This window comes from Bradyrhizobium sp. SZCCHNRI3043 (genome assembly GCF_032377735.1).
Lineage (GTDB): Bacteria > Pseudomonadota > Alphaproteobacteria > Rhizobiales > Xanthobacteraceae > Bradyrhizobium.
This window is the reverse complement of record NZ_JAUHID010000001.1, coordinates 1,145,654-1,202,310: the sequence shown is the minus strand read 5'-3', so window position 1 is coordinate 1,202,310 and position 56,657 is coordinate 1,145,654. Positions and strand designations below refer to the sequence as shown.

General features: G+C 65.4%; 53 protein-coding genes (2 of these 53 running past the window's edge). 29 read left to right on the top strand and 24 right to left on the bottom strand.

The window, feature by feature from the left end; all coding sequences use genetic code 11:
* The 3 genes in view from QX124_RS05775 to QX124_RS05765 are tightly spaced (at most 33 nt apart) and all read left to right on the top strand, a layout consistent with a single transcriptional unit that may run on beyond the window.
* A protein-coding gene (locus tag QX124_RS05775) for a type II and III secretion system protein family protein (protein ID WP_315796595.1) crosses the window boundary here: on the top strand, positions 1–57 show its 3' portion. Its footprint begins 1,413 nt before the window's first position; 57 of the gene's 1,470 nt are visible here — the last part of the coding sequence; its start codon lies off the left edge, out of view; its stop codon occupies positions 55–57.
* 33 nt (positions 58–90) lie between these two features.
* Positions 91–828 carry a CpaD family pilus assembly protein gene (locus QX124_RS05770; protein ID WP_315738959.1) on the top strand — a complete coding sequence of 246 codons (738 nt, stop codon included), beginning with the start codon at positions 91–93 and terminating at the stop codon, positions 826–828.
* Positions 825–2,093: a CpaE family protein gene (locus tag QX124_RS05765; protein WP_315738961.1), complete on the top strand. Its 1,269-nt coding sequence runs from the start codon at positions 825–827 to the stop codon at positions 2,091–2,093. Before QX124_RS05770 ends, QX124_RS05765 begins: the two co-directional genes overlap by 4 nt.
* Positions 2,094–2,175: 82 nt before the next feature.
* Here the strand turns inward: QX124_RS05765 and QX124_RS05760 are convergent, their stop codons facing one another.
* The 3 genes from QX124_RS05760 to QX124_RS05750 all read right to left on the bottom strand — a co-directional run bounded on the left by QX124_RS05760 (position 2,176) and on the right by QX124_RS05750 (position 5,435).
* Complete coding sequence (locus QX124_RS05760; RefSeq protein WP_315738962.1) at positions 2,176–3,045, bottom strand: tetratricopeptide repeat protein; 870 nt, start codon at positions 3,043–3,045, stop codon at positions 2,176–2,178.
* A gap of 85 nt (positions 3,046–3,130) precedes the next feature.
* Positions 3,131–3,376, bottom strand: a complete 246-nt coding sequence (locus QX124_RS05755) for a PilZ domain-containing protein (RefSeq protein ID WP_315712872.1) — start codon at positions 3,374–3,376, stop codon at positions 3,131–3,133.
* A gap of 136 nt (positions 3,377–3,512) precedes the next feature.
* Positions 3,513–5,435 carry an FAD-binding monooxygenase gene (locus tag QX124_RS05750; protein ID WP_315796594.1) on the bottom strand — a complete coding sequence of 641 codons (1,923 nt, stop codon included), beginning with the start codon at positions 5,433–5,435 and terminating at the stop codon, positions 3,513–3,515.
* A 101-nt stretch (positions 5,436–5,536) separates the two neighbouring features.
* Here QX124_RS05750 and QX124_RS05745 point away from each other — a divergent pair, with 101 nt between their 5' ends.
* Positions 5,537–5,989, top strand: coding sequence for a MarR family winged helix-turn-helix transcriptional regulator (locus QX124_RS05745; RefSeq protein WP_315739133.1), 453 nt, complete (start codon positions 5,537–5,539; stop codon positions 5,987–5,989).
* A 172-nt stretch (positions 5,990–6,161) separates the two neighbouring features.
* Here QX124_RS05745 and QX124_RS05740 read toward each other — a convergent pair whose 3' ends face one another.
* Positions 6,162–7,712, bottom strand: a complete 1,551-nt coding sequence (locus QX124_RS05740; RefSeq protein WP_409997660.1) for a flavin-containing monooxygenase — start codon at positions 7,710–7,712, stop codon at positions 6,162–6,164.
* A 60-nt stretch (positions 7,713–7,772) separates the two neighbouring features.
* Between QX124_RS05740 and QX124_RS05735 the strand changes: the two genes are divergently transcribed.
* Positions 7,773–8,498 (top strand): hypothetical protein, encoded by a 726-nt coding sequence (locus tag QX124_RS05735; RefSeq protein WP_315796593.1) that lies wholly within the window; start codon positions 7,773–7,775, stop codon positions 8,496–8,498.
* 175 nt (positions 8,499–8,673) lie between these two features.
* Positions 8,674–9,405 carry an alanyl-tRNA editing protein gene (locus QX124_RS05730; RefSeq protein WP_315796592.1) on the top strand — a complete coding sequence of 244 codons (732 nt, stop codon included), beginning with the start codon at positions 8,674–8,676 and terminating at the stop codon, positions 9,403–9,405.
* A 147-nt stretch (positions 9,406–9,552) separates the two neighbouring features.
* Here QX124_RS05730 and QX124_RS05725 read toward each other — a convergent pair whose 3' ends face one another.
* Positions 9,553–10,044 (bottom strand): ATP-binding protein, encoded by a 492-nt coding sequence (locus QX124_RS05725; protein WP_315771462.1) that lies wholly within the window; start codon positions 10,042–10,044, stop codon positions 9,553–9,555.
* 466 nt (positions 10,045–10,510) lie between these two features.
* Here QX124_RS05725 and QX124_RS05720 point away from each other — a divergent pair, with 466 nt between their 5' ends.
* From QX124_RS05720 to QX124_RS05700, 5 genes are all read left to right on the top strand, one after another.
* Positions 10,511–10,891: a DUF2946 family protein gene (locus QX124_RS05720; RefSeq protein WP_315796591.1), complete on the top strand. Its 381-nt coding sequence runs from the start codon at positions 10,511–10,513 to the stop codon at positions 10,889–10,891.
* 327 nt (positions 10,892–11,218) lie between these two features.
* Positions 11,219–13,573, top strand: a complete 2,355-nt coding sequence (locus QX124_RS05715) for a TonB-dependent receptor (RefSeq protein WP_315796590.1) — start codon at positions 11,219–11,221, stop codon at positions 13,571–13,573.
* 270 nt (positions 13,574–13,843) lie between these two features.
* Positions 13,844–14,116: a PepSY domain-containing protein gene (locus QX124_RS05710; RefSeq protein ID WP_315796589.1), complete on the top strand. Its 273-nt coding sequence runs from the start codon at positions 13,844–13,846 to the stop codon at positions 14,114–14,116.
* Positions 14,117–14,163: 47 nt separating this feature from the next.
* Complete coding sequence (locus QX124_RS05705) at positions 14,164–14,745, top strand: cytochrome b/b6 domain-containing protein (protein ID WP_315796588.1); 582 nt, start codon at positions 14,164–14,166, stop codon at positions 14,743–14,745.
* A gap of 262 nt (positions 14,746–15,007) precedes the next feature.
* Entirely contained in the window at positions 15,008–16,030 is a 1,023-nt protein-coding gene (locus QX124_RS05700) for a hypothetical protein (RefSeq protein ID WP_315782781.1), read from the top strand.
* A 234-nt stretch (positions 16,031–16,264) separates the two neighbouring features.
* Here the strand turns inward: QX124_RS05700 and ahcY are convergent, their stop codons facing one another.
* From ahcY to QX124_RS05685, 3 genes are all read right to left on the bottom strand, one after another.
* Positions 16,265–17,686: an adenosylhomocysteinase gene (ahcY, locus tag QX124_RS05695; RefSeq protein ID WP_315771472.1), complete on the bottom strand. Its 1,422-nt coding sequence runs from the start codon at positions 17,684–17,686 to the stop codon at positions 16,265–16,267.
* Between the two features lie 121 nt (positions 17,687–17,807).
* Positions 17,808–19,004, bottom strand: a complete 1,197-nt coding sequence (metK, locus tag QX124_RS05690) for a methionine adenosyltransferase (RefSeq protein WP_315796587.1) — start codon at positions 19,002–19,004, stop codon at positions 17,808–17,810.
* A gap of 57 nt (positions 19,005–19,061) precedes the next feature.
* On the bottom strand, positions 19,062–20,411 hold the full coding sequence (locus QX124_RS05685) for a hypothetical protein (protein ID WP_315796586.1): 1,350 nt from the start codon (positions 20,409–20,411) through the stop codon (positions 19,062–19,064).
* Between the two features lie 287 nt (positions 20,412–20,698).
* Between QX124_RS05685 and QX124_RS05680 the strand changes: the two genes are divergently transcribed.
* The 5 genes from QX124_RS05680 to QX124_RS05660 all read left to right on the top strand — a co-directional run bounded on the left by QX124_RS05680 (position 20,699) and on the right by QX124_RS05660 (position 23,757).
* Complete coding sequence (locus QX124_RS05680) at positions 20,699–21,076, top strand: DUF2147 domain-containing protein (protein WP_315738976.1); 378 nt, start codon at positions 20,699–20,701, stop codon at positions 21,074–21,076.
* Positions 21,077–21,133: 57 nt separating this feature from the next.
* Positions 21,134–21,826 (top strand): SGNH/GDSL hydrolase family protein, encoded by a 693-nt coding sequence (locus tag QX124_RS05675; RefSeq protein WP_315796585.1) that lies wholly within the window; start codon positions 21,134–21,136, stop codon positions 21,824–21,826.
* Between the two features lie 86 nt (positions 21,827–21,912).
* Positions 21,913–23,037, top strand: a complete 1,125-nt coding sequence (locus tag QX124_RS05670) for an acyltransferase (RefSeq protein ID WP_315796584.1) — start codon at positions 21,913–21,915, stop codon at positions 23,035–23,037.
* A gap of 135 nt (positions 23,038–23,172) precedes the next feature.
* A complete protein-coding gene (locus QX124_RS05665; protein WP_315796583.1) occupies positions 23,173–23,424 on the top strand; it encodes a type II toxin-antitoxin system RelE/ParE family toxin in 252 nt (83 codons plus the stop codon).
* A 3-nt stretch (positions 23,425–23,427) separates the two neighbouring features.
* A complete protein-coding gene (locus QX124_RS05660; RefSeq protein WP_315777077.1) occupies positions 23,428–23,757 on the top strand; it encodes an addiction module antidote protein in 330 nt (109 codons plus the stop codon).
* Between the two features lie 300 nt (positions 23,758–24,057).
* Here the strand turns inward: QX124_RS05660 and QX124_RS05655 are convergent, their stop codons facing one another.
* The 6 genes from QX124_RS05655 to QX124_RS05630 form a co-directional block, all read right to left on the bottom strand.
* Entirely contained in the window at positions 24,058–25,176 is a 1,119-nt protein-coding gene (locus QX124_RS05655) for a cobalamin-independent methionine synthase II family protein (protein WP_315777076.1), read from the bottom strand.
* Positions 25,177–25,599: 423 nt separating this feature from the next.
* A complete protein-coding gene (locus QX124_RS05650) occupies positions 25,600–26,316 on the bottom strand; it encodes an ABC transporter ATP-binding protein (protein WP_315782789.1) in 717 nt (238 codons plus the stop codon).
* Positions 26,316–27,062 carry an ABC transporter ATP-binding protein gene (locus QX124_RS05645; RefSeq protein WP_315738986.1) on the bottom strand — a complete coding sequence of 249 codons (747 nt, stop codon included), beginning with the start codon at positions 27,060–27,062 and terminating at the stop codon, positions 26,316–26,318. Before QX124_RS05645 ends, QX124_RS05650 begins: the two co-directional genes overlap by 1 nt.
* On the bottom strand, positions 27,059–28,096 hold the full coding sequence (locus QX124_RS05640) for a branched-chain amino acid ABC transporter permease (protein ID WP_315738987.1): 1,038 nt from the start codon (positions 28,094–28,096) through the stop codon (positions 27,059–27,061). Before QX124_RS05640 ends, QX124_RS05645 begins: the two co-directional genes overlap by 4 nt.
* A 7-nt stretch (positions 28,097–28,103) precedes the next feature.
* Positions 28,104–28,973 (bottom strand): branched-chain amino acid ABC transporter permease, encoded by an 870-nt coding sequence (locus QX124_RS05635; RefSeq protein WP_315738988.1) that lies wholly within the window; start codon positions 28,971–28,973, stop codon positions 28,104–28,106.
* A gap of 238 nt (positions 28,974–29,211) precedes the next feature.
* Positions 29,212–30,390: an ABC transporter substrate-binding protein gene (locus QX124_RS05630; RefSeq protein WP_315712906.1), complete on the bottom strand. Its 1,179-nt coding sequence runs from the start codon at positions 30,388–30,390 to the stop codon at positions 29,212–29,214.
* Between the two features lie 332 nt (positions 30,391–30,722).
* Between QX124_RS05630 and QX124_RS05625 the strand changes: the two genes are divergently transcribed.
* Positions 30,723–30,974, top strand: a complete 252-nt coding sequence (locus QX124_RS05625) for a hypothetical protein (RefSeq protein WP_315738989.1) — start codon at positions 30,723–30,725, stop codon at positions 30,972–30,974.
* A 15-nt stretch (positions 30,975–30,989) separates the two neighbouring features.
* Here the strand turns inward: QX124_RS05625 and purU are convergent, their stop codons facing one another.
* Positions 30,990–31,853 (bottom strand): formyltetrahydrofolate deformylase, encoded by an 864-nt coding sequence (purU, locus tag QX124_RS05620; protein ID WP_315738990.1) that lies wholly within the window; start codon positions 31,851–31,853, stop codon positions 30,990–30,992.
* Between the two features lie 156 nt (positions 31,854–32,009).
* Between purU and QX124_RS05615 the strand changes: the two genes are divergently transcribed.
* Positions 32,010–32,852 (top strand): uroporphyrinogen-III synthase, encoded by an 843-nt coding sequence (locus QX124_RS05615; protein ID WP_315796582.1) that lies wholly within the window; start codon positions 32,010–32,012, stop codon positions 32,850–32,852.
* Positions 32,853–32,864: 12 nt separating this feature from the next.
* On the opposite strand, the gene QX124_RS05610 is transcribed toward QX124_RS05615, so the two are convergent.
* Together QX124_RS05610 and QX124_RS05605 are read right to left on the bottom strand one after the other, a co-directional pair.
* A complete protein-coding gene (locus tag QX124_RS05610) occupies positions 32,865–33,659 on the bottom strand; it encodes an N-acyl homoserine lactonase family protein (RefSeq protein WP_315796581.1) in 795 nt (264 codons plus the stop codon).
* A gap of 25 nt (positions 33,660–33,684) precedes the next feature.
* Positions 33,685–34,440, bottom strand: a complete 756-nt coding sequence (locus QX124_RS05605) for an SDR family NAD(P)-dependent oxidoreductase (protein WP_315796580.1) — start codon at positions 34,438–34,440, stop codon at positions 33,685–33,687.
* A 138-nt stretch (positions 34,441–34,578) separates the two neighbouring features.
* Between QX124_RS05605 and QX124_RS05600 the strand changes: the two genes are divergently transcribed.
* A complete protein-coding gene (locus QX124_RS05600) occupies positions 34,579–35,496 on the top strand; it encodes an AraC family transcriptional regulator (RefSeq protein WP_315796579.1) in 918 nt (305 codons plus the stop codon).
* Positions 35,497–35,576: 80 nt separating this feature from the next.
* Here the strand turns inward: QX124_RS05600 and QX124_RS05595 are convergent, their stop codons facing one another.
* The 3 genes from QX124_RS05595 to QX124_RS05585 form a co-directional block, all read right to left on the bottom strand.
* On the bottom strand, positions 35,577–36,530 hold the full coding sequence (locus QX124_RS05595) for a GDP-L-fucose synthase (protein ID WP_315796578.1): 954 nt from the start codon (positions 36,528–36,530) through the stop codon (positions 35,577–35,579).
* The gene (gene gmd / locus QX124_RS05590) at positions 36,514–37,569 is read right to left on the bottom strand and encodes a GDP-mannose 4,6-dehydratase (RefSeq protein ID WP_409997659.1); all 1,056 of its coding nucleotides are present in this window, start codon (positions 37,567–37,569) and stop codon (positions 36,514–36,516) included. Before gmd ends, QX124_RS05595 begins: the two co-directional genes overlap by 17 nt.
* A 159-nt stretch (positions 37,570–37,728) precedes the next feature.
* The gene (locus QX124_RS05585; RefSeq protein ID WP_315777070.1) at positions 37,729–38,403 is read right to left on the bottom strand and encodes a Crp/Fnr family transcriptional regulator; all 675 of its coding nucleotides are present in this window, start codon (positions 38,401–38,403) and stop codon (positions 37,729–37,731) included.
* 330 nt (positions 38,404–38,733) lie between these two features.
* Between QX124_RS05585 and QX124_RS05580 the strand changes: the two genes are divergently transcribed.
* From QX124_RS05580 to QX124_RS05535, 10 genes are all read left to right on the top strand, one after another.
* Complete coding sequence (locus QX124_RS05580) at positions 38,734–39,555, top strand: ABC transporter ATP-binding protein (protein WP_315712912.1); 822 nt, start codon at positions 38,734–38,736, stop codon at positions 39,553–39,555.
* The gene (locus QX124_RS05575) at positions 39,552–41,483 is read left to right on the top strand and encodes a long-chain fatty acid--CoA ligase (RefSeq protein ID WP_315796577.1); all 1,932 of its coding nucleotides are present in this window, start codon (positions 39,552–39,554) and stop codon (positions 41,481–41,483) included. Before QX124_RS05580 ends, QX124_RS05575 begins: the two co-directional genes overlap by 4 nt.
* 121 nt (positions 41,484–41,604) lie before the next feature.
* On the top strand, positions 41,605–42,498 hold the full coding sequence (locus tag QX124_RS05570) for a branched-chain amino acid ABC transporter permease (protein WP_315796576.1): 894 nt from the start codon (positions 41,605–41,607) through the stop codon (positions 42,496–42,498).
* Between the two features lie 109 nt (positions 42,499–42,607).
* Positions 42,608–43,681 (top strand): branched-chain amino acid ABC transporter permease, encoded by a 1,074-nt coding sequence (locus QX124_RS05565; protein WP_315796575.1) that lies wholly within the window; start codon positions 42,608–42,610, stop codon positions 43,679–43,681.
* 58 nt (positions 43,682–43,739) lie between these two features.
* On the top strand, positions 43,740–45,026 hold the full coding sequence (locus QX124_RS05560) for an ABC transporter substrate-binding protein (protein WP_315759164.1): 1,287 nt from the start codon (positions 43,740–43,742) through the stop codon (positions 45,024–45,026).
* A 142-nt stretch (positions 45,027–45,168) separates the two neighbouring features.
* A complete protein-coding gene (locus QX124_RS05555) occupies positions 45,169–46,008 on the top strand; it encodes an ABC transporter ATP-binding protein (RefSeq protein ID WP_315759165.1) in 840 nt (279 codons plus the stop codon).
* Between the two features lie 126 nt (positions 46,009–46,134).
* Positions 46,135–47,355, top strand: a complete 1,221-nt coding sequence (locus tag QX124_RS05550) for a phenylacetate--CoA ligase family protein (RefSeq protein WP_315796574.1) — start codon at positions 46,135–46,137, stop codon at positions 47,353–47,355.
* A gap of 136 nt (positions 47,356–47,491) precedes the next feature.
* A complete protein-coding gene (locus QX124_RS05545) occupies positions 47,492–48,682 on the top strand; it encodes a CoA transferase (protein WP_315777064.1) in 1,191 nt (396 codons plus the stop codon).
* Positions 48,683–48,851: 169 nt separating this feature from the next.
* Positions 48,852–49,013: a hypothetical protein gene (locus QX124_RS05540; RefSeq protein WP_315739007.1), complete on the top strand. Its 162-nt coding sequence runs from the start codon at positions 48,852–48,854 to the stop codon at positions 49,011–49,013.
* A gap of 901 nt (positions 49,014–49,914) precedes the next feature.
* Complete coding sequence (locus tag QX124_RS05535) at positions 49,915–52,974, top strand: autotransporter domain-containing protein (protein ID WP_315796573.1); 3,060 nt, start codon at positions 49,915–49,917, stop codon at positions 52,972–52,974.
* A gap of 67 nt (positions 52,975–53,041) precedes the next feature.
* Here the strand turns inward: QX124_RS05535 and QX124_RS05530 are convergent, their stop codons facing one another.
* The 4 genes from QX124_RS05530 to QX124_RS05515 form a co-directional block, all read right to left on the bottom strand.
* A complete protein-coding gene (locus tag QX124_RS05530) occupies positions 53,042–54,562 on the bottom strand; it encodes a tripartite tricarboxylate transporter permease (RefSeq protein WP_315739008.1) in 1,521 nt (506 codons plus the stop codon).
* 119 nt (positions 54,563–54,681) lie between these two features.
* Positions 54,682–55,224 carry a tripartite tricarboxylate transporter TctB family protein gene (locus QX124_RS05525; RefSeq protein ID WP_315739010.1) on the bottom strand — a complete coding sequence of 181 codons (543 nt, stop codon included), beginning with the start codon at positions 55,222–55,224 and terminating at the stop codon, positions 54,682–54,684.
* 33 nt (positions 55,225–55,257) lie between these two features.
* The gene (locus tag QX124_RS05520; RefSeq protein ID WP_315796572.1) at positions 55,258–56,244 is read right to left on the bottom strand and encodes a tripartite tricarboxylate transporter substrate binding protein; all 987 of its coding nucleotides are present in this window, start codon (positions 56,242–56,244) and stop codon (positions 55,258–55,260) included.
* Between the two features lie 133 nt (positions 56,245–56,377).
* Positions 56,378–56,657, bottom strand: partial view of an enoyl-CoA hydratase/isomerase family protein gene (locus QX124_RS05515; protein ID WP_315739012.1) — the end only. It continues 518 nt past the right edge of the window; the window shows 280 of its 798 coding nt (coding positions 519–798); its start codon lies beyond the right edge, outside the window — the gene reads right to left on this strand; the stop codon is at positions 56,378–56,380.

Here is a 56,657-nt window from a genome sequence, read left to right as displayed (position 1 = left end):
GCCAGGGTCGACGCGGCCACGGGGCAGCCGGCCGGCTTCGGCTTCATCATCGACTGAGATTGCGGGACGACGGGGCACGGGGGAACGATCATGTCGGCAACATCCACACCAGACGGCGGACGCACGCTGCGCCGGATCGGCGCCATCGCGGGGCTGGCGCTCACGCTCGGCGCCTGCAACACCACCACCGGCGAGGTCGTCGCGACGATCCCGGATGACTACAAGATCCGCCATCCGATCGCGATCGAGGAAGGCCGGCAGTCGACCGTCGTCTTCATCGGCAGCGGCCGCGGCGGCCTGACCTACCAGCAGCGCGTGGACGTCGCGGGGCTCGCGCGCTCATGGCTGCGCGAAGGCACCGGCGGGATCATGGCGGAGGTGCCGGCAGGCACGTCGAATGCGCGCGCCGCGGCCGACGCCTATCGCGAGATCCGCGCCGTGCTGACCGCCGGCGGCGTTCCCTCGCACGCGATCTCGATGCGCAACACCATGCCCGACGATCCGCGGCAGCTCGCCGTCATCCGGCTGAGCTATCCGAAGATCGCCGCCGTTGCCGGCCCCTGCGGGCTGTGGCCCGACGATCTCGGGCCGAACATCAACAATCCCGGCTACAGCAGCAACCAGCACTATCAGAATTTCGGCTGCGCCACGCAGCGCAATCTCGCTGCGATGATCGACAACCCGGCCGATCTCGAGCAGCCGCGCTCGGAGATGGCCGCCTACACGCCGCGCCGCTCCGCGCTGTTCGAGAAGTACCGCAAGGGCGAGTCGACGGCGGTGGCGTATCCGGAGTCAGACAAGGCCAAGCTCAGCGATACAGGCAAATGATCAACGCGTCCCGTCAGAGCCAGGATGAGCAGCCCGGCCCCACCGGCCCGGCCCTCGACGATCACATCGCGCCGGTGCCGCGCGTCTCGGTGCAGGCATTCTGCGAAACCGACCAGACCTCGGCCGCGATCCTCGCGGCGAGCCAGGACCGAAGACTCGGCAAGGCCCACATCACGATCAAGGCGGGCGGCATGCCGCGCGCGATCGAGACCTATCACTCGCAGCCGACGCCGAACGTCATCTTGATCGAGACCAGGCCCGGCGGCGACATTCTCGGCGGCCTCGACGACCTCGCCAGCGTCTGCGATCCCGGCACCCGCGTGGTGCTGATCGGCAGCCCGTCCGACGGCGTCGCCTATCGCGAGCTGGTCCGGCGCGGCGTCAACGACTATGTGATCGGCCCGGTCGAGACCATCGACGTGATCCGCTCGGTCTGCAGCCTGTTCTCGGCCTCGGAGGCCGTCATCACCGGCCGCATCATCGCCGTGGTCGGCGCCAAGGGCGGCGTCGGCGCCTCCACCGTCGCCCACAACGTCGCCTGGAGCATGGCGCGCGACCTGACGCTGGATTCCGTCGTCATCGATCTCGACATGGCGTTCGGCACCGCGGGACTGGACTACAACCAGGATCCGCTGCAGGGCATCGCCAACGCCGTGTTCCAGCCGGACCGGCCGGATACGGCGCTGATGGAGCGCCTGCTCGCCAAATGCACCGAGAATCTCAACCTGCTCGCCGCACCCGCGACGCTCGACCGCGTCTATGATTTCGGCGCCGATGCGTTCGACGCGATCTTCGACACCCTGCGCATGACCCAGCAATGCATCGTGCTCGACGTGCCGCACCAATGGTCGGCCTGGACGCGGCATGCGCTGATCAATGCCGACGACATCCTCGTGGTCGCCGAGCCCGATCTGGCGAATCTGCGCAACGCCAAGAATCTCCTGAGCGTGCTCAAGGCCTCGCGCCCGAACGACCGGCCGCCGCTGTATTGCCTGAACCAGGTCGGCATGCCCAAGCGGCCGGAGATCGACCTGAAGCGCTTCGCCAAGACCGTCGAGGCCGAGCCGGTCGCGATCATCCCGTTCGACTGCAAGCTGTTCGGCACCGCCGCCAACAACGGCCAGATGATCGCGGAGATATCGGGGCTGAGCCGCACGCCAAAACTGTTCCAGGACATCGCGAACCGGCTCACGGGACGGATCGACCACAAGCCGCAGCGCGGATCGCTGCTGGCGCCAATCGCGAAACTGCTCGGCGCGAAATAGCGCCTTAGATCATGATCTCCGCGCAAACGCCTTTGGCGTTTGTCGCGAGGGAAAACCGGTTTCCACTTTTCCGGATCATGCTCTAGTCGTCGGACCGGCTGAGCGCCCGCGCCAGCGCCTTGTCGGGCTCGCCGGCCACCGGACGGTCGCGGCGCGGCGACAGCTCGCGCTGCGCGATCTTGCGGCGCTCCAGGATGCGCTTCACATAGGCGACGCTGGCATTGGCCTGCTCCGGCGGCAGCCCTGAACGCGCGATGCTCTCGGCCTCGCTCATCCGGCCCTGCAGCCCGACGATGACGGCGAGATTGGTCCGGACCCGCGGGCTGGCATCGGGATGTGCGCTGGCCTTGCGCAACTGCTCCTCGGCCTTGGGCAGTTCGTTGGAGAGCGCGTAGGACAGGCCGAGATTGGACAGCACCGAGGGATCGTCAGGGGCGATCTTCAGCGCCGTCATGTAGTATTGCCGGGCCTCCTCGTTGCGCCCCATCTGGTCGAGCGTGGCGCCCTGCGCCGACAGGATGCGCCAGTCGGGATCCTCGGGCGAATGCGCGCGGCTGAGCACGTCGAACGCCTGCTGGAAATTGCCGTTGTCGGCAAGCGCACGGCCGTAGGCCGCCAGCAGCGCCTTGTTGCCGGGGCTGGCGATGCTCGCCTGCTCCAGCACGGCGACGGCCTGCGAGCGCTGGCCGGTGCCGCGCAGGGCGCTGCCATAGCGCAGCGCCACCTCGGGATCGTTGGGATTGGCGCGGAAGCGCTCGCGGAGCTGATCGATCTCGGCGCGCGGGTCGGCGGCGGCCGCGCGGCTCTTTTCGGGATTGCCGCCCAGTGCCCCCGTGACCTCGCTGAGATCGGTGGTCTGGCAGGCGCCGAGACCGAGCAGCACGGCCGTGAACGACAGCGCGAACGCGGCCGGCCGGAGCAGAGGGAGAGAGCGAAGGGGCCGCGTACGCATGCAACTGAACTACTTCGGGACCAGATGATCTGCACGCTGGCAGATTAACCCTAAGGTCCCGTTAAGCGGGCGCGGCCGGCCCGCCTCAATCGATGAATTCGGCGCCGAACTCGCAGCCGATGCGCCAGGCCAGCCGGCACTTGCGCTGGTGGTCGGGCGCGAAGACGATGGTGAACTGCGGGGGAATCTCGACGAATTCGGCGATCACCTTGACGCCGCCGTCGGAAATATCCGTGACCGTGCAGTCCCGCGGCAGGCTGCCGTTGCCATAGTGAATCTTCGCGATCCTCCTGCACAGCCGACGTTCACTCTTGCGACGGTTCGCCAACATCAACATTTCGACGTCTCACCCACTCAATCGTCCATTCCGGAGACCTCGTTTGTAGCAAGGAAACCTTGGGATCTGACTAGCGCAAAGGCCGGAAATCCGAGGGGCGGATTTGGGTTTCGTTTACCATCGGCGTGCCTCAGCGGACCGGCAGCAGCACGCCGTCGAAATACGCCGACAGTCTCCCGACGCCGTCGAGCGGCAGGACGTCGGCGACATACTGATCGGGCCGCACGATCACGATGCAGCCCGCCGCGCGATCGATGCCGCGCATCGCAAAGATGTCCTGGCCGCTCTTCAGATCGGCACAGAACATCTTCTCGTAGTCGATGAGGCCGTAACGCCCCTTCCGCGGCAGCAGCAGCTCCGGCATGTGTTCGAGCGCGAGCTCGCGATGCCCCTGCTGGAACACGGCGCGCAGATCAATCACGGAATCGATGTCGGCGCCCGCTTGGGTGTGGCGGCGCACGGGTGAGGCCGAATCCTCGCTGAGGAATTTGCACAGGCGGCGGATGGCGGACTCCGGCGCGGCTGGATCCTCCGCCGCCGCGAACGCAAAGATGCGGAAGCGGCCGTCGGCCTGGACGACATGGCCGAGCTGCACCGGCTTGGCATCGCCGAGCCGGATCACGGGCGCCGAGTGAAAGCGCTTGCCGATCACGAAGCCGGCGGCGAGCGGCTGGAAGGTGTCGTCGCCGGTGAGAACGGAGGGTCGATAGTGCGTGGCGGTGCCCGCCGTGTAGCGGCCGTGACGGACGAAATAGTCCTGGGTCTTGGCCGCATCGGCGCCGCCCTGCTTGGCGGCAGAGGCAAGAATTCCTGCCCATTCGCGATCGAAATCGATCAGCTCCTGGGCGATGGCCCGCCGCTCCGCCGAATAGCTGTGCAAGAGCTGCGGCGCGCAACGCTTGCCCAGGACGGCGGCGAGCTTCCAGCCGAGATTGAACGTGTCCTGCATCGACACGTTCATGCCCTGCCCCGCCTTCGGGCTGTGGGTGTGGCAGGCGTCGCCGGCGATAAACACGCGCGGCAGCCGCGTTGCGACCTCGGCCTCCGGCACGTCGTCGAACTTGTCGGTGATGCGCTGGCCGATCTCATAGACCGACCACCACGCGACCTCCTTCACCTCGAGCGTATATGGCGCGAGAATGCGCCGTGCCTTGGCGATCACTTCGTCGACGGTGATGTTGCGCCCCGCCACGCGCTCGCCGACCTCGAGCTTGGCAAGCTCGACATAGAGCCGGACGAGATAGCCGCCCTCGCGCGGGATCACCAGCAGGCTGCCGTCCTTGGCGGACTGGATCAGCGACTTGAAGCGGATGTCGGGAAAATCGGTCACGGCGAGCACGTCCATGACGCCCCAGGCATGATTGGCGGAATCCCCGTGCAGCTCGCGGCCGATCGCCTTGCGCACGACGCTGCGCGCGCCATCACAGCCGACGACGTAGCGCGCGCGCACCGTCTCCACCTGGCCTTCATGCTCCGGGTCGATGCGGTCGAAGCTGACGGTCACGCCGTGTGCGTCGACGCCTGCGGCCAGATCGATCCGCAGATCACGCAGCCGCCGCGCGTAATGCGGCTCGAGCTTCGCGGCCGACCGGCGCATCACGTCCAAGAAGAAATCGTGGACCCGAGCCTGGTTGAGCACGACATGCGGCATCTCAGACAGGCCGTCCTCGACGTCCTGCACGCGACCGCTGCGCGCGATATGCTTGCTGTCTTGGTCGCTCGGCTTCCAGAACGTGGTCTCGTTGATCCAGCACGCTTCCCTCAGCACTTTCTCGGCAAAACCATAGGCCTGGAACATCTCCATGGTGCGGCAGGCGATGCCGTCGGCCTGGCCGAGCAGCAGCCGGCCCGGCTTCTGCTCGACGATGCAGGTCCTGATGTCCGGAAAAGCGGAAAGCTGGGCAGCGAGGTTCAACCCGGCGGGGCCACAGCCGACGATGAGGACATCGGCCTCGGGCGGCAGCGGGCCGGTCGCGCCGGCGCTCGCGACACGTTCGGCCGCGTCGAAGATCTCGGGATCGCCCGGCTGGAAGCCATTGAGATGAAACTGCACGTGACCACCCTCCCTCGCTGTTCCTTATTGATCAGTATGCTGATCATCAGTATGCTTGTCAAGCTGGTGACAGGAGATTCGAATTGACCGAGATGCGGGACATGCCGGGGCACCTGGCACGCCGGTTTCAGCAGATCGCCGTGGCGGTGTTCCTGGCGGAGGTTGAAGCGGCCGGCTTCGACCTCACGCCGGTGCAATACGCGGCGCTGGCCGCGATCGCGGCCAACCCGGCCATCGACCAGATCACGCTCGCCGGCCTGATCGCCTATGACCGCACCACGATCACCGGCGTGATCGACCGGCTCGCACAGAAGGGCCTCGTCGTCCGCCGTGCGAGCGCGCGCGACCGCCGGTCACGGGAGCTGTTGATCACCGATGAGGGGAGAAGGACGCTGGAGGCGATCACGCCGGCGGTCGAGGCGGCGCAGCGGCTGATGGTGCGCGGCCTCAGCGAGGCCGAGGCGAACGAGCTGGTGCGCCTCATGCGCAAGGCGATTGCGGCCGCCAACGAACTCAGCCGCGCGCCGCTGCGGGAGGGGGCGGCGGAGCGGTAAGCGCCAAGCAAACTGCTGGTTGCTTACCCGTCATGCCCCGGACCGGTTCCGGGCATCCGCGTTCTTCCAAGCCCAACGACATCGATGGCCGGATCAGCCCGGCCATGACGATGTGGAGAGAGCCGCCCCAAGCTGACGTCATAGAGGTGAGCGCCGCACGCCCCCCCTTCCCTCACGAATACCGCATCACGCCGTCGTCGACCTTGCCGAAGCGCAGCGAGACGATGTCGAGGGCGTAGTTCTGGTACAGCCGCCACGGCCGCTTCGAGCCCTGCTTCGGCAGATCGGCAACCGCGCGCTGCACATACCCGGAGCTGAAGCTCAACGACGGCAGCGGCGTGACGCTGGCATCGTCATTGTGCGGCACGCATTGGCGATAGCCGTGCCGGTCCATGTAGTTCAGGAGCCGGCAGACATATTCGCAAGTGAGGTCGCATTTCAGCGTCCAAGACGCGTTGGTGTAGCCGAGCGTCGCCGCCAGATTCGGCACGTCGGAATACATCATGCCCTTGTAGTTGAGCGTCTTCGCGAAATCGACGGTGCGGCCATCCACGACAACCTCGATGCCGCCGAGCACCTGCAGCACCAGCCCGGTCGCGGTGACCACGATATCGGCCTCGATTTCGCGGCCGTCGGCGAGGCGCAGGCCGCGCTCGGTGAAGGTCTCGATCCCGGCCGTCACCACCGAGGCGCGCTGCTCGCGAATGGTCTTGAACAGGTCGCCGTCCGGCACCAGGCACAACCGCTGGTCCCACGGGTTGTAGCGCGGCGTGAAATGGGTGGCGACGTCGTAATCGGGACCCAGCGCGGCGCGCACCCCGCCCAGGATCAGCTGCTTGACCCGCTGCGGCTTGCGCCGGCTGAGCTGGAAGAAGTACATCCCGAACAGCACGTTGCGCCAGCGGATCAGGTGATAGGCGAGACCAGCGGGCAGATGCCGGCGCAGCTTGTTGGCGAGCGCGTCCTGCGCCGGGCGCGACACCACATAGGTCGGTGAGCGCTGCAGCATCGTCACATGCGCGGCGGACTTGGCCATCGCCGGCACCAATGTGACCGCGGTCGCGCCGGAGCCGATCACGACGACGCGCTTGCCGGCATAGTCGAGATCCTCAGGCCAGGCCTGCGGATGCACGATGCGGCCCTTGAAATCGGCCATACCCTTGAAGTCCGGCAGATAGCCCGACTCGTAGCGGTAGTAGCCGGAGCACATGAACAGAAAGCCGCAGGTCATCCGCACGGTCTCGACCGTGCCCTGCTCCGTCCGGCGCTCGGCCTCGACGGTCCAGCGTGCGTCCGCGCTCGACCACGACGCGCGCCGGACCCGATGGTTGAAGCGGATGTGGCGGTCGATGCCGTTATCGGCCGCGGTGTCCTGGACATATTTCAGGATCTGCGGCCCGTCGGCGATCGCCTTCGGATCGGTCCACGGCTTGAACGAATAGCCGAGCGTGTACATGTCGCTGTCGGAGCGGATGCCGGGATAGCGGAACAGGTCCCATGTGCCGCCGATCGCGCCTCGCCCCTCCAGGATCGCGAAGTGCTTGCCCGGGCACTTGTGCTGCAGATGATAGGCGGCGGCGATGCCGGACAGCCCGGCGCCGACGATCAGCACGTCGACATGCTCTGTTGACATGAGGTGTTCCTGGCGTTTCCTGGTGCGGCTTTCTTGCTCTGGCTGCGGACAGTCGCAACCCGGCTCGTCGCTGTCAAATCGCCGGCGCATTCGTCGTCGGTCAACCCTCCTCCGCTATCAGCGGGAAACACCCTCGATACGGATCTGGTGATGAACGCTCCCCACCCGCGCGACGACAGACCCGGCGACAGCGACAGCCGGGACGGCAGTGGCGCGCCGTCGCAGCGCATCGCCCTGGGCTTTTCGCTGTTCGCAATCGGGCTCGCAGCTTGGTCGCTCTTCCCGAGCTTTCCGGCCGGTCAGCTGATCGCGGTCGTCACCGTCATCCCGCTGCTGGCGCTCATCCTCACCTTGCGCTTTCCCGGGCGGTTCCGCATCGGCCTCGGCTCCGGCTACGGCGCCAATCTCGGCACCGGTTGCATCGTGGCGGCCGGCACGCTCGCCGCGCGCACGCTGTCGGACATCAACCTCGTCGACTGGCTGCCGCTGACGGCCTTCGCGACCGCGGTCGCGATCATTTTCCTCATCGTCGCCGCGCGGTTCGAAACCCAGCTCCGCCGCCGCGGCTGGCGGCTGCTGCTCGCCGCTCTCTTCGTCGCCGCCTATGCGTTCGGGGCGCTTGGTCAGTTCAACACCGCACTCGACCGCTCGGCGCCGGCGCTGCTGCGCAGCCGTGTGCTCGCCAAGCATCTCGGCCATAGCCGGCTCGCCACGCATCAGGTGACGCTCGAGCCGTGGGGCCCGTTCGCGAGAACCACCGATGCACATGTTGCGCAGGCGCTGTACGAAAGGTTGCAGCCGGGCGACACCGTGTGCCTGCGCCTGGGCGATGGCGCGTTTCGCATGCCGTGGTTCACGGTGGCGGCATGCCGCTGAGACCCGGCGCTGCGGCCGAGACAGGAACGGCCATTTGCGCAGCGCCGCGATGCTGCGTATCGTCGTAGCTTCGTGGCCCGCATGAGCGCAGCCATATGCGGGGCCTCACGCGCCGTCTCGATGAACCCGGATGTCGCTCCGCTCATCCGGGCTATGCGATTGCGAGCCGTTCTGCATGACCGACTTCCTGCCCCGCCCTTTCGCTGTCGATCGTCCCGACGTGCTGGATCTCGACATCACCGCGCTCGACGCGCGCCCCGGCGCGGTGCTGGTGGCGCGCTCGCCGTTCTATCCCGGCGGCGGCGGCCAGTTGCCGGACCGCGGCACGATCGCGTGGAACGGGATCGTCCGCGTCGTCACCGGGTTCGAGCCGACCGCCGACGGCATCTGGCACCTGATCGGTGATGACGCCATCCCGGACGGGGCGATCGAGCTGCGCGTCGATCCGGCGTTCCGGCAGCGCATGAGCGAGCAGCACACGGTGGCGCATCTCGTCAACAGTGCCGTCTACACGCTGTTCGACGGCGCGCTGCTGACCGGCGTCCGCATGACCGAGACCGACGAGTTCAGTGTCGATTTCGATCTGCCCAAGGTGGCGCCGGAGCAGCTGCGCGCGGTGGAGGACGCGGTCAACGCGGCGATCTCGGACGATCGCCCGGTCCGCGCCTTCGACATGGGCTACGACGAGGCGCAGGCGACCGCTGGCCTGTTCCGCGCCAAATCCGTCGCCCCGCCGCGCCAGGCCGACGGCCTGATCCGCATCGTCGACATCGACGGCCTCGACCGCCAAGCCTGCGGCGGCACGCATCTGGTCTCGACGGAGCAAGCCCGGCCCATCCGCATCGTGAAGGTGGACAACAAGGGCCGGCAGAATCGGCGCTTCAGGATCGGAATGCAGAGCGCTTAGGAGCGACTTGCAGCGGCTCACGACGCGTAGCCCGGATGAGCGAAGCGACATCCGGGGTCTCACGCAGTGTGCCGGTGAACCCGGATGTCGCTTCGCTCATCCGGGCTACGAGCGCGTTGACGATCGCTCTGTTTATTGCGAGCGGCATCACGTCCGATGCGCGATCACGTCGAATCCTTCCTCCGGGGTCGGCGCCACGAAGTAGGAGGTGAACAGGTCGAACTCCTCGTCGGTCACGGTGAAGGCGTGGCGGCCTTCTGCGTTGCGCGCGCGCAGCCGCGCCTTGCAGACCTCGTCGGGGACGTCGAGGTGATGCAATTGGTGCGGCACGCCGGCGGCTTCGAACAGACTGCGCATCCAGGCGCGGCTCGCCGGCGTGTTGGCGGGGAAGTCGAGCACGACCGAAACGCCGGCTCGCAACAGCGCGACGACGTGCGGCCCCATCACGCTGCGCAGCCGAGACGAATTGCGCACGTAGTCGGCCAGGGTGCTCTGCTCGCCGGGATAGAGCCGCGCCAGCCACTCATCCTCGGCAATCACAATGGTGCCTGAGCGCCGGCCGAGCGCGGCAGTGAGCGTCGATTTGCCGGCAGCGATCTTGCCGCACACGAGGTGCAGCGTCGGTTGGTTGGGAGACACGGATACAGACCTCGCATACGGCGCCTCTTCGGGCGCCAAGAGCATTCACAGGCAATTCTCACAGGCAGAAGCGCCCGGCCCGACGGATCAGGCCGGGTCGGTAATTCGGCTGCTGACGGCAGCGCCTGCGATGCGAATGCGGAAGGTCATGAGGCTATATTTGACAGATGTCGCTGACGGCGTCCAGGCCCGGCCGTCATCCGTCGCGAGACCGCGCCGCGATTGAGTTCGACTCGCAAGAATGGCCCGCGCGCGTTTCAGTCGCGCCGGCCGCTCGCGAATGAGTTGAAGTCACTTCACTGTGGCCGAATTGATCCACTGCGACGGGAGTCGAGCCGGCCGCGTGTCGTCCATTGCCAACCGGATGCCCGCTCCTGTAGGTAGTTGCGAGGGACGGGGGCGTCAGTCGGTGGCTCGTCAGGGGCGTCAACTACAAGGCATCGCATCAGGACGACGTGAGGCGCGCATGCGCTCAGCGCGGCGGCGCGCAGCGCTGTCGCGGCTCGGCGGCGCTCTCGTCTGGTTCGCGGCATGGGCCCTGATCTTCCAGTCCGCGCTGGCGCTCTCCGCGATGAGCGCTGCGGTTGCGGCTCCCGACACCGTCGCCATCATCTGTCAGAGCTCCACCGACGGTCCGCCGTCGGACGATATCGGCACTGCGGCCAAGCAATGCGCGAGCTGTCCGTTCTGTGCGCTCGGACGCGGCGTCGCCGTCCCGCACATACCCACCGTGGCGCGGCCGATGCCGGTGGTCGTGGCGATCCTGATCGAGCGGATCGACGTCGTTGCGGCGCTCCGGCCCGCGCTCGAACTGCCGGTCGCTCGCGGACCACCGGCGGCCGTCTAGGCCGATCACCCCAGACATCTCATCCCGTCACGATGCGGCCGGTCTCGTCCGCGCGCGCTGTGGGCTGCCGTCCGGCGGTCGCCGCAGCCGTGCCCGCAGCCGCCTCGTCGCGACATGTTCACGGGGCCACGGCGCGCTCGCCGCCAGACGCCTCTCCCATTCCTATTCCGAGATCCCATCATGGACCAATGTTCGACACCCGTCCGGCGGCGGTTGCTCCGCTCAACCACCGTGCTGACATCGCCTGCGCTGCTGGCATTCGCCCTTTCGAGCCCCGTGCTTGCGCAGGACCCATCGCGGGCTCGCTCTGCCGCCACGCTGCCGCAGGTGACGGTCACTGTCCCGCAGCCCCGTCCGGCCGCCCGAACGGCCGTCCGCCGCAGGGGCGCACATGCGGCGACGACCAATCCGGCAAGCGCGCCACCGCCGCAGGCGACCTCATCCGACGGCGTCGCCGCGCCTCCCGGCGCCACTTCGGTTGCGCCGGGTGACATCCTGGCGAAGCGCGCCATCACGAACGACACCGCTGCGCTGTTTGCCGATGTACCCGGCGTCAGCCTCTATTCGACCGGCGGGGTCTCGAGCCTGCCGGCGATCCATGGCCTCGCCGACGACCGCCTGCGCATCAAGGTCGACGGCATGGACACCATCGCCTCATGTCCCAATCACATGAATCCGGCGCTGTCCTACATCGATCCGGCCCAGGTCGCCGCAGCCAAGGTCTGGGCGGGCATCACTCCCGTGAGCGTCGGCGGCGACTCGATCGGCGGCACCGTCGCCGTCAGCTCGCCGGCGGCCCTGTTCGCGGCGCCGGGGCAGAGCCTGCTGACCAAAGGCAGCATCGGCACGTTCTACCGCAGCAACGGCAACGTGCGCGGCGTCAACCTGTCGGCCACCATGGCCACCGAGAACTACAGCGTCAGCTACAGCGGCGCTGCGGTCAAGGCAGACAACTATACGGCCGGCGGCAACTTCAAGAACTTCACCCTGAGGAGTTCGATCACGCCGGTGCTTCCCCTCGATCAGGTCGGCTCATCCGCCTACGAGACCAGGAATCATCTGATGGGCATCGCCTGGAGCAAGGACGGCCAGCTCATCGAGCTGAAGGCGGGAGTGCAGGAGGTCCCCTATCAGCTCTACCCGAACCAGCGCATGGACATGCTGGGCAACGATGCCTACAGCCTCAACCTGCACCATCTCGGCCGGTTCGACTGGGGCGATCTGGACACCCGCCTCTATCACCAGTCCGTCGATCACTACATGAACTTCGGCGGCGATCGGCTGCTCTCGTATGGCACGCTGCGCCCGCCGAACACGACGGGTGCGAGCTATCCGGTCAACGGCATGCCGATGTATACGCGCACCAAGACCAACGGCCTGACCTCCAAGGCCGACATCACGCTGTCGCCCCGCGACGTGGTCCGCGTCGGCGTCGACCTGCAGACCTATCGTCTCGACGACTGGTGGCCGCCGGCCCCCGATTGCGGCGTCGGCAACTGCATCGGCGGCATGGCGCCGCTGACGTTCTGGAACATCAACGGCGGCAAGCGCGACCGGGCCGGCGTGTTCAGCGAGTGGGAGGCGAAGTGGAGCCCGTCCTGGCTGTCGCTGCTGGGCGTGCGGTTCGAACGCGTCGAGACCGACACCGGACCGGTCGTCGGCTACAACACCAGCACCACGCCGCTGACATCGGGGTTCATGTCCGGCATGTACGAGACGAGCTCGGTCGGCTCCCGCGCGGCGTTCAACGCCATGGATCGCTCGCGAAAGGACAACAATGTCGATCTGACGGCGCTGTTCCGGAATACGCCGAGCGCCCATCTCACCTTCGAGTTCGGCGCGATGCAGAAGACCCGGTCGCCAAATCTGTACGAACGCTATTCTTGGTCGCGGAACACCATGGCGCTGGAGATGAACAATTTCGTCGGCGACGGCAACGGTTATCTTGGAAACCCCAATCTGAGACCCGAGGTCGCCCATACCGTGAGCTTCACCGGCGCCTGGCACAGCGCCGACCATGAGGCCGAGATACGGCTCACACCCTATTACACCCATGTGCGCGACTACATCGATGCGGTGCAGTGGAAGGCCGCCACCAACACCGCTGCCGTGCCTGCCGTCGCCAACCAGTTTGTGATCATGAAGTACATGAACCAGCAGGCACGGCTGTACGGCTTCGATCTGTCCGGCAAGGTGCCGCTGGGCAGGACGCCGATCGGCGATTTCGGCCTGAAAGGTGTCCTGAGCTATACCAACGGCAGGAACCTCGACACCGGAGGTGGCCTCTACAACATCATGCCGATCAACGGCAAGCTGACGCTCACGCACCGGCTCGACGGCTGGGACAGCGGCCTCGAGCTGGTGATGGTGGGCCGCAAGTCCGACGTCTCCGTCGCGCGCAACGAGCTCAAGACCCCGGCCTACGGCCTGGTCAACCTGCGGAGCAACTACAGCTGGCAGAAGCTGCGCATCAGCTTCGGCGTCGAGAACCTGTTCAACAAGCTCTACTACCTGCCGCTCGGCGGCGCCTATATCGGCGAGGGCGCATCGATGTCGTTCAACAAGGAGGCCGGCACCGTCGCTGCCACCGGCGGCGGCGTATCGGGCACCGCGACGATGTGGGGCACCGCCGTTCCCGGTCCCGGACGTTCGTTCTATCTGGGTGCGAACCTGGAATTCTGACGCCGGCATTCGCATCTCGCCCTGTCCCGCCAGCGGGACCGGGCGAGAGCGGACGCCAGACGACCACAGTGTCGCGATGAGCAGCGCGAGCGAGACGTAACGTCGCGCATCACACCGTCTGCGATTCTCGGCTGAAAAATCGCGGCCCTGGCGAATTTGGAAAAGCTCTAAGAGCAATTCCAGCCGCCGCTCCGTTGACACATCGGGGCGGTTGCCGTCTCCACTGATCCCACGATGCATCGTATTTGTATTTGCTCATTGGAGGGATTGATGAGACTGACCATTGCGGCCGCGCTCGCTGTCGCGTTTGCCGCCATCTCGCCGGCCTTGGCGGACGGCTACAAGGACTGCACCAAGCTCGACAAGGCGTCGTGGAAGCCGGCGGCCGAGGCGGAAGCCAAGGCGAAGGATGCGGGCTACGAGGTGCGCCGCTCGAAGGTCGAGGGCACCTGCTACGAGGTCTACGGCGTCAAGGGCGACAAGCTGTATGAGCTGTTCTACAGCCCGGAGGATCTCAGCCTGAAGCACACGATCGCCAAGTAGTTGGCGCAAGCGTCGTCCAGCGTGCTGGATGACCTGACGTGAGAGCCATGCACGGCACAGCCCCCCGCGCCGGCCTGAAACACCGGGACGCCGCCGAGACAGTACGGGTCTGGGACCTGCCGCTGCGGCTGTGGCACTGGATGCTGGCCGTGCTGGTGCTCGTCGCCTGGGTGACGCCGAACGTCCATGACGGCCTGCACCGGATCGCGGGCTACGCGATCCTCGGACTGCTTGCGTTCCGCCTGATCTGGGGCATCATCGGCACCCGCCATTCGCGCTTCCGCAGCATCGGCGCCCGGCTGCGCGCGACGCCCGCTTATCTGTGGAATCTGCGGCGCGGCAGGACCGGACGCTATCTCGGGCTGAACCCTGCAGGCACGGCGATGCAGCTCGCACTGCTGCTTCTGCTCATCGTCTCCGCGGTGACCGGCGCGATGCAGGTGACCGTGCGCTTCTTCGGCCTCTGGTGGGTCGAGGACACCCACGAGGTGACGTCATATCTGCTGATCCCGCTGGTGGTGCTGCATGTCGCCGGCGTGGTGCTGGTGAGCCGCCTGCAGCGCGAGAATCTCGCCCGCGCCATGCTGACAGGGCGGAAGCTGCTGCGGCGCAGCTCGCGCGCGAGCTGACCGGACGGCTCAGCCGAGTACGGCGTAGGGCGTCAGCCGGAGGCCCTGCGGTCTCCATCATCTGTCGTCGCCGAACGATCGTTCGCGGCGAATCGCGCCACACCCGGAACTCACGAGCGTTGCACGCAGGCCACAGTTCTCGCAAAAGCTGCGCGGGCGCGGAGATGCGTTATTGCGCCGGGCCGTCTTGCGCCGAACAATCGCAGGTATCGGATGCCTGACCGCCCCTCACCAGCAGGGGCTCGGATTTTGGGGAGGCCGGATGATGAGCTCGCAGCAGCTTTCGACGCGTGCGTTGTGTCGGTCCGTTGTCCTGATAGCTTGTGCGGCGGCATGGCCCGCGGCCGCCGCCGAGATCGAGGCGGCGACGCCGCCTGTCGTCGCGGAGCCGATCGCGACGTCGCCGCAGCCGACCGCAGCCGAGCCCGCGCTGACGACCGCGTCGATCACGCCATCGGCCGTCCTGCCAGCGGACGAACAGGCCGCGCCCAGCGCAGCGACCGAACCGCCTCGGCCCACTGTCGCCAGCGCCGACCGCATCGAGATCCTCGACGAGTGCCCCGCCATCGATGCCTGCATCGATCGCTATCTGTGGGCGCTGTACGAGCGCGCGCCGAAGCTCGACAAGATCCGCGAGACCGAGCGCCGCGTCGTCACGGTCAAGCGCAAGGGGCGCATGGTGAAGGTGACGCGCAGCTTCACCAAGCTGGTCGACAATGACTTCACCTGGAAGGATCCGAAGGCGGCCGAGCGCGTCGGCCGCAGCATGATGGAGTACGTGATCGGCGGCATGGACCGCGGCTTCAAGCTGAAGCTGTTTCACACCTTGCACGCCGCCGAGGCCGCGGGTCTCGCGCCGGGCATCACCAGCGGCTTCCGCGACGATTATCGCCAGGAGATCGCGAGCGGGCTGAAGGCCGCGACCAACCGCTCCTATCACGGCGGCAGCCTGCGCGGCGGCTACGGCCATGGACTCGCAGCCGACATCGTCAGCGTCAACGGCGCGACGCGCGCGCAGCGCTGGGTGGCGACCGAGCAGTTGTGGAAATGGGTCGACGCCAACGGCAAGAGCTTTGGCATCGGCCGGCCCTATCTCGATCGCGACCCGCCACATGTCGGCCCGGTCGACGGCGAGGAATATGCCAAGCATCGCGCGCCTGCGGTGAGGGTGGCGGCGGCGGAGACGAAGAAGGGCAAGCGGATCGCCGCGCGACCGGAGCATCATGCGGCAAAGCGCACGAAGGCGGTGCGCGCGTCGGCGCTGGCCTCGCGGCGGACAGGGTGATTGTCACGTACACTGCAGGTGGCAGTATCTCGTTGATTTCGTAGAGCGCACACTCTCTCCGTCATTGCGAGGAGCGAAGCGACGAAGCAATCCAGAGTCGCACGCGACACCCTGGATTGCTTCGCTTCGCTCGCAATGACGACGTCCCATCTTCGGAGCATCGATGACGACAAAACAAAAGGCCGGGGCAATGCCCCGGCCTTCACCATCTCCGCCGCGCGTCGCGCCGGATTATCAGTAGCGGTAGTGGTCCGACTTGAACGGGCCTTCCGGCTTGACGCCGATGTAGGAGGCCTGGTCGGGGCGCAGCTTGGTGAGATTCACGCCGATCTTGGCGAGGTGCAGCATCGCCACCTTCTCGTCCAGCGACTTCGGCAGCACGTAGACTTCCTTCTTGTACTTGCCGTCCTTGTTGTTGGCGTAGAGCTCGATCTGCGCCAGGGTCTGGTTGGTGAAGGACGCCGACATCACGAAGGACGGGTGGCCCATCGCATTGCCGAGGTTCACCAGGCGGCCTTCGGACAGCAGGATCATGCGCTTGCCGTCGGGGAAGGTGATCTCGTCGACCTGCGGCTTGATGTTGGTCCACTTCAGGTTCTTCAGCGAGGCGACCTGGATCTCGTTGTCGAAGTGGCCGATGTTGCAGACGATGGCGCGATCCTTCATCGCGCGCATGTGCTCGATGGTGATGATGTCCTTGTTGCCGGTGGCGGTGACGAAGATGTCGGCGCGCGGCGCAGCGTCCTCCATCGTCACAACCTCATAGCCCTCCATCGCCGCCTGCAGCGCGCAGATCGGATCGATCTCGGACACCATGACGCGGCAGCCGGCCTGGCGCAGCGAGGCGGCCGAACCCTTGCCGACGTCGCCGAAGCCCGCGACCATCGCGACCTTGCCCGACATCATCACGTCGGTGCCGCGGCGGATGCCGTCGACCAGCGACTCGCGGCAGCCATAGAGGTTGTCGAACTTCGACTTGGTGACGCTGTCGTTGACATTGATCGCGGGCCACAACAAGGTGCCGGCCTTCTGCATGTCGTAGAGACGGTGCACGCCCGTGGTGGTCTCCTCCGAGACGCCCTTGATCGACTTGGCGATCTCGGCGAAGTAGCCCTTCGGCTTCTCCTTGAGCTGCTTCTTCAAGAGCGCGAAGAACACCTCCTCCTCCTCGGAGGCAGGCTTGTCGAGGAACGCCGTGTCGCCGTTCTCGGCGCGCAGGCCGAGATGGACGTACATGGTGGCGTCGCCGCCGTCATCGAGGATCATGTTGGGATGGCCGCCGCCATGCCAGTCGAACAGCTTGGCGGTGTAGTCCCAATAGTCGACCAGCGTCTCGCCCTTGACGGCGAACACCGGAATGCCGGCAGCGGCGATCGCCGCGGCGGCGTGGTCCTGGGTCGAGTAGATGTTGCACGAGACCCAGCGGATGTCGGCGCCGAGCGCCTTCAGCGTCTCGATCAGCACCGCGGTCTGGATGGTCATGTGCAGCGAGCCCGCAATGCGCGCGCCCTTCAGCGGCTGCTTCGGGCCATACTCCTCACGCGTCGCCATCAGGCCGGGCATCTCGGTCTCGGCGAGCGAGATCTCCTTGCGGCCGAACTCGGCGAGCGAAATGTCCTTGACGATGTAGTCGGTGAAACCTGGCTTGGCGGTCATGTGGGGTTCCTGTTTGTCAAAAAACGTCATTCCGGGGCGCGTAAGCGCGAACCCGGAATCCATCACTTCGAGATTCCGGGTTCAGCGCTATCGCGCTGCCCCGGAATGACGGCCCTAACAACTACACCGCGCGCTTGAACGCTTCGGCGAGGTCGGTCTTCTCCCAGGAGAAGCCGCCCTCGTTGTCCGGCGTGCGGCCGAAATGGCCGTAGGCCGCGGTGCGCGCGTAGATCGGGCGGTTGAGGTCGAGATGCGAGCGGATGCCGCGCGGGGTAAGGTTCATGACCTCGGCCGCCGCCTTCTCGAGCTTGTCCTCGGAAACCTTCCCGGTGCCGTGGGTGTCGATGTAGATCGACAGCGGCCGCGCCACGCCGATGGCATAAGCGAGCTGCAGGGTGCAGCGGTCGGCGAGACCGGAAGCGACGATGTTCTTGGCGAGGTAGCGGGCGGCGTAGGCCGCGGAGCGGTCGACCTTGGTCGGATCCTTGCCGGAGAAGGCGCCGCCGCCGTGCGGAGCCGCGCCGCCATAGGTGTCGACGATGATCTTGCGGCCGGTGAGGCCGGTGTCGCCATCGGGACCGCCGATGTAGAACTTGCCGGTCGGGTTGATGTGCCAGATCGTGTCCTTCGTGATCCAGCCCTTCGGCAGCGCCTCGCGCACGTAGGGCTCGACGCGCTCGCGCACCTGCGCCGAGGTCATGTCCTCGACCAGGTGCTGGTGCGAGACGACGATCTCGCGCACGCCGACCGGCTTGCCATTCTCATAGCGCACGGTGACCTGGCTCTTGGAGTCCGGGCCGAGCACCTTCTCGACTCCCGAATGGCGGGCTTCCGAGATCAGGCGCAGGATCTTGTGGGCGTAGAAAATCGGCGCCGGCATCAAATCGGGCGTCTCGTTGCAGGCGTAACCGAACATGATGCCCTGGTCGCCGGCGCCCTCTTCCTTCACTTCGCCCGGCTGCAGCGCGTCGACGCCCTGCGCAATGTCGGCCGACTGCGGATGCAGCAGGATCTCGATGTCGCAGGTCTTCCAGTGGAAGCCTTCCTGCTCGTAGCCAATGTCCTTGATGGCCTCACGGACGACGTGCTCGATGTGCTCGTTGGTAACCGAAGCCGGGCCGCGGGTCTCGCCGGCGATCACGACCTTGTTGGTGGTGGCGAGCGTCTCGCACGCGGCGCGGATCTGCCAGGGGTCGATGCCGGCCTTCGGCCCTTCGCGGTAGAACAGGTCGACGATCTCATCGGAAATACGGTCGCAAACCTTGTCCGGATGGCCTTCGGACACCGACTCCGAGGTGAACAGATATGACGCGCGCATCAAGCAACCCCTTCTTCGCCGCCCACGGCGGTCGTTTGTATTGATCCCTAAGGAATGTCAGTCGCGACGCCGCGAGATGACGTAGGACTCGTCGTAGAACCACAGCCCGTTGTGCTTTCGCAGAACCTCTCTGGCGGCGTCGAGCGCACGAGACGAGTGTGCGACCTCCATCAGGCGGTCTTCCTCGATCTGCGCGACATACACCGCCGCGTTCCAGGCTGCAAAGGCCGTCGAGGTTCCGATGGTACCGGTGACCTCGTTGGGCAGAGCCTCCATCTCATACCTGAAAATCGAGCGATTGTCCGCATAGGCGTTAAAATTTAAGTCCCGCCCACTGGACCCCAACTCGTACTTGACGGCGCGCAATAGCTCATGGCGGCTGACCGAGAAAGGATTTTCTCCGGGCCAGACCGCCTGGATGATCTCCAGGCCCGGATCCTCGCCATGGGAGTGGATTCCGATCAGCCGCCCGCCCGGCTTCAGCGCCCTCGCCAGCGGTGCGATGATGCGCTTGGCGCGGAAATTGACCGAGGAACGGGCCCGGTAGGGCTGCGAGGCGATGATCAGGTCGAAATTGGCCTCGACCCGCCCGGCCCGCGGGATGATGCCGTCGAGCAGGAAGCGGTGATCCTCGCGGTAGAGCACCAGCGCGATCGGCCGCTCATAGACCGGCATGCCCGTGCGCTGGGAGACGTTGGCGCGCCAGTTCTGCTCCAGGAACGGCTTCAACGCCGCGATCTGGGTCTCGAAATCCCCCGACGAATCGCCCTGCAGCACGACCTCGTGCCAGATCATCGATGCCGCCACCGACGGCGAGGCCGGGGTCAGCCAGGGCGCCTCGGCATAGTTCATGTTGGTGAACACGAACACGCTGGCGGGGTGCTCGAACAGCCGGTCCGGCACCTTTTCCAAGGTCAGCCGGACGTCCTCGAGGCTCAGCTCCTTGCCGGCGACATAGAACGGGATGTGGGGAAAGCGGCCATGCATGGTCCGCAGCACCTTCGACAGCACGGTGCCGTCGCCGACGCCGGCATCGAACAGGCGCAGCGCCGGGGGCCGGGGATGGATGCTGGCGAGCTCGAGACCGACGCGTTCCGCCACCACCCGCTTCTCGCTGCAGGTGTGCACGAACAAGAGATATTTCTGGCGATTCTCGAAGAAGCGGAAATTGCTCTTGGGATCGCGCTTCTCGGGCACGACATCGAGCCGCGGCGGCGGCAGGGTGCCGGTGGATGCCGCGATATAGGCCTGGATGCGGTCGAGCGTGTCGATGGTGATGCGCTTGCCCTCGCGCAGCCGCTGCACCAGCTTGCCGTCGTTGACGGCGCGCCGGCCGAACGTCGACTCCGCCATATCCGACTGGCGGCAGAACTCCGTGATCTGGGCGAGCAGCTGGTCGTTCTTCATTCGGCCCGGCGGGGTGGGAAACATGAGTGGGCAGCGCGCCCCTGGCCCAACCTCCTAGCACCATCTGCCCACCATTGGAAAGAGCCCGAACCCGGAACCTTCCGGACGCAGAAACACCGGATACGCCGCTGTCGCGCCACATCGGCACGCCCGGTCGCGAGGTGCAGCATGTCCGAACCTGCTATCTTTGTTGAACAATGGAGACGAAGCGTATCGCCGTCGGCCCGCCGCATCGCCGACACGATCCGCCAGCAACAAGCTCGTCTCGAAGGATTAGGGAGGCACGCATGATCGGTCGTTTTGTCCTTGGACTTGGGTTCTCGCTCGCGCTGGCCGCAGGCCCGGCGCTCGCCGACGACGTCACCGGCGTCTGGCTGCGCGAGAGCGGCGCCTCCAAGGTCAAGTTCACCCCCTGCGGCGGCGCCATCTGCGGCACACTGGTCTGGATCAAGGAGGGCACCGACACCCCGGCCAAGGTCGGCCAGCGGCTGTTCTCCGGGATGAAGCCGACCGGACCCAATGCCTGGGCCGGCAGCTACAGCAATCCCGATGACGGCAAGACCTACGATGCCAAGATGACGCTGTCGGGCGGCACCTTGACGACCGCGGGCTGCGCGCTCGGCGGCATCGTCTGCCGGTCCTCGACCTGGACGCGGGCGAATTAGAGCTCCGTTTGCGAATTTGCACTACGGTCTCACCGATCGAGGGCACCAATCGTCCACATGGCAGCGAAGGCACAGGCGCGACTGGGTTTTGTGCTGTTTGCGGTGATTGCCGCGGCAGCCGCGACGTTCGTGCTGGTGCGCCGCTCTGCGGCGCCGTCCGGCAGCGACCACCGGACGGTTCGCCAGCTCATCGTCCACTACAACCTGCTGGCGCGCCCCGATGATCCGATCATCGTGCTTGGCGACAGCATCGTCGAGGCGGCGACGCTGCCGGCCAGCGCCTGCGGGCATCCGGTCGTCAACGCCGGTCTCGCCGGCGCCGGGACGCGCAGCGACCTCGCCGGCTGGCTCAAGCCCGCACTCGGGCCGAAACGGCCGTTCGCGATCATCGTCTCCCTCGGCGTGAACGATGCACTGACCGCCAAGCCCGACTCCAGCGAGGTCTTCGCTGGACGCTACGAGGCCCTGCTGCGCGAGCTGTCAAAGCTCACCACGCGCATCTTCATCGCTGAGTTTCCCCTCGTCGAGGCGCGCGGGCCATTCACGCCAGCCATGGAGAAGGCCGCCATGGCGAGCATCGCCGGCTACCGCGCCGAGCTGCCGGACCTCGCGAGGCGCACCGGCGCGACCTTCCTGCCCCTGCCGCCGATGGAGTCGCCGTTCACGCTCGAAGGCATTCATCTGAATGCCACAGGCTATCGATCCTGGGACCAGGCGATCCTGCAGGGAACCGAGCTCGCCTGCCGCTGATCCCCGCAGGCAGCGAAAACAATCCTTCACTTCGCGCCGGCTAGGATTGGGCCGCACATCCCGTCGAGACGGTTAACGATCACCGCATGGCCCTGCCCTACACATCGACATCGCCTGGGACTCACAAGCTGCTCGGGCTCGAGCTGCTGCGTTTCCTCGCCACCATCTCGGTGCTGCTGTGGCACTACCCGCACTTCGCCTACATCGCCGATGCCCCCGTCGATCTCGTCCGCAGCGAGCTGCCGTTCTACAATGTCCTGTTTCCGTTCTATGAGCTCGGCGAATACGGCGTCGTGATCTTCTGGTGCATCTCGGGCTTCATCTTCTTCTGGAAGTACGGCGCGATCATCCCGGATGGCACGGTCGATGGCTGGACCTTCTTCGTCAACCGGCTGTCGCGGCTCTATCCGCTGCATCTCGCAACGCTGCTGCTGGTCGCGGGTCTGCAGGCCCTCTATGTCGCGCAGCACGGCGTCTTCTTCGTCTACCAGAGCAACGATCTCGCTCATTTCGTCGCCCAGCTTTTCATGGCGAGCGACTGGCTGCCGCCGACCGGGGTCAGCTTCAACGGCCCGATCTGGTCGGTCTCGATCGAGGTCCTTGTCTATGCGGTGTTCTTCCTGGCGCTGCGTTTCGTCACCACATCACCGCTGTTGAACCTGGCGATGATCCTGGCCGGCATCGCGAGCGGGACACTGGTCGGCAAGTGTTTCGTGTTCTTCTATGCCGGCGGACTGGCCGCCATGGCGCGGCAGAGCGTCGCCGATGCCTGGTATCGGCCGAAGCTCGAGGCCCTCGCTTTGAGCGCGGCTGTCGGAATTCCCGTCGCTCTCTGGATCTCCGGCATTGAGCTGGCCGAGCGGGCCGCAGCTCTGCTGCTGGTCACCACGCCGATCCTGTTGTTCGCCTGCGCGAGGCCGATCGCCCTGCCGCGGCGCATCGAGAACCTGCTGCAGGCCGCCGGCAACATGACCTATTCCTGCTATCTGCTGCACTTCCCGATCCAGCTTGCGATCGCACTGGTTTTTGGCTTTTTAGGACGAGCAATTCCATACGGCAGCCAGTCGTTCTGGATTGGCTTCATGGCGCTGACCCTGTCGGCGGCGTACGTCACCTATCGCGGGTTCGAGGCGCCAGCGCAGCGGCTGATTCGTCGCGCACTGCTACGCAAAAACGAAACGGGGCGGATTGCTCCGGCCGCCCAACCTTGATCGCAAGACCGCCGAGCCCAGCGCTCGGGCAGGAGGGCATTGCCGGCGCGCCTCGCTCTCGCATCCTTGCACCTCTGTACCTTTTAAGATACACTCTTTCATGCTCGAAATCCGGCAGACCAGCGAATTCAAGGAATGGCTTCTTGGTATGCGAGAGCAAAGGCACGTATTGCTGCCCGCATTGCCCGTGCTGAAGGTGGCAACCTCGGGGACAGCAAGCCCGTTGGTGGGGGCGTCTCCGAAATGCGGATCGATTACGGCCCCGGCTATCGGGTCTATTTTCGCCAGAAAGGCAACGTCTTGGTGATCCTGCTTTGCGGTGGTGACAAGAGCACCCAGCGTTCCGATATCCGGCGCGCTCAAGAACTGGCCGAGAGAGAGGGGTAGCGAATGGCAACAACGCGCTTCGATGCCGCGGAATATCTTGCAGAGCCGGAGGCCCAAGCCGAGTTTCTGGCCGCGGCGCTTGAGGACGGCACCGCTGATGAAATCCGCGCCGCGATCAACACAATTGCCCGGGCGCGCGGCATGTCGGAAGTCGCAAAGGCAACCGGCATCCGTCGCGAACAGCTCTATCGGGCGCTTGGTGAAGACGGGAACCCGGAGTTCGCCACCATCCTGAAAGTGCTCCGCGCTCTCGGCGTGAAGCTCACCTCGGCTCCGCCTAAGACGGCTCCGAAGCGGAAGACCACCAAGAAGGCGGGCCGCCGGGCCGCGTAGTGAGATCTTCGAGATGGCATTGAATGTGCTGGTCGTTACCAGCCATTCAGCAGATCATCGGCCTCTTGCAACAGAGCCAAGACCCGACGGGATTGCTTGGGCGGCTTGATGAGTCCACCTCGGCCAGACCTATTGAAATCGCAATCGTCAAAATCAGGTCACGGACATGGCGGCTCTTGCATCCATCGCCGTGAAGGATCGCCGCGCATTTGCCGCGGCGATCCTGTCCGAAGCGACCGTCTTAGTCAGCTGCCCCGGGTAAGGTACGGGTCTGACTTCAATGGGCTCCTGTCCGCAGGCTTACTTCCCCCAGATTTCCTCGGCGAGCTCGACGCAGAGGCGCAGCTTGGCCCACTGCTCCTCTTCGCTCAGGATGTTGCCTTCCTCGGTCGAGGCGAAGCCGCATTGCGGGGACAGCGCGAGCTGGTCGAGCGGGGCGAACTTCGAGGCCTCCTCCAGGCGGCGCTTGATGTCGTCCTTCTTCTCGAGTTCGCCGACCTTCGAGGTGACGAGACCGACCACGACGACCTTGTTGCCCTTGGGCAGGAAGCGCAGCGGCTCGAAGCCGCCGGCGCGCTCGCTGTCATACTCCAGGAAGTAGCCGTCATAGTTGGTGTTGGCGAGCATGGTCTCGGCCACCGGCTCGTAGCCGCCCGAGGAGATCCAGGTCGAGCGGAAATTGCCGCGGCAGACGTGGGTCGTAATCGTCATGTCGGCGGGCCGCTCGGCGATCGCGTAGTTGATGATGCGCGAATAGATCTGCTGCAAGCCATCGGGATTGTCGCCACGCTCCCTGGCCTTCTGCAATTCGTCCTGCGAGCACAGATAGGCCCACACGGTGTCGTCGAACTGCAGATAGCGGCAGCCGGCGTCGTAGAACGCCTTCACGGCCTTGCGATAGGTCTTGCCGAGATCCTCGTAGAAGGCGTCGAGATCGGGATAGACGTCCTTGGAGATCGACTTGCGGCCGCCACGGAAGTGCAGCACGGCCGGCGACGGGATCGTCATCTTCGCCGTCACATGCGCGGTGTCGGCGTGCTTCTTCAGGAAGCGGAAATGGTCGAGCATCGGATGATCGGTCGGGAAGTCGAGCTTGCTGATCACGCGCACCGCGTCATGACGGGTCTGCACGCCCGTGAACTGGATGCCGGTGTCGGGATGGAACAGCTCGCAGCCAGTCAGCTTGGCGAGGAAGTCGAAATGCCACCAGGAGCGGCGGAACTCGCCATCGGTCGCAAGCTTCAGGCCGGTCGAGGCCTGGCGGTGCACGACCTTCTCGATCTCCATGTCCTCGATCTTTCGGAGATCGTCGGCCGAGATCTCGCCCTTCTCGAGTTTGGCGCGGGCTTCCTTGATCTTCTGGGGCCGCAAGAGGCTGCCGACTTCGTCGGCGCGGAATGGGGGCTTGGTGCGTTGCATGTGCTCACTCCTTGGAAGGCGTCGATTCGTTGGATAGACTTGTTGGGCCGGTTGCGATCTGCCTTGGCGTGCGATCCGGGCAAAGCGTCATGGACGGGTCCATCCCCTACCCCGTATCCGATCGGTATACAATTCCGTTGGAACGGGGAGCTTGGCCCGGTCCCCCGCCACACCGCTCGCCTGGGCTGCCAGAAATCATCCAGGGGTGATTTTGCGACCGTCTCCGGGTGGGCCGAGGCGGAAGGGCCGGGTTGCCCTTTGTCGGCGCTTCACGATCGTTCCCTGCGATGGCGAATCCTGCATACCAATGTGGCAGAGGCGGCGCGGCACACCGCAATCGACCCCCGCACCGCGTGCGTGAACCATATCACAACTGCAACCGAAGATGACGCTGCCCGGCTGCCGTCGAGCCGGTTGATCGGGTCAATGCGCCGCCGCGCTCGCAACCCCCAGATGCCGCTCAAGCGGCGCCGGATCGGCCTTCAACGCGCTGGACGGGGCATCATGCACGATAGTGCCGCGCTCCAGGATGACGACACGATCGGCCAGCGCGAGCAGCTTCTGCGCGTGCTGCTCGACGATAACAGAGCACAGCCCGCCGGCCCGGCTGATGGTGCCGATCGCGGCCAGCAGCTCCTCGACGATGATCGGCGCCAGGCCCTCGGTCGGCTCATCCAGCAGCAGCACCTTCGGGTTCAGGGTCAGCGCGCGGCCGATCGCCAGCATCTGCTGCTCGCCGCCCGACAGCTGGTTGCCGAAATTGTTGCGGCGCTCCTTCAGCCGCGGAAACATCTGGTAGACGCGCTCGACCGTCCAGGGGCCGGGCTGCGCCACCGCGGTCATGTTTTCCTCCACCGTGAGCGAGCGGAAGATGTTGCGCTCCTGCGGCACCCAACCGATGCCGGCACGGGCGCGCTGATCGGCGCGCAGGCTCGTGATGTCGGTGCCCGCCAAGGCCAGCTTGCCGGAGAAGCGGCGGGTGACGCCAACGATGGAATTGATCAGCGTGGTCTTGCCAGTGCCGTTGCGGCCGAGCAGCGCCAGCACTTGGCCCTCGGGCAGCTTGAGCGACATGTTCGGCAGCACGACCGCCTGACCGTAGCCAGCGCGCAGGTTCTCGATGGTCAGCAGATCGGTCATCACGCAGCCTCGCCGAGATAGACCGCCTTGACCTGCGGATCGCGCGCGACCTCGTCGGGCGTGCCTTCGACCAGCAGAGCGCCGGAGACCAGGACCGAGATGCGGTCGGCGAAGGAAAAGACGAGATCCATGTCGTGCTCGATCAGCAGCACCGTCACGTCGCGCGGCAGCGCGGCGACGGCGGCGAGAATGTCCTTGCGCTCTCCCTCGGGCACGCCGGCGGCGGGCTCGTCGAGCAGCAGCACGCGGGGCTTGGCGGCGATCGCGACGGCGATCTCTAGCAGGCGCTGCTTGCCATAGGGTAAGGTCGAGGTACGATCATTCATCACGTCGAGCAGGCGGAAGCTCTCCAGCGTCTCGGCGATCTCGGCATTGATGTCGTCGCGCGTGCCCATGCGCCGCCACCAATTGCCGCCGCCGCCGAGGCGCTCGGACACGGCAAGCCCGATGGTCTCCAGCGGCGTCAGGTCCGGATAGAGCTGATTGATCTGGAAGGTGCGCGACAGGCCGCGCAGCACGCGCTTGTGCACCGGCAGATCCGTGATGTCCTGGCCTTCGAGCAGGATGCGCCCCGCGCTCGGCTCCAGCACGCCGGTCAGTTGATTGATCACGGTCGTCTTGCCGGCGCCGTTCGGGCCGATCAGCGCGTGGCGCGCGCCCGGCACGATCTGCAGCGACAGGTCGCGGGTGACGTGAAGGCCGCCGAAATGCTTGTCGAGGCCGCGGGTTTCCAATGCGTAGGTCATGGCGCCTCGTTATCGGTGAGGGCCACCGCGGCCTTGCGGCCGGCGATCTGGCGCAGGATGAGGTTGGGCAACCACAGCGCATAGGCGTGGATGCGGTGACGGCCCACCAGCACGATGACGACGAGCACGAGGCCGATCCAGAACATCCAATATTGCGGCGTGATCCACTGGAACAGCTCCTGCAGCATCCGGAACACGGCGGCGCCGATCAGCCCGCCATAGAGATAGCCGGAGCCGCCGATGACCAGCATCAGCACCAGGTCGGCGGAGCGCTCGAACGAGAACACGTCGAGCGAGGCCAGCGCCGTGGTCTGCGTGAACAGCGCGCCGGCAATGCCGGCATAGAACGCTGCGACGGTGTAGATCGCGATCAGCCGCTTGTTGACGGGAATGCCGACGGCGGCGGCCCGCAGCGGATTGTTCTTGATCGCGCGCAGCGACAGGCCGAACGGCGAGTGCACGATCGTCCGCGCCAGCAGAAACAGCACGAACAGCACCGCAAGCGCATAGAAGAACCCCGTCTTGCCGAACATGTCGAAGGCGAACACGCCGAAGATCGGCTGGATGTCGATGCCCTGGAGACCGTCGGTGCCGCCGGTGATGTTGGAAAAGCGCTCCGCCAGCGCCTCCATCAGGAGCGCGATGCCGAGCGTCACCATTAGTCGCGTCAGGTCGACGCCGCGGATGACCAGGAAGCTGGTGGCGAAGCCAAGCACAGTGGCGGCAAGTCCCGCCACGATCAGCGCCAGCACCGGCTCATTGATGATGCCGTGCACCGAGAGCAGGCCCGCGCAATAGGCCCCGACGCCGAAGAAGGCCGCGTGCCCGAGCGAGACGATGCCGGCGTAACCGAGGATCAGGTCGAGCGACAGAGCGAACAGCGCCAGCCGCAGGATCTCGGTCATGATCAGGTAGCGCGATGGAAACGCGAGGCCAACCGCCAGCACGACGATCCAGAAGGCGAACTCGCTCCAGTGCCAGCGGCCGTGCTGCCTGGCGTGAAATCCGACCTCGGTTTGTGCATTCGTCGTCATGCGATCCTCACCGCGTCGCCGTGCGACCGAACAGACCGTTCGGGCGCCAGATCAGGATCACGATCATGATGGTGTAGATGACGAAAGGGCCAAGCTTCGGCACGTAATATTTGCCGGCAACGTCGCCGATGCCGAGCAGCAGCGAGGCCAGGAACGGCCCGGTGATCGAGGACGAGCCGCCCACGGTGACCACAATCAGGAAGTAGATCATGAACTTGAGCGGGAAATACGGATCGAGGCCGAGGATCTCGGCGCTGAGCGCGCCGCCGAGGCCGGCCAGTCCGCAGCCGAACGCAAAGGTGAAGGCGAACACCTGCGGCACGTTGATGCCGAGGCCGCTCGCCGCGCGCGGATCATCGACCGCGGCGCGCAGCCGGCTGCCGAACCGCGTCTTGGAGAGCACCAGCTGCAGCCCCACTGTAAGCAGGCCGCATATCACGATGATCATCAGCCGGTAGCGGCCGATGCCGACGCCGAAGACGTCGAACTGGCCCTGCAGCACGTCCGGCAGCTTGATGAAGATTCGCGAGGAGCCCATGATGTAGTCGACAGCGGCCACCGTCATGAAGACGAGTCCGATCGAGAACAGCACCTGGTCGAGATGGCTGCGCGCATAGAGATGCTGATAGAGTGTCCGCTCCAGCAGCGCGCCGATCATGGCGCTCGCGACGAAGGCCAGCGGCAGCGCTGCGAAGAACGGCCATCCCATTCGGTTGACGAGCACGGCGCAGACATAGCCGCCGGCCATGGCGAAGGCGCCGTGGGCGAGGTTGACGAAGTTCATCAGGCCGAGCGTCACGGCGAGCCCGCAGGCCAGCACGAACAGCAGCATGCCGTAAGCGACGCCGTCGAACAGGTTGGTGAGGATGGCGGTCATGGAATCGAGTTTCAGTCCCCGGTCATCCCTTCATCCGAAGGGCATGCATACAACGCTTGCTCGGTCTGCGCCTCTCCCGCTTGCGGGGGAGGTCGGATCGCATCGGAACGATGTGATCCGGGTGGGGGAAATCTCTCCACACGACGCGTGTGCCGTGGGGTGCCGCCACCCCAGCCCTCCCCCGCAGGCGGGGGAGGGAGCGCACGGTCCGTGCGCGCTTGAGATGACGCCTATCGCGTCACTTCTTGGCCTTGCCCGGGTCCTTGACGGCGTCGAAGGTCTGGAACTCGACGTTGTAGAGCTCACCGTCGACCTTCTCGACCTTGCGGATGTAGACGTTCTGAACGATGTCGCGCGTCTCCGGATCGATCGAGATGGGACCGCGCGGGCTCTCCCAGGCCATGCCCTTCATCGCAGCAATCAGGGAATCGCCGTCGGTCTTGCCACCGGTCTTCTTCAGCGCCTCGTAGATCAGATGGATGCCGTCGTAGCCACCGACTGCCATGAAGCCTGGACGGCTGTTGAACGCCTTCTTGTAGGCCGCGACGAACTCCTTGTTCTTCGCCGACGGATGCGCCGCCGAATAGATGTGCGCGGTGACGGCGCCGAGCACGGCGTCGCCCATGTCATTGAGCAGGTCGTCGTCGGTGACGTCACCCGGTCCGATCACCTTGATGCCGCTCTTGTCGAGGCCGCGCTCGGCATATTGCTTCATGAAGTTGCCGCCCTGGCCGGCCGGCACGAACACGAACATGGCGTCCGGCTTGGCGTCCTTCATGCGCTGCAGGAAGGGAGCGAAGTCGGGGTTCGCCAGCGGAACCTTGATTTCCTCGACGATCTCGCCGCCGCCGGCGGTGAAATGCTCCTTGAACGAGGCCAGCGCGTCGTTGCCCGGCGCGTAGTCCGAGGTCAGGGTGGCGACCTTCTTGATGCCGTTCTTGACCGCCCAGTCGCCGATGATGGTGGAGGACTGCGGCAGGGTGAAGCTGGTGCGGACGATGTACGGCGACTTCTCGGTGATGATGGAGGTGCCGGCGGCCATGACGACTTCCGGAATCTTGCCCTGGGTGGCAAGCGGCGCGGCGGCGAAAGCCGCCGGCGTCACGCCGAAGCCGGCGATCACGTTGACCTTGTCGTTGACGATCAGCTCCTGCGCCAGACGCTTGGTGTTGTCGGGCAGCGCGGCGTCGTCCTTGAGGATGACCTGGATCTTCTTGCCGGCGACGGTGTCGCCGTTCTGCTGCATGTAGAGCTTGATGGCATTGTCGATCTGCTTGCCGGTCGACGCCTGGCCACCGGTCATCGGCACGATCAAGCCGATCTTGAATGCGTCTTCGGCCCGCGCCGCACCGGACGCGAGCGCAGCCGCGGCAAGAGCCGCACTGGCGAGCGTCAGTGTCTTGCTTCGCACGAACATTGAAACTACCTCCCTGGTCGGATCAGGACCGCAGCCCCCGGCCATTGTTGTCTTAACCGTGCGATCTCGTTCACGATATCGCGGGCGCATCGCTGCGGACTCGGGACCCCGTTGTCAATGGCGATCATGGGAGGCTTCGTGAACGGTAGGTTTCCGCAACGGACCACCAATCCGTGATTGGTATATTAGTACCGACATCATCGAACGGCCAAATTTTACCAATTGATGGCAAATCGTTAGGGTCCGGGCCGCGGGTCGCCCGCAGCACGAAAGGTCCCCCGTCAATGCCGGCCAGACGCCACCCCCGGACCAGGCTCTTTCCGGCCGCAACGATGCTTCTGGCCGTGGCCGGGCCGATCCTCGCCGGCTGCTCGTCGATCAATGAGAAGGTCGGCGCGGGGATGGGCGATCTGATGCCGCAATGGGCCGGCGGCCTGCCGGCCGGTGCGCCGCCCCGTCCAGGAACCCCGGAATACGACCGTTTCATGCAGGAGCGCGAGCGGCAGCGGCAGATGCCGGCCGCCGAACGCGACAAGGAGACGCAGTCGAACGCCAACGCGCAGGCGACCGTCCCCGGCCGCTGACGGGCGGTCGCGACATCAATCCATGAAGACGACGGTCTTGCGCCCGTTGAGGATGACGCGATCCTCGAGGTGATAGCGGATCGCCCGCGCCAGCACGCGCCGCTCGATGTCGCGGCCCTTGCGCACGAGGTCCTCCGGCGTGTCGCGATGGCTGATGCGCTCGACATCCTGGTCGATGATCGGACCCTCGTCGAGATCCCGGGTCACGTAATGAGCTGTGGCGCCGATCAGCTTGACGCCGCGCTCATAGGCCTGGTGATAGGGTTTTGCGCCCTTGAAGCCCGGCAGGAACGAATGATGGATGTTGATGCAGCGGCCCGATAGGCTCGCCGACATCTCGTCCGACAGGATCTGCATGTAGCGCGCCAGCACGACGAGATCGGTCTTCGTCTCATCGACCAGCTTCAGGATCGCCTGCTCCTGGTCGCGCTTGGTGTCCTTGGTCACCGGCATGTGGTGGAACGGGATGTCGCCGAAATCGAGCCCGGCATAGGTTTCGCGCGGATGGTTGGAGACGATGGCGGTCGGAATCATCGCGAGGTCGCGGGTGCGCCAGCGATAGAGGATGTCGACCAGACAATGGTCGAACTTCGACACCAGCAGCATCACCCGGCGCTGCCCGGCGCGGTCACGCATCTGCCAGTCCATCGCAAAGCGCTCGGCGATCGCGGCGAAGCCGGTCTGCAGCGCCGGCAGGTTGACGGCGAGATCGGCGGCCGTGAACACCACCCGCATGAAGAAGTGCCCCGTCTCGAAGTCGCCGAACTGCTGGGCATCGAGGATGTTCTGGCCGTTATGGGCGAGGAAGGTGGAGACGGCCGAGACGATCCCGGGACGATCCGGGCAGGACAGGGTCAGGACATACTGGTGGTCGGACATGGCGATGACGTACCGGGCGGATGATGTGAGGATGAATGATGCGGCAGGCTTGGCGCCCGTTCGGGCCCTGCTCTATCACCCTCCACGCCCTTGCGCCAACGCTCGGCGCGGGGGCAGGATGAACAAAACATCAACTCTCAAACTTCGAGCATCGCCATGGCTGACAGGCTGACCGGCAACCGCATCCTGATCCTGGAAACCCGCGAGGAGGCGCAGTTCTCGCGGCTGCTCGCCGAGCAAGGCGCCGACGTGCTGCAATGTCCGATGTTCACGATCCAGGATGCGCCGGACCCCGCGCCGATCGAAGCCTGGATCCGCCGCTGCATCGAGCGGCCGTTGGATGATCTCGTGCTGATGACCGGCGAAGGTCTGCGGCGGTTGATGACGGTGGTGCGGAGAATCGGGCTCGAGACCGAATTCATCGCGGCGCTTCGCAAGGCCCGCAAGTTCACCCGCGGCCCCAAGCCGGGCCGCGCCTTGCGCGAGCTCGGGCTCGAGCCGCAGGTCACGACCGAGAAGCCGACGTCGGAAGGCGTCGCCGAATTGTTGGCGCGCTTCGACCTCAAAGGCCACCGGCTCGGCCTCCAGCTCTATCCCGACAAGGATCATGCGGCGCTGATCGGCGCCATCGCGGCCGCGGGCGCCGAGGTCGATCCGGTGCTGCCCTACGTCTACGACGCCAAGGCCGCGGATGCGAACATCCTCACCGCGATCGACGAGATGATCGCCGGCAAGGTCGACGCGATCGCGCTGACGAGCTCGGGCCAGCCGCGGCGGCTGTTCGACGTCGCCAAGGCACATGGCGTCGAAGACCGCCTGCGCCAGGGACTGGCGCGCACGCCGATCGCCTCCGTGGGGCCTGTGGTCACCGAGGAGCTGCATGCCCATGGCGTTGCGCCGACGATCACGCCCGCGGGCGAGGCCTATTTCATGAAACCGCTGATCTCGGCCATGGCGGTGGCGCTCAGTGGAAAGCCGCCGCGGACGGCGACGAGCTGAACGGCCCGGAACTCAATCGAAGTAGAACGGCGCGTGTGCGATCGTCGCATTCTGCACGATATCGTGGTTGATCCAGAGCTGCGCCCCCTCGGCCCGAACGACGGCATCGACGCGCGCCATCGATCGTTGCGACTGCTCCGCATCGGCGTTCATGGTCGGCACGCAGCGATGCTCCATGTTGTAGCGGTCATGCGCAACGTCGCCTGACAGCAGGATCGGCCCGGTGTTCGCGAGCCGGACCAGCAGCGAACTGTGCCCTGGCGTATGTCCTGAGGTCGCGATCACACGGATCGAACCATCACCGAACATGTCATGGTCTCCGTCCATCAGTTCGACCTTTGCCTGCCTCAGGCATTCATAAAGCAAAGGCACATAGCCATGCTGTCGATAGTCGGGACCGAACATCGCCCGATGCTCGTCCCGCTGGATGTGCCACGTGGCATGCGCGAACAGCCGCGCATTGCCGACATGGTCGAAATGCGCATGAGACAGAATGACCGTCGCCACATCCTCGGGCACAAGTCCGATATCGGCGAGTTGGCTGACGATCGGGCGCGCAACGACGCCCCTGATGCCGTGGGCGATGATCCGGCCGCCGGCCTCCTCTGCGATCGTATCCTCGATGCCGGTATCCCACATGATCCAGGCGCCGCCACGATGGATCAGGTAGGCATTGCAGCTCAACGTGACCTGTTCGCCCTCCCACTGTCCCGGCGTATAAACCGATCGATCAGGCGCGACCGCGAGCCCGGCATCCAGCACGTAGAGCCGATCGATGGTGCCGGCGGGTCCTGCTGAAACTGACATGGGAGATCTCCCGGATTTGCTCGTCTCAGATGCCTTGTCCACCCGAGACTTCGATCCGCTGCGCGTTGACCCAGCGATTGTCCTCCGACAGCAGGCTCGCGATCATCGGCCCGATGTCGTCGGGCAGGCCGGCGCGGCCGAGCGCGGTGATGTCCGCAAACACCCTGTTGATCTCGGGATTGTCGCGAACCACCCCGCCGCCGAAATCGGTCTCGATCGCACCGGGCGCCACCGTGTTGACCGCGATCCTGCGGCCCCCCAATTCCTTCGCCATGTAACGGGTCAGCACCTCGACCGCGCCTTTGACCGCCGCATAGGCGGCGTAACCGGGAAACGACGTACGGGTCAGGCCGGAGGACAGGTTGACGATGCGGCCGCCATCGGCGAGCAATGGCAGCAATGTCTGCGTCAGGAAATAGACGCCCTTGAAATGGACGTCGACCAGGCGATCGAATTGCGCCTCAGTGGTCTGGCCGATCAAGGCATAGTCGCCATGGCCGGCATTGTTGACGAGATGGTCAAACGTCTCTCGGCCCCAGGTCTCGCGCAACGCGGTCCGCAGCCGCTCGGCAAACGACATGAAACCTGCGACGTCACCGGTGTCCAGTTGCAAGGCGACAGCCTTGCGGCCCAGCGCAGCGATCTCCGCCATGACCGCGTGAGCGTCGTCCACTCTGGACTGGTAGGTGAGGACGACGTCGCCACCGCGGCGGGCGATGTTGAGCGCGGCGTTGCGGCCGAGGCCTCGGCTCGAACCGGTCACGAGAGCAATCTTGGTCATGGTCTGAACTCCTGCGGTCTTGACCACCCCGATATCGACCAGGCGCGCGCGCCTTTGTTGCCGGAAGCTCGCCGCTTCTTGCCTAATCCTCCAAAATGCGGTGCATCGCCGGCGTCGACCGGTTAGGCTCGGACCATGATGAGCACGCTCCTTCACGCCGTGGGCCGCCACGCCGAAGCCCATGCCGACGGTGCCGGCATTGGCCAAACACCAATCCCGGGCCTGATGACCGTACGGGCGACCGCGCCCAGCGGCCTCCTCTACGCGATCTCGCGGCCGCTGGTCTGCCTCGTCGTGCAGGGGAGCAAGCATGTCACGATGGGCGGCCAGGGCTTCGGCTTTTCCGTTGGGGATTCGCTGTTGATCACGGCCGACGTGCCGACCGTCAGCCAGATCACGCGCGCAAGCATCGCGGCGCCCTATCTCTCGCTCGTGCTCGAGCTCGATCCGGCGATTCTCACCGATCTCTCGGCACAGATGGATGACGCCGGCGGAGACGACCAGGCGCCGGTCCGAGTCGACCCGACCGATCGCGAGGTGGCCGACGCTGCACTACGTCTGATGCGCTTGCTCGATCGTCCGGAATCGATACCGGTGCTGCGGGGACAGTTGTTGCGCGAGATGCACTACTGGCTGTTGACCGGCCGGCATGGAACGGCGATCCGTCGTCTCGGCTGGCCGGATGGCCACGCGCAGCGTATCGCACGCGCAGTGGCCGTGCTGCGCACCGAGTTTGCACGGCCCTTGCGGGTCGAGCAATTGGCGGCCGTCGCGGGCATGAGCCCGTCGTCATTCCACCAGCACTTCCGCAGCCTCACCTCACTGTCGCCGCTCCAGTTCCAGAAGCAGCTTCGGCTGATCGAGGCGCGACGGCTTATGCTGGCGGAGGGCATGACCGCAGGCAGCGCGGCCTTTGCCGTCGGCTATGAGAGTGTGCCGCAGTTCACGCGCGAATACGGCCGGATGTTCGGCTCGTCGCCGGTGCGCGAGATCAAGGCGGTGCGCAGCAAGATAGGGGCTGTGCAAGGAGCCGCCGAGGGACGCGCGGCCGAATGACAGGGGTTCGCGGAGCAAGTCAGCGTCTCACGTTCGGTCCTGGACGGCTTCGACGCTGCCGCGGCTCGCAAGGACGGATGTTACTCTGCGCCATGCCCCGTCTCCTTGAGGAACGACTGATACGCACGCGCGAGGCCGTCCTGAAGCGAGGTCGTGGCGCGCCAGCCCAGCTTCGAGAGCCGTGACACGTCGAGCAGCTTGCGCGGCGTGCCGTCGGGCCTTGAGGTATCGAAGCCGATGGCTCCTGTGTAGCCGACGGCCGCTGCAACGACGCGCGCGAAATCGGCGATCGTGATGTCCTCGCCGGTGCCGATGTTGACCAGCTCCGAATCCGAATAGGTCTTCATCAGATGCACGCAGGCATCCGCCATGTCGTCGACATAGAGGAATTCGCGCCGCGGCGTTCCCGTGCCCCAGACGACCACCTCGGGTGCATCGGCAAGCCTGGCCTCGTGGAAGCGGCGGATCAGCGCCGCGACGACGTGGCTGTATTCAGGATGGTAGTTGTCGCCGGGACCATAGAGATTGGTCGGCATCACGTTGATGAAGTCGGCGCCGTACTGGCTGCGATAGGCCTCGACCATCTTGATGCCGGCGATCTTGGCAATCGCATAGGGCTCGTTGGTCGGCTCCAACGGCCCGGTCAGCATCGCGTCCTCGCGCAACGGCTGGGGGGCGAGCTTGGGATAGATGCAGGACGAGCCGAGAAACATCAGCTTCTCGGCGCCGTTCACATGCGCGGCGTGGATGACATTGGCAGCAATCGCGATGTTGTCGTAGATGAACTCGGCGCGCAGCGTGTTGTTTGCGACGATGCCGCCGACCTTCGCCGCAGCGAGGAACACGACCTGCGGCCTGGCGCGCGCGAACCATGCGAACACGGCCGCCTGATCGCGCAGATCGACCTCGCTGCGCGGCACCGTCAGCAGCTCGACGCCTTCGCTCGCCAGCCGCCGCACCAGCGCGCTGCCGACCATGCCGCGATGGCCCGCGACGAAGACACGCTTGCCGCCGAGATCAAACGGCGTTGCCAATGCTCGCCTCCCGCCGCGCGGCGCACAGATCGCTGGCGACCATTTCCTTGACCAGCTCGGCGAAGCTCGTCCTCGGTTTCCAGCCGAGCTTGTCGCGCGCCTTGCTGCAATCGCCGATCAAGAGGTCGACCTCGGTCGGGCGGAAATAGGTCGGGTCGATCCGCACCACCACCTTGCCGGACTTGGCGTCGATCCCGGTCTCCTCGACCCCCTCGCCGCGCCATTCGATGCGGCGATCGACCTCGGCGAAGGCGAGCTCGACCAGCTCGCGCACCGAATGGGCCTCACCGGTCGCCAGCACGAAATCGTCGGGCGTATCGGCCTGCAGGATGCGATGCATGCCCTCGACATAGTCGCGCGCATGGCCCCAGTCGCGCTTGGCCTCGAGATTGCCGAGATAGATCGTCTCCTCCAGGCCGATCTCGATGCGGGCGACGCCGCGGGTGATCTTGCGGGTCACGAAGGTCTCGCCACGGATCGGGCTCTCATGGTTGAACAGGATGCCGTTGCAGGCGAACATCCCATAGGCCTCGCGATAGTTCACGGTGATCCAGTAGCCATAGAGCTTGGCGCAGCCGTAGGGCGAGCGCGGATAGAACGGCGTGGTCTCCCGCTGCGGGATCTCCTGCACCAGACCGTACAGCTCCGAGGTCGAGGCCTGGTAGAAGCGCGTCTGCTTCTCCATGCCGAGAATGCGAATGGCTTCCAACAAGCGCAGAACCCCGAGCGCATCGGCATTGGCCGTGTATTCCGGGCTCTCGAAGCTGACGCCGACATGGCTCTGGGCGGCGAGATTGTAGATCTCGTCGGGGCGGATCTGCTGCACCAGCCGGATCAGGTTGGTGGAATCGGTCATGTCGCCGTAATGCAGCAGGAACGGCACGTTGCCTTCGTGCGGATCCTGGTAAAGATGATCGACCCGCGCGGTATTGAAGGATGACGACCGCCGCTTGATGCCGTGCACGGTGTAGCCGAGGCCGAGCAGATATTCGGCCAAATAAGCGCCATCCTGGCCGGTGACGCCCGTAATCAGCGCCACGCGACCGCTGCAATCCTGCCCCGCCATACTCACTCCAACACCGTCTCGGCCCTTCAAGGCCGGAGTTCCCGGTGAGCAGTCCACAGCCGAGGCCGCGGGTCAAGCTCAACGACGAACCAGCGCCGGATAGACCCTGAAGGGGCCTGCGAAAAGCGGAATCTAATCCCCGTAACAGCGCAGGCTGTCGAGATCGATGACCGTCACTCCGCCATATTCCACGCGCAGCAGGCCTTCGCGCTCCAGCGTCTTCAGGCATTGATTGGCATTCTGCCGCGACAGGCCCGAGAGCGCGCCGATCTCCTCCTGGGTGATCTCCAGGTGACGGGTCGTATTCGGGTAGAGGATCGGATTGAACAGCGAAGCGATGCTGCGGGCGAGCCGCGCCGTCGCATCCAGCGTGCGGCCGACCTCGACCAGGCCGATGAACTGGCCGAGCCGCTCGTTGAGCTGGGTGACGAGGAAGCGGTTGAAGCCGACGCTGTTCTCGAACAGCCACATGAAGGTCGGCCGCTCCATCAGCGCGACGCGCGTATCGCGCAGCGCCACGACATCATAGCGGCGCGGCTCGTTCTTCAGCACGCTGCCCTCGCCGAACCAGGCGCCCGCCGACATGCCGGCGAAGGTGGTGGCCTTGCCGCCGCGTGACACCGTGCTCATGCGTGCCAGACCGGTGACGATACCGGTCCAGTATTCGAACGGGTCGCCGCGAACGAAGATGTGCTCGTTGGCCGCATAGGAACGCTCGACGATGCCGGACGAGGCGGTGTCGATTTCCTCGGGCTTCAAATGGCGGGACCATGGCGCGATGCGCAGAAGGGTATCGGAAGAGATCAAGCCGTCATCTCGTCTCGTGGAAGCTCGCGGCGACCATATTGCATCGCAACAATCCTGCGGTGAAATTTGCCTGGGAAATGTCAGGCGCAAGACAGTTCCTGATAGCGCTTTCCCCTATCGAGGACCACCGCCTTCGACTCGCGCATCCCGGGATGGGATGACGCGCGCCTGAGATGCGGCAAAATGCACCCGCTCGGGTGGCCCGTCATTCGTCGGATGGCGCGGAACTCATGCCCGGGATAGGATTGCAACCGATGCGACGAGCCTAACGTCGCACGACACGATGCCTGAAGAGCGCGCCAAGCGCCGAAGACAGTTCGGGAGGACGACTTGGACTATACGTTGGAAGCGCGCGGAGTCTCGCTGCGTTTCGGTGGGGTGAGAGCCCTGACCGACGTTAGCTTCGGCGTGCGCGAAGGCGAGCTGTTCTCGATCATCGGCCCCAACGGCGCCGGCAAGACCTCGATCGTCAACTGCATCTCCGGCCGCTACAAGCCGACCGAAGGCCGCCTGTTCCATCGCGGCCGCGACATCACCGGCCTGCCGCCGAGCGCGCGCGCCAACATCGGCATCGGCCGCACCTTCCAGAACCTCGCGCTGTTCCACCACATGAGCGTGCTCGACAACATCATGGTCGGGCGGCATCACCTCTTGAAGAACAACTTCCTCACCGGCTCGCTCTACTGGCTCACCGGCGCACGGCGGGAGGAGTTGAAGCATCGGGAGAAGGTCGAGCAGATCATCGACTTCCTCGACCTGCAGTCGGTGCGCAAGGCGCCGGCCGGCACCCTCTCCTACGGTTTGCGCAAGCGCGTCGAGCTGGCGCGCGCGATGGCGCTCGAGCCACATCTCATCCTTCTCGACGAGCCGATGGCCGGCATGAACTTCGAGGAGAAGGAGGACATGGCGCGCTACATCGTCGACCTCAACGAGGAATTCGGCATGACGGTCGTGATGATCGAGCACGACATGGGCGTGGTCATGGACATCTCCCATCGCGTCATGGTGCTCGATTTCGGCCGCAAGATCGCCGAAGGCGACCCGGCCGCCGTGCTCGCCGATCCCCACGTCAAGCGCGCCTATCTCGGCGAGGAGGACGAGCTGCTGGTCGATCCCGACGAGGCGCCGTCCATCGCGGAGGACGCGGCATGATGGACTATGCAGGGCGCGTCCGGCAGGCCGACACCTATCCGAAGCTGCTGCGCCTCAATGCAAGCGAGCACGGCAAGGAGATTGCGCTGCGCGAGAAGAATCTCGGGCTGTGGAGGACCTTCACCTGGGTCGACTACCAGGCGCGGGTGCGCGACTTCGCGCTCGGCATGGTCGAGCTCGGGCTCGGCAAGGACGATGTGATCGGAATCATCGGCGACAACCGGCCGGACTGGGTCGCGGCCGAAATCGCGACCCACGCGATCCGGGCCTTGAGCCTGGGCCTCTATCGCGACGTGCTCGATGACGAGGCGGCCTATCTCTTGAACTATGGCGAGGCGCGGCTGGTCTTCGCCGAGGACGAGGAGCAGGTCGACAAGCTCTTGAACCTCGCCGACCGCGTGCCGGTGCTCAAGCACATCGTCTATTCCGATCCGCGCGGCATGCGCAAATATGACGATCCCCGGCTGCTGCCGGCCGACAAGCTCGCCGAGCTCGGCCGCAACAGAGCGGCGCGCGAGCCCGGCCTCTACGACCACATGGTCGATGCGACAAATGGCGATGACGTCGCGATCCTCTGCACCACCTCGGGCACGACATCGCATCCCAAGCTCGCGATGCTCTCGGCGGCGCGCGTGCTGAAACACTGCGCCACCTATCTCAGCTTCGATCCCAAGGGCCCCAACGATGAATACGTCTCGGTGCTGCCGCTGCCCTGGATCATGGAACAGGTCTATGTGCTCGGCAAAGGTCTGCTCTGCCGGATGAAGGTCAACTTCGTCGAAGAGCCGGATACGATGATGAACGACTTCCGCGAGATCGCGCCGACCTTCGTGCTGTTCGCACCAAGGGTGTGGGAGCAGATCGCGGCCGACGTTCGTGCCGCCGTCATGGACGCCTCGCCGCTGAAGCAGCGGCTCTATCATCTGGGCATGTCGACCGGCCTCGCCGCGCTGGAGAAGGGTCAGCATTCGAGCTTTGCCGATCTGCTGCTGTTCCGTGCGCTGCGCGACCGGCTCGGCTTCACCCGGCTGCGCTCGGCCGCCACCGGCGGCGCCGCGCTCGGGCCCGACACGTTCAAGTTCTTCCGCGCCATGGGCGTGCCCCTGCGCACGCTCTACGGCCAGACCGAGCTGCTCGGGGCCTACACGCTGCACCCCGACGACAAGGTCGATCCCGACACGACCGGCGTGCCGATGTCCCAGGACATCGAGATCAAGATCGACCAGCCCGACAGCCAGGGCATCGGCGAGATCCTGGTGCGCCACCCGAACATGTTCTTGGGCTACTACAAGAACCCGGAGGCCTCGACCGCCGACGTCAAGGACGGTTGGATGCACTCGGGCGATGCCGGCTATTTCAACCGAGAGAAGCAGCTCGTCGTCATCGACCGCATCAAGGATCTCGCCGAGACCGCACGCGGCGAACGCTTCTCGCCGCAATATATCGAGAACAAGCTGAAATTCTCGCCCTACATTGCGGAAGCCGTCGTGCTCGGTGCCGGCCGCGAGCATCTGGCGGCGATGATCTGCATCCGCTACTCGATCATCTCGAAATGGGCGGAGAAGAACCGCATCGCGTTCACCACCTACTCCGATCTCGCCTCGCGCAACGAGGTCTATGCGCTGCTGCAGCGGGAAGTGGAAACGGTCAACGCGACCTTGCCCCCGGCGCAGCGCATCGCCCGCTTCCTCCTGCTCTACAAGGAGCTCGACGCCGACGACGGCGAGCTGACCCGCACCCGCAAAGTCCGCCGCAGCGTCATCAACGAGAAATACGCCGGCATCATCGACGGAATCTATGGCGGCAAGCCGGACATCCCGGTGGACACCATCATCCGTTTCCAGGACGGCACCACCCAGCGCATCCGCACCACGCTGAAGGTCGTCGACCTCGGCGGCCATGGACCCATGGCGGAGGCCGCGGAGTGATGAGTCTTCCGTCACATGAGATCGTCATGCGCGGGCTCGACCCGCGCATCCATCCTATTGGGAAGATCTCTGATGCGATGGATCGCCGGGTCAAGCCCGGCGATGACGAGTGAGACCGATCATGAACACCGCCTTCCTCCTCCAACTCCTCGTCAACGGCCTCGTGGTCGGCACGCTCTACGGCGTGGTCGCGATGTCGTTTGTGCTGATCTACAAGGCGACGCAGGTCGTCAATTTCGCGCAAGGCGAGCTGCTCCTGATCGGCGCCTGGGTGTGCTGGGCATTGCTGACGAAATATCAAGTGCCGTTCTGGGTGGGCATGCCGCTCACGCTGTTCTTCATGTTCGCGTTCGGCATCGCGATCCAGGTCGTGATCCTCCGGCCTATGATCGGCGAGCCCATCATCTCCGTCATCATGGTCACGATCGGTCTGTCGACCGTGTTCCAGGCGGCGCTGAAATGGATGTTCGGCGTTAACCCGCAGCCGTTCCCGCCGGTGTTCGCCAGCACGTCCGTCGACCTGTTCGGACTGCAAATCCAAACGGTCTACGTCATGAGCCTCGCGGTGTCGGTCCTGATGATGCTTGGCATGGCGTGGTTCTTCAAGGCTTCCAAATACGGCCTTGCGATGCGGGCCACCGCCTTCAACCAGCAGGTCGCGCAGTCGCTCGGCATCTCCGTCAAGAACGTGTTCGCGATGGCCTGGGCGATCTCGGCGACTGTCTCCGCCGTGGCCGGCGTCGTCGTCGCCGTGGTCAACGGCGTCTCCTCCGGCCTGTCGGCCTACGGCATCAAGGTGTTTCCGGCGGCGATCCTCGGTGGCCTCGACTCCGTCGGCGGCGCCGTGCTCGGCGGCATCATCATCGGCCTCTTGGAGAACATCGCGCAATATGTCGACAGCCAGTATCTGCACTGGGGCAATCTCTACGAGATCGCGCCGTTCTACGTCCTGATCATCATCCTGATGATCAAGCCCTACGGCCTGTTCGGCACCAAAGACATCGAGCGGATATGAGCATGATCGCCGAAAAGTGGAGGCCGGTTTTCGGTAACGATCATGCTCAAACAAAACAGAAGGGCGCGCCCATGACTCAATTCAAGCCTCAGGCGAGATAGAGCCCGCCATGGTCGCACGTTCCACGATCCCCGCCGGTGACTTCCGCACCTCCTACGCGGCCGACACCACGATCTTCCCGACCAGAACCAGCCGCAATTTCGCGATTGCGGGCGTGATCCTCTTGTGCTTCGCGCCGCAGGCGTTCTCCGAATACTGGCTGTCGGTCTCGATCCAGATCGGCATCTTCGCGATCGCGGCGCTTGGCCTCAACATCCTGGTCGGCTTCACCGGCCAGATCTCGATCGGCCAGGCCGGCTTCTTCCTGCTCGGCGCCTTCACCTCGGCCTACATCAACAACACCTATGCCATCCCGGTGTTCTTCGCGATCCCGCTCGCGGGCGTGATCACGGCCCTCGTTGGTCTGATCTTCGGCCTTCCGGCAGCGCGGCTGAAGGGGCTCTATCTCGTCATCGCCACCCTCGCTGCGCAATATATCCTGCTCGACTTCTTCTCCCGCGCCGAATGGTTCTCCGGCGGCTCGGTGCCGGCCTCGGCCAATCCGTTCTCGATTCTAGGCTACACGCTGCGCGGCGACCGGCAATATTTCTATGTCGTGCTGGCCTATGTCGTGGTCTGCTACCTCCTGGTCACCAACCTGATGCGCACCCGCGACGGCCGCGCACTGATCGCGATCCGCGACCATTATCTCTCCGCCGAGATCATGGGCATCAACCTGACCAAATATCGCACGCTCTCGTTCGGCCTCGCCGCCTTCTTCGCCGGCATCGCGGGCGCGCTCTACGCGCATTACCAGCTCGTGATCTCGCAGGAGGGTTTCGGCATCGAGCGCTCGATCCTCTTCCTGGCCATGATCATCATCGGCGGCACCGGATCGATCATGGGCACATTGATGGGGACCACGTTCGTCGTGCTGCTGCCGGAATCGATGGAGTGGCTCAGCCACAATCTGAAGGGCAGTGCCATCGACAAGGCGCTCGCGCTCAACAACAACATCACTTTTTTGCGCGAGATCGCAATCGGCCTGATCATCATCGCCTTCCTGATGTTCGAGCCGGACGGGCTGGCGCATCGCTGGCGACAGATCAAGACATACTGGAAGCTTTATCCGTTCTCACATTGAACTCAACCAACAGGGACCGGCGACAATCCGGCCCGAACGCACCACAGGAGGAAGCACTATGACGATGAAATCATTGCTGGGCTCGGCGGCTCTCGCGCTGCTCGCAGGCGCCTTCGCTTCAACGGCGCAGGCGCAGCAGATCGCGATCGGCCATCTGCAGGATCTGTCGGGCGGCACGTCCGACGTCGGTACACCCTATGGCCAGGCCGTCGTCGACAGCTTCGCCTGGGTCAACAAGAACGGCGGCATCGGCGGCAAGCAGCTCGCGGTCGATAGCAACGACTATGGCTACCAGGTGCCGCGCGCGATCGCACTGTACAAGAAGTGGTCGGCGCCGGACAACAAGGTCGCGGCGATCATGGGCTGGGGCACCGCGGACACCGAGGCGCTGACCGGCTTCCTCGCCAACGACAAGATCCCTGACATGTCGGGCTCCTACGCCGCCGCGCTGACCGACCCCGAAGGCACCAGCGGCAAGGCCAAGCCCGCCCCGTATAACTTTTTCTACGGCCCGAGCTACTCGGACGCGCTGCGCGCCGAGCTGACCTGGGCGGCCGAGGACTGGAAGGCCAAGGGCAAGCCGGGCAAGCCGAAATTCGTCCACATGGGCGCCAACCACCCCTATCCCAACGCGCCGAAGGCTGCGGGCGAAGCGCTCGCCACCGAGCTCGGCTTCGAGGTGCTGCCGCCGCTGGTGTTCGCGCTCGCGCCCGGCGACTACAGCGCGCAGTGCCTGAGCCTGAAGAGCTCGGGCGCGAACTACGCCTATCTGGGCAACACCGCGGCGTCCAACATCTCGGTGATGAAGGCCTGCAAGAATGCCGGCGTCGAGGTGCAGTTCCTGTCCAACGTCTGGGGCATGGACGAGAACGCCGCCAAGACCGCGGGCGATGCCGCCAACGGCGTCGTCTTTCCGCTGCGCACCTCGGTGGCCTGGGGCGGCGATGCGCCGGGCATGAAGACGGTGCAGGAAATCTCGAAGATGTCCGACCCGACCGGCAAGGTCTACCGCCCGGTGCACTACGTCGCCGCAGTCTGCTCGTCGCTCTACATGAAGGAGGCGATCGAGTGGGCTGCGAAGAACGGCGGCGCCACCGGCGAGAACGTCGCCAAGGGCTTCTACCAGAAGAAGGACTGGGTGCCGGCCGGCATGGAAGGCGTCTGCAGCCCCTCGACCTGGACCGACAAGGATCATCGCGGCACCATGAAAGTCGACCTCTATCGCGCGCGCGTGACGGGTCCGACGGATGGCGACCTCAACGAGCTCATGGCCAAGGGCGTGATCAAGCTCGAGAAGGTGAAGACCATCGAGCTGCCGCGCAAAGCCGAATGGGCTGGGTGGTAGTTCCTTACACCAGCGTCATGGCCGGGCAGAAGCGCGAAGCGCGTCTTTGCACAATCCCCCGGCCATCCACGTCTTGCTTCACACGCTGATAGGCGTGGATGCCCGGGTCAAGCCCGGGCATGACGACGGATAGAGTGTCGCCATGACCGATACACTGGAAAATCTGCGGACGGCCGCAACTGCTGGGGCACCCGCCCCCCTGCTCTCCGTCCGCAACATCGAGGTCGTCTATGACGACGTCATCCTGGTGCTGCGCGGGCTCAGCCTCGATGTGCCCAAGGGCGCGATCGTCGCGCTGCTCGGCGCCAACGGCGCCGGCAAGTCGACGACGTTGAAGGCGATCTCCGGCCTCTTGAAGACCGAGGACGGCGAGGTGACGCGCGGCGAGATCATGTTCGACGGCGCGCGCATCGACGGCATCGATCCGGAGAAGATCGTCCGTCGCGGCATCTTCCAGGTGATGGAAGGACGCCGCATCGTCTCCGACATGACCTCGCTGGAGAACCTCAAGCTCGGCGCCTTCACGCGCAGCGATCGCGAGGTCAACAGCGACATCGAGATGGTGTTCAACTATTTCCCGCGGCTGAAGGAGCGCACCGGCCTCGCGGGCTATCTCTCCGGCGGCGAGCAGCAGATGCTGGCGATCGGGCGCGCGCTGATGGCGCGGCCGAAGATGATCCTGATGGACGAGCCGTCGATGGGCCTGTCGCCGCTGCTGGTCAAGGAGGTGTTCGCGATCATCAAGGAGATCAACCGCGATCTCGGCGTCACCATCCTGCTGGTCGAACAGAACGCGCGCGCGGCGCTGTCGGTCGCCAGCCACGGCTACATCATGGAACAGGGCAAGGTGGTGCTCGACGGCACCGCGGATGCCTTGCGCGACAATGAGGACGTCAAGGAGTTCTACCTCGGCGGCGCCGGCGACCAGCGCAAGAGCTTCAAGAACCTGAAGAGCTTCAAGCGGCGGAAGCGGTGGCTGTAGCCGAACTCTCTCCTCGTCATGGCCGGGCTTGACCCGGCCATCCACGCGCGAGCCGCAACGACGAACGACGTGGATGCCCGGGACAAGCCCGGCCATGACGACCGCAAGATTCAAGGACTGGGTACGATGACCCACTACGACGCCCTCGAAACCCGTGATCCCGCAGCCCGCGAGCAGGATCTGTTCGGCCGCCTGCCCGACGTGCTGCACGCGGCGATGAAGGCGCCGGCCTATGCCGCGCTGCTGCAGGGCATCGATCCCCAGGACATCACGACGCGCGCTGCGCTCGCGCAACTGCCGGTGCTGCGCAAATCCGAGCTGCCTGCCCTGCACAAGGCGGCCCCGCCATTCGGCGGCTTCGTCGCGCAGGCGCCCGGCGCGTTCTCGCGCCTGTTCACGTCGCCCGGGCCGATCTTCGAACCGGAGGCGGCGCACAACGATCCCTGGCGCGGCGCCCGCGCGCTGTTTGCCTCCGGCTTCCGTCCCGGCGACGTCGTGCTGAACACCTTCAGCTATCACCTCACGCCCGGAGGCTTCATCTTCGACGCCTCGGCGCGCGCGCTCGGCTGCGCGGTGATCCCGGCGGGGCCTGGGAACACCGAGGCGCAGTTCGAGCTGATCGAGGCCTACCGGCCGATCGGCTACAGCGGCACGCCGGACTTCTTGAAGATCCTGCTCGACGGCGCCGCCAGCGCCGGTCGCGACGTCTCCTCGATCAAGCGCGCGCTGGTGTCGGGCGCGGCGTTCCCGCCATCGCTGCAGGCCGAGATCAAGGGCCGCGGCATCGACGCCTATCAGGCGTTCGGCACCGCCGATCTTGGCATCGTCGCCTACGAGACCGCCGCGCGCGAGGGCATGGTGGTCAACGAGGACCTGATCTTCGAGATCGTCCGGCCCGGCACCGGCGATCCGGTCCAAGAGGGCGATGTCGGCGAGATCGTCGTCACCTCGCTCGATCCCCACCATCCTTGGATTCGCCTGGCACTCGGCGATCTCACCGCCGCTCTCCCGGGTCTCAGTCCGTGTGGCCGCACCAACATGCGGATCAAGGGCTGGATGGGGCGCGCCGACCAGACCACCAAGATCAAGGGCATGTTCGTGCGCCCCGAGCAGGTCGCCGAGATCGGCAAGCGCCACCCGGAGCTCGGCCGCCTCCGCCTGGTCGTAACCCGTGCCGGCGAGACCGACGCGATGACCTTGAAGGCCGAGTGCGCGGCGCCCGCAGCCGACCTGCAAGAGGCGCTGGCCGCCAGCCTGCGCAGCGTCACCAAGCTCAGCGGCCAAGTCGAGCTGGTCGCGCCGGGCACGCTGCCCAACGATGGCAAGGTGATCGCCGACGAGCGGTGAGCGCGCGCAAGTTCCGCTCAAGTAGAAGCCCTGCACCAGCGGCATGAGCAGCGCGGCACGCACCGCTGTCCGCGCAATTGTCGCGCTGCGCGCGCTCTCCTATACAGCCATGTCGCCTCTCTCGGAGTTCGTCCGCATGGCCTTCCCGCGCGCATCCAAAGCCCTGTCCCGCTTCACTGTCCTCGATTTGACGCGGGTGCGCGCCGGCCCGACCTGCGCGCGGCAGTTCGCCGATTGGGGCGCCAACGTCATCAAGATCGACGCCATGATGGAGGATGGCGGCGAAGCGCTTGGCGGCCCGCGCCGCGGCGCCGACTTCCAGAACCTGCATCGCAACAAGCGCGCGATGACGCTCAATCTGAAGGATCCGAAGGGCGTCGACGTGTTCATGCGGCTCGCCGAAAAAGCCGACGTCGTGATCGAGAACTACCGGCCCGACGTCAAGACCAAGCTCGGCATCGACTATGAGGCGGTGCGCAAGGTCAATCCGCGCATCGTCTATGGCAGCATCTCCGGCTTCGGCCAGGATGGTCCCTATGCCAAGCGGCCCGGTTTCGACCAGATCGCGCAGGGCATGGGCGGGCTGATGTCGATCACCGGGGCACCTGGCGAGGGTCCGATGCGCGCGGGCATCCCGATCGCAGATCTCTCGGCAGGGCTCTCTTGCGCGATGGGTATCCTCACGGCGCTGCTCGAGCGCGAGGTCTCCGGCGAGGGCCAGTGGGTCCAGACCTCGCTGCTGCAGGCGCAGATCTTCATGCTCGACTTCCAGGCCGCCCGCTGGCTGATGGAGAAGGAGGTCGCGCCGCAGGCCGGCAACAATCATCCGACCAGCATCCCGACCGGCGTGTTCAAGACCTCCGACGGCTACATCAATATCGCCGCGACCGGCGGCCGAATCTGGGAGCGGCTGTGCCAGACGCTCGGTGCCTCCCAATGGATCGACAATCCGGACTACGCGACGGCACCGGCGCGTTCGAAGAACCGCGACGCGCTCAATGCCGAGATCAACGCACGCACGCTCGCCAAGACGAGCGAGCAATGGGTCGCCGAGCTGAATGCCGCGGGCGTGCCGTGCGGGCCGATCTACGCCATCGATCAGATGTTCGAGGACCCGCAGGTCAAGCATCTCGGCATGGCGCAGCCGGTGCCGAACGACGACGGCCGCCACATCACGCTGGTGGCGCAGCCCTTCACCCTGTCACGCACGCCCAGCCGGATGGCGGCGCGGCCGCCGGAATTCGGCGAGCAGACCGAGGAGATCCTGTCCGAATTCGGCTTCACCGACGGCGAGATCGCCGATCTCCGACTGCATCGCGTCGTGTGAGCAGGTGCAATATGTCCAAGCTGCGGCATCCCGCCGCTGTGGCCCAGATGTCACCACGTTGGAACTTCAGACTTGGCCGGATTGAGGCCAAGGCAAGATCGGGTTAATCTCTTCGCATCAGTTGATCGCGGACCCCCTCGGGGCCCGTGCGTGTGAGGAGTAGCGGATCATGAGCGCATCCGAGTTGAACGAGTTTCTGACGGCGATGAACATCGTGCGCGACGTCAACGGAGCCGCTTTGAATCACCCCGGCGCTCTGCCGTTCGACGAGACGATGCTCGACAACGAGTCCGACTGGTACCACATGCCGGTGGCCGAGAAGGCCAACTGAAGCTGACCTTCCTCGGGTTCGCGCGCTCTCTTTCCTACATCGCCTTTGCCCAAAGCCTCCTTCCGAGAAGCCGGACGGAGGCTTTTTCATTTCGAGGCGCAACCGGGATGAGCTGCGAACTCTGATCCACCGAACGCAAAAAAAGCCCGACGCAAGCGCCGGGCAAGGGATCGTCTCGGGAGGAAACATCAGGGCGCGATGACCAGAGATCAGGCACCGCGCGTGAGCAGTTCAGAACTGCCCATGAATGAAGCCTACCACTCTCCTGCCTAAAAAGCTGTCATCGCAAAGACACAACCTCTGGAGAAGCGCCGGACGGCTTCGAACATCGGTACGATTGTTTTGGTGTTCCCAGCCAAGCTCTATCCACCACAATCCGCAAACCAATTACGGCATGGTCCCAATCAGAAACTCGCAACTGATGCCGATGGTCGTTGGAGCCTCAGCGTGGCCTGTTCACCCGCCGCGTTTGGTCTGCTCGGTCCGCGAGGCTGACGCGCAGGGAGAATCTGGGCAATTCAGGTGCTCGTCGCGGTCTATCCGCAGCGTTTGAGGCAGGATCGCTGATGCCACAGCCCATGCTGCACATGGCCCGCCGCATGCGCGCCATTCGATTGCGGAACGACCACGCACAACCGGGAGCGAAGGCTGGTTCGTATCGAGTGTTGCACGACGGTCACAGGCAGCGACGAACTTAGGCCATCTCGAAATCCACCCAAAAAATCACAGTACCCGCCAAGGCGATCTTGGCTGCTCTTGACGAAATGCCGTCTGGCACGATGGGAGGCGCCTGACGGCGTCTGCATGACATGGATTCAATCGCGAAGATGCAAAGGCCGACGTGCTGATCGCAAACCGATCCGGTCCCCATACGGTCTCGCGGTCGAGGCGGTTGTGCTGGTTGTCAGCGGCCGCGCTGGTCACCCCGGTGCTTGCGGCGGCGCCAGCCATTGCGCAGGCCACCAGAGGCGGCGCCGGCGGCAGCGGCCAGGACACCTTCGCCAATGGCGGTGCCAGCTCGGCCACGGCCGTTGGAAATGTCGGCGCCAATGCACCTATTCCTACCCGAGGCGGCGGCGGTGGCGGCGCCGGCACACTCGGCGGGGCCGGCGGCAGCGATTCGACCGGTGCCGCACCGGGTGGCAGCGGCGGGATCGGTCCGGGCGCCAACGGAATAAGCGGTCAAAGCGGCTTCTCGATTCACAGCGGAGGCGGAGGTGGTGGTGGCGCACATGGCGCCGTCGTAACCACGGACACGAGCAACTCTGCAGCGGTGTCGGGCGGCAATGGTGGACGTGGCGGCGCCACCACCGGGGATTTCGGCGGTGGCGGCGGCGGCGCCGGCGGATACGGGGTGGTCGTCGATGGCAACGGGCTCACCTACAGCAATGGCAGCAGCATCACGGGAGGCAAGGGCGGCAATGGCGGCGCGGCTGCCTCGCTAAATGTCGTCGTGAATGGCTGGGGTGGCAATGGCGGCCAGGGCGGTTACGGTATCTTTCTGACGGGAAGCGGCGTCGTGCTGAACAACGCCGGCACCATCAAAGGCGGTGGCGGCGGAAATGGTGGTGAGGCGCCATCCAGCACCCAACCGAATGCGAGTGGCGACGGTGGTAGTGGTGCCGCCGGCGTCGCCTTCGCCGCGGACGGCACGCTGATCAACTCCGGCACCATCACCGGCGGCGACGCAGGCGTGGCCGGCGCGACGGATACTAGTCGCTCCGGCACGGCTGGAAGGGCCGGTGCGGGCGTCATCGGCGCCAATCTCGCGATCATCAACAGCGGCACGATCTCGCGCGGTAACGGCTTCGGATTCTTCGTGGCCCCCGCCGCCATCAGCTTCACCGGCGGCAGCAACGTGCTGGAGATCTGGGCGAGCTCGATCATCAATGGCAATGTCGTCGGCACCGGCACCGATACGTTCCGGCTCGGTGGCGCCGCGAACGGCAGCTTCGACGTTTCCACGATCGGTGCGACCGCGCAATTCCAGGGCTTCTCGAGTTTCGTGAAGACGGGCACCGCGACCTGGACGCTGACCGGCACGACGACCGAGGTTACGCCGTGGAGCATCAACCAGGGCGCGCTCGCGGTGTCATCAGATGCCAATCTCGGCGATGCTTCCGGCAGCGTGTCGTTCGGTGGCGGCACGCTGCAATATCTCGCCGGCTTCAGCTCCAACCGGACCGTGACCCTCAATGCCGGCGGCGGCACGTTCGATACCAACGGCAACAACGCGACACTCGGCGGGACGATTTCGGGCACGGGCGGGCTCACCAAGGTCGGCGTGGGCATCCTGACCTTGTCAGGCACCAGCAGCTACACCGGGGCGACGACCATCAACGGCGGCGTGCTCGACGTCGAAGGTGCGATCATGAACACCTCTGGGGTGACCGTGAATGCCGGCGGCACCCTGACGGGTGCGGGTCTCGTCGATCCCCCGATGACGGTCGGCATCAATGCCAGCGGCACGCTGGCGCCCGGCAATGGCACCGCCGGCTCGTCGATGACCATCGTCGGCAATCTCGCCTTCCAGTCCGGTGCGTACTATCTGGTGCAGCTCGATCCGACCACGGCCTCATTCGCGAGCGTCACCGGATCGGCCACCCTCGGCGGAGCCACCGTCAACGCCGTGTTCGGCACCGGCGGCGGCTATATCGACAAGCGCTACACCATCCTGACGACGAGCGGCGGCATCTCGGGCGGCTTCGGATCGGTGGTGAAGACCAACCTGCCCTCCGGCTTCAAGACCAGCCTGAGCTACGACGCCAACAACGTCTATCTCGATCTGATCCTCGCCTTCGCCGTGCCCGGCGGACTCAACGGCAATCAGAAGACGGTCGGCGATACGCTGTCGGCGTTCTTCGATCGCACCGGCGATATTCCCGTCGTGTTCGGCAAGTTGAACCAGGCGGGCCTCACGCAGGCGTCCGGCGAGAGCGCCACCGGCGTGCAACAGACCACGTTCAACGCCATGAGCCAGTTCGCCAGCCTGCTGACCGATCCCTTCGCACAACGTCAAGCCAGCGGCGGGGGCGCGATCAGCTATGCTGACACATCCCGCAAGCGCACCGATGCTTTCGCGATGCTGACTGACGACAGGCCGGCCGACTTTGCGCAGCGCTGGAATGTCTGGGCGGCGGGCTTCGGCGGCTCGCAAACGACCAGCGGCAATGCAGTCGTCGGTTCCAACGATACCACCAGCCGCATCGCCGGCACCGCCGTCGGCGTCGACTACCGGATCGCACCGCGCACGATTGCGGGCTTCGCGCTCGGCGGCGGCGGCACCAGCTTCAGCGTCAACGGCCTCGGCTCCGGCCGCTCCGATCTGTTCCAGGCCGGCGCCTATCTGCATCATCATATCGGCCCGAGCTATCTGAGAGCGGCCCTGGCCTATGGCTGGCAGGACGTCACCGCGGATCGCACCGTCACCATCTCCGGTGCCGACCGGCTGCGCGCGACCTATCAAGCCAATGCCTGGATCGGCCGCATCGAGGGCGGCACGCGCTTCGTCGCTCCCATAGGCGGCATCGGCCTCACGCCTTACGCGGCTGCGCAGGTGACGAGCCTGCGCCTACCGGCCTATGTGGAGCAGGCCATCTCCGGCACGTCGACCTTCGCGCTGAGCTACACCGGCAAGACCGTCACCGACACACGTACCGAATTCGGCCTGCGCACCGACAAGTCCTATGCGCTGGCAGACGGCGCCCTCACCTTGCGCGGCCGCCTCGCCTGGGCGCACGACTTCAATCCCGATCGTTCGGTCGCAGCGACGTTCCAGACGCTGCCGGGCGCAAGCTTCGTCGTCAACGGCGCCGCGCAGGCGCGCGACTCCGCGCTGACGACGACCTCGGTCGAGATGAGCTGGCAGAACGGCTGGAGCGCCTTGGCGACGTTCGAAGGCGAGTTCTCGAGCGTCACCCGTTCCTATGCCGGCAAGGGCAGCGTGCGCTACACGTGGTAGGAGCGGCGTAGCCGATCGAGCCGCAGGCGTCCAGCTGGCAGGGCACGGGTGATCAGCGACAACCGTACTAAGCCTCGGCCTTCGCGGCCGGCGCTCCCGACTTGCTGAAGCTCGCGATCACACGATCGATCAGCGGCCAGAACAGCAGCACGATCGCCAGCGTCGTTATGGTGCCCACCAGCCCGTTCGCCCAGAACACCTTCATGTTGCCGCCGGAGATGATCATCGACTGCCGGAACGCGTCCTCGGCACGGCTGCCGAGCACCAGCGCCAAGGTGAACGGCGCCAGCGGGATCTTGATCTTCTTGAAGACATAGCCGACGACGCCGAAGCCGAGCATCAGCCAGACGTCGAACATCGCATTCTGGATCGCGTAGGCGCCGATGGCGCAGGACACCACGATCATCGGAGCGACGGCCGCGAACGGCACGCGCAGGATCGAGGCGAAGATCGGCACGGTGGAGAGCACCAGCACGAGACCGACGACATTGCCGAGATACATCGAGGCGATCAGGCCCCAGACGAAATCCTTGTGCTCCACGAACAACAGCGGTCCGGGATTGAGACCCCAGACCATCAGGCCGCCGAGCAGGATCGCCGCGGTGCCGGAGCCGGGGATGCCGAGCGCCAGCATCGGCAGCAGCGCCGCGGTGCCCGAGGCATGCGCCGCCGTCTCAGGCGCGAACACGCCCTCGATGCGGCCCTTGCCAAAACTGTCCGGATCCTTCGAGAAGCGCTTGGCGAGGTTGTAGCCCATGAAGGAGGCGGCAATCGCGCCGCCCGGCGTGATGCCGAGCCAGCAGCCGATCACCGAGGAGCGCAGCAGGGTCATCCAATACTTCGGCAGGTCCTTCCACACCGCGAGTACGGTGCGCAGCGAGATCGACGCGGCGTGGCCGCGCAGCGCCAGGCGCTCCTCCATCGTCAGCAGGATCTCGCTGATGCCGAACAGGCCGATGACCGCGACGAGGAAGTTGATGCCGCGCAACAAATCGGTCGAGCCGAAGGTCATCCGCAACTGACCGGACACGGTGTCCATGCCGACGCCGGCGAGCAGCAGGCCGAGCGCCATCGCGATGACAGTCTTGTGCTTGTCCTCACGCCCCAGCCCGACGAACGAGCAGAAGGTCAGCAGATAGACCGCGAAGAACTCGGGCGGACCGAACCTCAGCGCGAAGGACGAGATCCAGGGCGCCAGGAAGGTGATCAGCATCACCGCGACCAGCGAGCCGATGAACGACGAGGTGAAGGCGGCTGTCAGCGCCTCCGCCGCCTTGCCCTGCTGCGCCATCGGATAGCCGTCGAAAGTGGTCGCCACCGACCACGCCTCGCCGGGAATGTTGAACAGGATCGAGGTGATGGCGCCGCCGAACAGCGCGCCCCAGTAGATGCAGGACAGCATCACGATGGCCGAGGTCGGGTCCATTGAGAAGGTCAGCGGCAGCAGGATGGCGACGCCGTTGGGCCCCCCCAGCCCGGGCAGCACGCCGACGAAGACGCCGAGCACGAGCCCAACCATCATCAGCAGCAGCGTCTTCCAGGTCAGGAGGACCGCGAACCCGTGCAGCAGCAGACCCAAGGCTTCCATGATTTCATTCCAACTGTTTCCTCGTCATTGCGAGCGCAGCAAAGCAATCCAGAGTCGAGTGCGCAGCCCTGGATTGCGTCGTCGCGTTGCTCCTCGCAATGACGGGGGAGAGACCGGTGTCAGTACCCGAACGCCGCTTCGAGTGGGCCCTTCGGCATGATCACGTCGAACACGACGTCGAAAGTCACGAACATCACGGCGCTGAACAGCAACGCCGTGAGCAGCGATTTCCAGATCGCGATCTTGCCGACGAGGCGCATGAACCCGGCGATCAGCAGGAAGCTCGCGACGTAGATGCCGAGAAACTGCATTGCGATGCAGAACAGCAGCGTCGGCACGAATACCGCCATCACGCGCCGCAGTTGCGCGCGCGTCACGAAGGTCTCGACCGCTTCCTTTCTCGACACGAAGGCGGCGCCGATCCCGTAAAGGCTGGCGCCGCCGAGGATCACCGACAGATAGAACGGGAAGTAGCCGGGCTCCGGACCGGTCGAGTCCCAGGACGCGCCGGTCCGCCAATTGTCCCAGGCGAGCACGACCGCGAGCGCGAGCAGCAGCAGCGACACCGCGACGTCGACGGTCCGGGTGGAGGTGACGGCCGGAGAATCCTCCTCTGGCGCGGTCGGATCGTCGACGGCGATCTCGAGCTCAGCGTTGGACATCGATCCTCCTCATCCCCTCGCCCCGCCCCAGCCTCACTTGGCGACGAAGCCGGCTTCCGTCATCAGCTGCTTGTTGAGCGAGCCGTCCTCTTCGAGAAACTGCAGCATGTCCTTGCCGGTGAGGAAGATCGGCTTCAGCGCCTGCTTCTCCATGTAGTCCTTGTATTCCGGCGTCTGCACCAGCTTGCTGAACAGGTCGATGTAGAACTCCTGCTGCTCCTGGGTCACCTTGCCCGGCAGGAACATGCCGCGCAGCATCAGGTATTGCACGTCCAGCCCCTGCTCCTTGCAGGTCGGAATGTCGTTCCAGGACTGCGTCTCCGTGACCTTGGTCGTGTAGGAGATGCGCTCCTTGTCGAACACGCAGAGCGGACGCACCTGGCCGGCGCGCCAGACTTCGAGATTCTCGGAAGGATTGTTGACGTTCGCTTCGGTGTGCCCGCCAACCAGTTGGGTCGCGGCCTCGCCCCCCGACTTGTAGGGCAGATAGGAGAACTTGGCGCCGGTCTTCTTCTCCATGAAGACCGTGAGCACGTGATCCTCCCGCTTGGAACCGGTGCCGCCCAACTTGAACGGAGAACTCGATGCCTTGGCGGCTTCGACGAACTCCTTCACCGTCTTCGGGCCGTTGACGTTGTCCCACAGCACGAACTGATCGAGTGCGATTACCGCGACCGGCGACAGTTCGCGCCAGTCGAACGGCAGCTTGGCCGACAGCGGCAGCATGTAGATCAGCGAATAGGCGATCAGGACCTTGTTCGGATCGCCGTCGCTGGACTTCATGTACATCAGCGCCTCGGCCCCGGACGCGCCGCCCTTCAGCGACACGACCACCGGCTGCTTCAGCAGATTGTTCTTCTGAATGGCAGCCTGCATCATCCGCGCCATCTGGTCGGATGCACCGCCGGCGCCCGCGGCGACGACAATCTCGACCGGCTTGGTCGGCTCCCAGCCGGCAAAGGCCGGCGCAGTTGCGAAAAAGGCCGCCGTCGCGGCCGCGATCTTGATGAGTTTGCGCACGTGCTTTCTTCCCCGTTCGAAGCCCCAGCTTGCATCCTACCAGGATACTGCTGGCTTATTGTGGTCAGTTCAAGAACACAAGCATGATGCGACCTCATGTTCCTCGGCATAAGGTCGCAAGCACGGCATCGGACTACTTGCCTTTCCAGTTCGGCGTACGCTTGTTGAGGAACGCCTCCATGCCTTCGCGGAAATCCTCGCTCATATAGGCGCGCAGGATCAAATCCTCGCCCTCGTCCCGCGACAGGGTCCGGCGGATGCGGCGCACGGCCTCCTTGGTGACCTCGAGGGTGATCGGCGCGTGCGAGGCGACGAGCCTCGCGGTCTCCAGCGCGCGTGTCTGCAGCGTCTCGACGTCAGGCACGATCTCGTTGAGCAGACCGAGCGCGAGCGCCTCCGGCGCCTCGACCAGC

What these genes read in the sequence shown, in the direction of transcription:
- QX124_RS05770 (WP_315738959.1), top strand. Translation starts at nt 91, where the DNA reads ATGTCGGCAACATCCACACCAGACGGCGGACGCACGCTGCGCCGGATC.
- QX124_RS05765 (WP_315738961.1), top strand. Translation starts at nt 825, where the DNA reads ATGATCAACGCGTCCCGTCAGAGCCAGGATGAGCAGCCCGGCCCCACC.
- QX124_RS05760 (WP_315738962.1), bottom strand. Translation starts at nt 3,045, where the DNA reads ATGCGTACGCGGCCCCTTCGCTCTCTCCCTCTGCTCCGGCCGGCCGCG.
- QX124_RS05755 (WP_315712872.1), bottom strand. Translation starts at nt 3,376, where the DNA reads ATGTTGGCGAACCGTCGCAAGAGTGAACGTCGGCTGTGCAGGAGGATC.
- QX124_RS05745 (WP_315739133.1), top strand. Translation starts at nt 5,537, where the DNA reads ATGCCGGGGCACCTGGCACGCCGGTTTCAGCAGATCGCCGTGGCGGTG.
- QX124_RS05740 (WP_409997660.1), bottom strand. Translation starts at nt 7,712, where the DNA reads ATGCGCCGGCGATTTGACAGCGACGAGCCGGGTTGCGACTGTCCGCAG.
- QX124_RS05735 (WP_315796593.1), top strand. Translation starts at nt 7,773, where the DNA reads ATGAACGCTCCCCACCCGCGCGACGACAGACCCGGCGACAGCGACAGC.
- QX124_RS05730 (WP_315796592.1), top strand. Translation starts at nt 8,674, where the DNA reads ATGACCGACTTCCTGCCCCGCCCTTTCGCTGTCGATCGTCCCGACGTG.
- QX124_RS05720 (WP_315796591.1), top strand. Translation starts at nt 10,511, where the DNA reads ATGCGCTCAGCGCGGCGGCGCGCAGCGCTGTCGCGGCTCGGCGGCGCT.
- QX124_RS05710 (WP_315796589.1), top strand. Translation starts at nt 13,844, where the DNA reads ATGAGACTGACCATTGCGGCCGCGCTCGCTGTCGCGTTTGCCGCCATC.
- QX124_RS05705 (WP_315796588.1), top strand. Translation starts at nt 14,164, where the DNA reads ATGCACGGCACAGCCCCCCGCGCCGGCCTGAAACACCGGGACGCCGCC.
- QX124_RS05700 (WP_315782781.1), top strand. Translation starts at nt 15,008, where the DNA reads ATGATGAGCTCGCAGCAGCTTTCGACGCGTGCGTTGTGTCGGTCCGTT.
- ahcY (WP_315771472.1), bottom strand. Translation starts at nt 17,686, where the DNA reads ATGACCGCCAAGCCAGGTTTCACCGACTACATCGTCAAGGACATTTCG.
- metK (WP_315796587.1), bottom strand. Translation starts at nt 19,004, where the DNA reads ATGCGCGCGTCATATCTGTTCACCTCGGAGTCGGTGTCCGAAGGCCAT.
- QX124_RS05685 (WP_315796586.1), bottom strand. Translation starts at nt 20,411, where the DNA reads ATGAAGAACGACCAGCTGCTCGCCCAGATCACGGAGTTCTGCCGCCAG.
- QX124_RS05680 (WP_315738976.1), top strand. Translation starts at nt 20,699, where the DNA reads ATGATCGGTCGTTTTGTCCTTGGACTTGGGTTCTCGCTCGCGCTGGCC.
- QX124_RS05675 (WP_315796585.1), top strand. Translation starts at nt 21,134, where the DNA reads ATGGCAGCGAAGGCACAGGCGCGACTGGGTTTTGTGCTGTTTGCGGTG.
- QX124_RS05670 (WP_315796584.1), top strand. Translation starts at nt 21,913, where the DNA reads ATGGCCCTGCCCTACACATCGACATCGCCTGGGACTCACAAGCTGCTC.
- QX124_RS05665 (WP_315796583.1), top strand. Translation starts at nt 23,173, where the DNA reads ATGGCTTCTTGGTATGCGAGAGCAAAGGCACGTATTGCTGCCCGCATT.
- QX124_RS05660 (WP_315777077.1), top strand. Translation starts at nt 23,428, where the DNA reads ATGGCAACAACGCGCTTCGATGCCGCGGAATATCTTGCAGAGCCGGAG.
- QX124_RS05655 (WP_315777076.1), bottom strand. Translation starts at nt 25,176, where the DNA reads ATGCAACGCACCAAGCCCCCATTCCGCGCCGACGAAGTCGGCAGCCTC.
- QX124_RS05650 (WP_315782789.1), bottom strand. Translation starts at nt 26,316, where the DNA reads ATGACCGATCTGCTGACCATCGAGAACCTGCGCGCTGGCTACGGTCAG.
- QX124_RS05645 (WP_315738986.1), bottom strand. Translation starts at nt 27,062, where the DNA reads ATGACCTACGCATTGGAAACCCGCGGCCTCGACAAGCATTTCGGCGGC.
- QX124_RS05640 (WP_315738987.1), bottom strand. Translation starts at nt 28,096, where the DNA reads ATGACGACGAATGCACAAACCGAGGTCGGATTTCACGCCAGGCAGCAC.
- QX124_RS05635 (WP_315738988.1), bottom strand. Translation starts at nt 28,973, where the DNA reads ATGACCGCCATCCTCACCAACCTGTTCGACGGCGTCGCTTACGGCATG.
- QX124_RS05630 (WP_315712906.1), bottom strand. Translation starts at nt 30,390, where the DNA reads ATGTTCGTGCGAAGCAAGACACTGACGCTCGCCAGTGCGGCTCTTGCC.
- QX124_RS05625 (WP_315738989.1), top strand. Translation starts at nt 30,723, where the DNA reads ATGCTTCTGGCCGTGGCCGGGCCGATCCTCGCCGGCTGCTCGTCGATC.
- purU (WP_315738990.1), bottom strand. Translation starts at nt 31,853, where the DNA reads ATGTCCGACCACCAGTATGTCCTGACCCTGTCCTGCCCGGATCGTCCC.
- QX124_RS05615 (WP_315796582.1), top strand. Translation starts at nt 32,010, where the DNA reads ATGGCTGACAGGCTGACCGGCAACCGCATCCTGATCCTGGAAACCCGC.
- QX124_RS05610 (WP_315796581.1), bottom strand. Translation starts at nt 33,659, where the DNA reads ATGTCAGTTTCAGCAGGACCCGCCGGCACCATCGATCGGCTCTACGTG.
- QX124_RS05605 (WP_315796580.1), bottom strand. Translation starts at nt 34,440, where the DNA reads ATGACCAAGATTGCTCTCGTGACCGGTTCGAGCCGAGGCCTCGGCCGC.
- QX124_RS05600 (WP_315796579.1), top strand. Translation starts at nt 34,579, where the DNA reads ATGAGCACGCTCCTTCACGCCGTGGGCCGCCACGCCGAAGCCCATGCC.
- QX124_RS05575 (WP_315796577.1), top strand. Translation starts at nt 39,552, where the DNA reads ATGATGGACTATGCAGGGCGCGTCCGGCAGGCCGACACCTATCCGAAG.
- QX124_RS05570 (WP_315796576.1), top strand. Translation starts at nt 41,605, where the DNA reads ATGAACACCGCCTTCCTCCTCCAACTCCTCGTCAACGGCCTCGTGGTC.
- QX124_RS05565 (WP_315796575.1), top strand. Translation starts at nt 42,608, where the DNA reads ATGGTCGCACGTTCCACGATCCCCGCCGGTGACTTCCGCACCTCCTAC.
- QX124_RS05560 (WP_315759164.1), top strand. Translation starts at nt 43,740, where the DNA reads ATGACGATGAAATCATTGCTGGGCTCGGCGGCTCTCGCGCTGCTCGCA.
- QX124_RS05555 (WP_315759165.1), top strand. Translation starts at nt 45,169, where the DNA reads ATGACCGATACACTGGAAAATCTGCGGACGGCCGCAACTGCTGGGGCA.
- QX124_RS05550 (WP_315796574.1), top strand. Translation starts at nt 46,135, where the DNA reads ATGACCCACTACGACGCCCTCGAAACCCGTGATCCCGCAGCCCGCGAG.
- QX124_RS05545 (WP_315777064.1), top strand. Translation starts at nt 47,492, where the DNA reads ATGGCCTTCCCGCGCGCATCCAAAGCCCTGTCCCGCTTCACTGTCCTC.
- QX124_RS05540 (WP_315739007.1), top strand. Translation starts at nt 48,852, where the DNA reads ATGAGCGCATCCGAGTTGAACGAGTTTCTGACGGCGATGAACATCGTG.
- QX124_RS05530 (WP_315739008.1), bottom strand. Translation starts at nt 54,562, where the DNA reads ATGGAAGCCTTGGGTCTGCTGCTGCACGGGTTCGCGGTCCTCCTGACC.
- QX124_RS05525 (WP_315739010.1), bottom strand. Translation starts at nt 55,224, where the DNA reads ATGTCCAACGCTGAGCTCGAGATCGCCGTCGACGATCCGACCGCGCCA.